Annotated in this window: 55 protein-coding genes and 1 tRNA gene (1 of these 56 cut by a window edge); 34 read left to right on the plus strand and 22 right to left on the minus strand. The window is 66.0% G+C overall.

Annotated elements, in window-relative coordinates; genetic code table 11:
• Positions 1-168: 168 nt before the first annotated feature.
• Both BMZ02_RS17710 and BMZ02_RS17715 read right to left on the minus strand, forming a co-directional pair.
• Positions 169-1,620 carry an NAD-dependent succinate-semialdehyde dehydrogenase gene (locus tag BMZ02_RS17710; RefSeq protein WP_091646296.1) on the minus strand — a complete coding sequence of 484 codons (1,452 nt, stop codon included), beginning with the start codon at positions 1,618-1,620 and terminating at the stop codon, positions 169-171.
• Positions 1,621-1,780: 160 nt separating this feature from the next.
• Positions 1,781-2,812: a D-2-hydroxyacid dehydrogenase gene (locus BMZ02_RS17715; protein ID WP_245754076.1), complete on the minus strand. Its 1,032-nt coding sequence runs from the start codon at positions 2,810-2,812 to the stop codon at positions 1,781-1,783.
• Between the two features lie 225 nt (positions 2,813-3,037).
• Between BMZ02_RS17715 and BMZ02_RS17720 the strand changes: the two genes are divergently transcribed.
• Complete coding sequence (locus BMZ02_RS17720) at positions 3,038-4,249, plus strand: pyridoxal phosphate-dependent aminotransferase (protein WP_216110932.1); 1,212 nt, start codon at positions 3,038-3,040, stop codon at positions 4,247-4,249.
• Between the two features lie 136 nt (positions 4,250-4,385).
• Positions 4,386-5,171, plus strand: a complete 786-nt coding sequence (locus BMZ02_RS17725; protein WP_171909981.1) for an enoyl-CoA hydratase-related protein — start codon at positions 4,386-4,388, stop codon at positions 5,169-5,171.
• 134 nt (positions 5,172-5,305) lie between these two features.
• Here the strand turns inward: BMZ02_RS17725 and BMZ02_RS17730 are convergent, their stop codons facing one another.
• Positions 5,306-6,094, minus strand: coding sequence for an enoyl-CoA hydratase (locus BMZ02_RS17730; RefSeq protein ID WP_091646408.1), 789 nt, complete (start codon positions 6,092-6,094; stop codon positions 5,306-5,308).
• A gap of 188 nt (positions 6,095-6,282) precedes the next feature.
• Here BMZ02_RS17730 and BMZ02_RS17735 point away from each other — a divergent pair, with 188 nt between their 5' ends.
• The 3 genes from BMZ02_RS17735 to BMZ02_RS17745 all read left to right on the plus strand — a co-directional run bounded on the left by BMZ02_RS17735 (position 6,283) and on the right by BMZ02_RS17745 (position 9,576).
• Positions 6,283-6,756, plus strand: coding sequence for a CoA-binding protein (locus tag BMZ02_RS17735; RefSeq protein WP_091646299.1), 474 nt, complete (start codon positions 6,283-6,285; stop codon positions 6,754-6,756).
• A gap of 12 nt (positions 6,757-6,768) precedes the next feature.
• Positions 6,769-8,046, plus strand: coding sequence for an O-acetylhomoserine aminocarboxypropyltransferase/cysteine synthase family protein (locus BMZ02_RS17740; protein WP_091646301.1), 1,278 nt, complete (start codon positions 6,769-6,771; stop codon positions 8,044-8,046).
• A gap of 123 nt (positions 8,047-8,169) precedes the next feature.
• Entirely contained in the window at positions 8,170-9,576 is a 1,407-nt protein-coding gene (locus BMZ02_RS17745) for a YdgA family protein (protein ID WP_091646303.1), read from the plus strand.
• Between the two features lie 133 nt (positions 9,577-9,709).
• Here BMZ02_RS17745 and BMZ02_RS17750 read toward each other — a convergent pair whose 3' ends face one another.
• Complete coding sequence (locus tag BMZ02_RS17750; RefSeq protein ID WP_171909982.1) at positions 9,710-10,153, minus strand: CBS domain-containing protein; 444 nt, start codon at positions 10,151-10,153, stop codon at positions 9,710-9,712.
• A gap of 135 nt (positions 10,154-10,288) precedes the next feature.
• Between BMZ02_RS17750 and BMZ02_RS17755 the strand changes: the two genes are divergently transcribed.
• Positions 10,289-10,942: an HAD-IA family hydrolase gene (locus BMZ02_RS17755; RefSeq protein WP_091646306.1), complete on the plus strand. Its 654-nt coding sequence runs from the start codon at positions 10,289-10,291 to the stop codon at positions 10,940-10,942.
• A 21-nt stretch (positions 10,943-10,963) separates the two neighbouring features.
• Here the strand turns inward: BMZ02_RS17755 and BMZ02_RS17760 are convergent, their stop codons facing one another.
• Genes BMZ02_RS17760 through nthA form a run of 4 tightly spaced genes read right to left on the minus strand, consistent with a single transcriptional unit; the run spans position 10,964 to position 13,164 of the window.
• Positions 10,964-11,518, minus strand: a complete 555-nt coding sequence (locus BMZ02_RS17760) for a PaaI family thioesterase (RefSeq protein WP_091646308.1) — start codon at positions 11,516-11,518, stop codon at positions 10,964-10,966.
• A complete protein-coding gene (locus BMZ02_RS17765; RefSeq protein WP_091646310.1) occupies positions 11,515-11,892 on the minus strand; it encodes a nitrile hydratase accessory protein in 378 nt (125 codons plus the stop codon). Before BMZ02_RS17765 ends, BMZ02_RS17760 begins: the two co-directional genes overlap by 4 nt.
• Positions 11,882-12,532 carry a nitrile hydratase subunit beta gene (nthB, locus tag BMZ02_RS17770; RefSeq protein WP_091646312.1) on the minus strand — a complete coding sequence of 217 codons (651 nt, stop codon included), beginning with the start codon at positions 12,530-12,532 and terminating at the stop codon, positions 11,882-11,884. The genes BMZ02_RS17765 and nthB overlap by 11 nt, the downstream gene beginning before the upstream one ends.
• Positions 12,529-13,164: a nitrile hydratase subunit alpha gene (nthA, locus tag BMZ02_RS17775; RefSeq protein WP_091646410.1), complete on the minus strand. Its 636-nt coding sequence runs from the start codon at positions 13,162-13,164 to the stop codon at positions 12,529-12,531. Before nthA ends, nthB begins: the two co-directional genes overlap by 4 nt.
• Before the next feature lie 96 nt (positions 13,165-13,260).
• Between nthA and BMZ02_RS17780 the strand changes: the two genes are divergently transcribed.
• The 5 genes from BMZ02_RS17780 (at position 13,261) to rplS (ending at position 16,376) form a co-directional block, all read left to right on the plus strand.
• Entirely contained in the window at positions 13,261-14,283 is a 1,023-nt protein-coding gene (locus BMZ02_RS17780; protein ID WP_171909983.1) for a M20/M25/M40 family metallo-hydrolase, read from the plus strand.
• Between the two features lie 124 nt (positions 14,284-14,407).
• Complete coding sequence (rpsP, locus tag BMZ02_RS17785) at positions 14,408-14,674, plus strand: 30S ribosomal protein S16 (RefSeq protein WP_091646316.1); 267 nt, start codon at positions 14,408-14,410, stop codon at positions 14,672-14,674.
• A 29-nt stretch (positions 14,675-14,703) separates the two neighbouring features.
• Positions 14,704-15,219: a ribosome maturation factor RimM gene (gene rimM / locus BMZ02_RS17790; protein ID WP_091646318.1), complete on the plus strand. Its 516-nt coding sequence runs from the start codon at positions 14,704-14,706 to the stop codon at positions 15,217-15,219.
• A gap of 21 nt (positions 15,220-15,240) precedes the next feature.
• Positions 15,241-16,002 carry a tRNA (guanosine(37)-N1)-methyltransferase TrmD gene (gene trmD, locus BMZ02_RS17795; RefSeq protein WP_091646319.1) on the plus strand — a complete coding sequence of 254 codons (762 nt, stop codon included), beginning with the start codon at positions 15,241-15,243 and terminating at the stop codon, positions 16,000-16,002.
• A 20-nt stretch (positions 16,003-16,022) separates the two neighbouring features.
• Positions 16,023-16,376 (plus strand): 50S ribosomal protein L19, encoded by a 354-nt coding sequence (gene rplS, locus BMZ02_RS17800; protein ID WP_091646321.1) that lies wholly within the window; start codon positions 16,023-16,025, stop codon positions 16,374-16,376.
• Between the two features lie 104 nt (positions 16,377-16,480).
• Here the strand turns inward: rplS and BMZ02_RS17805 are convergent, their stop codons facing one another.
• Complete coding sequence (locus BMZ02_RS17805) at positions 16,481-17,404, minus strand: DMT family transporter (protein ID WP_091646323.1); 924 nt, start codon at positions 17,402-17,404, stop codon at positions 16,481-16,483.
• A 150-nt stretch (positions 17,405-17,554) separates the two neighbouring features.
• On the opposite strand from BMZ02_RS17805, the gene BMZ02_RS17810 reads away from it, so the two are divergent.
• Entirely contained in the window at positions 17,555-18,058 is a 504-nt protein-coding gene (locus BMZ02_RS17810; protein WP_091646325.1) for a hypothetical protein, read from the plus strand.
• A 49-nt stretch (positions 18,059-18,107) separates the two neighbouring features.
• Here BMZ02_RS17810 and BMZ02_RS17815 read toward each other — a convergent pair whose 3' ends face one another.
• The 5 genes from BMZ02_RS17815 to BMZ02_RS17835 form a co-directional block, all read right to left on the minus strand.
• The gene (locus BMZ02_RS17815) at positions 18,108-20,471 is read right to left on the minus strand and encodes a spermidine synthase family protein (RefSeq protein ID WP_139209262.1); all 2,364 of its coding nucleotides are present in this window, start codon (positions 20,469-20,471) and stop codon (positions 18,108-18,110) included.
• 45 nt (positions 20,472-20,516) lie between these two features.
• Positions 20,517-21,845 (minus strand): TRAP transporter large permease, encoded by a 1,329-nt coding sequence (locus BMZ02_RS17820; protein WP_091646328.1) that lies wholly within the window; start codon positions 21,843-21,845, stop codon positions 20,517-20,519.
• Positions 21,845-22,372, minus strand: coding sequence for a TRAP transporter small permease subunit (locus BMZ02_RS17825; protein WP_091646330.1), 528 nt, complete (start codon positions 22,370-22,372; stop codon positions 21,845-21,847). Before BMZ02_RS17825 ends, BMZ02_RS17820 begins: the two co-directional genes overlap by 1 nt.
• 86 nt (positions 22,373-22,458) lie before the next feature.
• Positions 22,459-23,739 (minus strand): TRAP transporter substrate-binding protein DctP, encoded by a 1,281-nt coding sequence (gene dctP / locus BMZ02_RS17830; RefSeq protein WP_171909984.1) that lies wholly within the window; start codon positions 23,737-23,739, stop codon positions 22,459-22,461.
• Between the two features lie 252 nt (positions 23,740-23,991).
• Positions 23,992-25,518, minus strand: a complete 1,527-nt coding sequence (locus BMZ02_RS17835; protein ID WP_281244357.1) for a CoA-acylating methylmalonate-semialdehyde dehydrogenase — start codon at positions 25,516-25,518, stop codon at positions 23,992-23,994.
• A gap of 173 nt (positions 25,519-25,691) precedes the next feature.
• Here BMZ02_RS17835 and BMZ02_RS17840 point away from each other — a divergent pair, with 173 nt between their 5' ends.
• Positions 25,692-26,576, plus strand: coding sequence for an AraC family transcriptional regulator (locus BMZ02_RS17840; RefSeq protein ID WP_091646333.1), 885 nt, complete (start codon positions 25,692-25,694; stop codon positions 26,574-26,576).
• Between the two features lie 11 nt (positions 26,577-26,587).
• Here BMZ02_RS17840 and BMZ02_RS17845 read toward each other — a convergent pair whose 3' ends face one another.
• The 3 genes from BMZ02_RS17845 to BMZ02_RS17855 form a co-directional block, all read right to left on the minus strand.
• The gene (locus BMZ02_RS17845) at positions 26,588-27,757 is read right to left on the minus strand and encodes an iron-containing alcohol dehydrogenase (RefSeq protein WP_091646334.1); all 1,170 of its coding nucleotides are present in this window, start codon (positions 27,755-27,757) and stop codon (positions 26,588-26,590) included.
• Positions 27,758-27,915: 158 nt separating this feature from the next.
• Positions 27,916-29,163, minus strand: coding sequence for a phosphoserine phosphatase SerB (gene serB, locus BMZ02_RS17850; protein ID WP_091646336.1), 1,248 nt, complete (start codon positions 29,161-29,163; stop codon positions 27,916-27,918).
• 172 nt (positions 29,164-29,335) lie between these two features.
• Positions 29,336-30,994, minus strand: coding sequence for a FimL-related protein (locus BMZ02_RS17855; protein ID WP_139209263.1), 1,659 nt, complete (start codon positions 30,992-30,994; stop codon positions 29,336-29,338).
• 115 nt (positions 30,995-31,109) lie between these two features.
• Between BMZ02_RS17855 and msrB the strand changes: the two genes are divergently transcribed.
• The 5 genes from msrB (at position 31,110) to ilvB (ending at position 37,248) form a co-directional block, all read left to right on the plus strand.
• Positions 31,110-31,517, plus strand: a complete 408-nt coding sequence (gene msrB, locus BMZ02_RS17860) for a peptide-methionine (R)-S-oxide reductase MsrB (RefSeq protein ID WP_091646340.1) — start codon at positions 31,110-31,112, stop codon at positions 31,515-31,517.
• 201 nt (positions 31,518-31,718) lie between these two features.
• Positions 31,719-31,868: a hypothetical protein gene (locus BMZ02_RS19070; protein WP_171909985.1), complete on the plus strand. Its 150-nt coding sequence runs from the start codon at positions 31,719-31,721 to the stop codon at positions 31,866-31,868.
• Positions 31,865-34,033 (plus strand): hypothetical protein, encoded by a 2,169-nt coding sequence (locus BMZ02_RS17865; protein WP_091646342.1) that lies wholly within the window; start codon positions 31,865-31,867, stop codon positions 34,031-34,033. The genes BMZ02_RS19070 and BMZ02_RS17865 overlap by 4 nt, the downstream gene beginning before the upstream one ends.
• Before the next feature lie 104 nt (positions 34,034-34,137).
• Positions 34,138-35,157, plus strand: a complete 1,020-nt coding sequence (locus BMZ02_RS17870) for a hypothetical protein (RefSeq protein ID WP_091646344.1) — start codon at positions 34,138-34,140, stop codon at positions 35,155-35,157.
• Positions 35,158-35,391: 234 nt separating this feature from the next.
• Positions 35,392-37,248, plus strand: coding sequence for a biosynthetic-type acetolactate synthase large subunit (gene ilvB / locus BMZ02_RS17875; RefSeq protein ID WP_216110934.1), 1,857 nt, complete (start codon positions 35,392-35,394; stop codon positions 37,246-37,248).
• Here the strand turns inward: ilvB and BMZ02_RS17880 are convergent.
• Positions 37,245-37,700 carry a hypothetical protein gene (locus BMZ02_RS17880; protein WP_091646346.1) on the minus strand — a complete coding sequence of 152 codons (456 nt, stop codon included), beginning with the start codon at positions 37,698-37,700 and terminating at the stop codon, positions 37,245-37,247. The two genes, ilvB and BMZ02_RS17880, sit on opposite strands and share 4 nt — an antisense overlap.
• Before the next feature lie 204 nt (positions 37,701-37,904).
• On the opposite strand from BMZ02_RS17880, the gene htpG reads away from it, so the two are divergent.
• The 4 genes from htpG (at position 37,905) to minE (ending at position 41,767) form a co-directional block, all read left to right on the plus strand.
• A complete protein-coding gene (htpG, locus tag BMZ02_RS17885; RefSeq protein WP_091646347.1) occupies positions 37,905-39,794 on the plus strand; it encodes a molecular chaperone HtpG in 1,890 nt (629 codons plus the stop codon).
• Positions 39,795-39,901: 107 nt separating this feature from the next.
• Positions 39,902-40,639 carry a septum site-determining protein MinC gene (gene minC / locus BMZ02_RS17890; RefSeq protein WP_091646349.1) on the plus strand — a complete coding sequence of 246 codons (738 nt, stop codon included), beginning with the start codon at positions 39,902-39,904 and terminating at the stop codon, positions 40,637-40,639.
• A gap of 55 nt (positions 40,640-40,694) precedes the next feature.
• A complete protein-coding gene (minD, locus tag BMZ02_RS17895) occupies positions 40,695-41,504 on the plus strand; it encodes a septum site-determining protein MinD (protein WP_091646351.1) in 810 nt (269 codons plus the stop codon).
• Positions 41,505-41,506: 2 nt separating this feature from the next.
• A complete protein-coding gene (gene minE, locus BMZ02_RS17900) occupies positions 41,507-41,767 on the plus strand; it encodes a cell division topological specificity factor MinE (RefSeq protein ID WP_091646353.1) in 261 nt (86 codons plus the stop codon).
• 29 nt (positions 41,768-41,796) lie between these two features.
• Here minE and BMZ02_RS17905 read toward each other — a convergent pair whose 3' ends face one another.
• Together BMZ02_RS17905 and gloB are read right to left on the minus strand one after the other, a co-directional pair.
• Positions 41,797-43,467 carry a lytic transglycosylase gene (locus BMZ02_RS17905; RefSeq protein ID WP_216110936.1) on the minus strand — a complete coding sequence of 557 codons (1,671 nt, stop codon included), beginning with the start codon at positions 43,465-43,467 and terminating at the stop codon, positions 41,797-41,799.
• Between the two features lie 131 nt (positions 43,468-43,598).
• The gene (gene gloB / locus BMZ02_RS17910) at positions 43,599-44,366 is read right to left on the minus strand and encodes a hydroxyacylglutathione hydrolase (RefSeq protein WP_091646416.1); all 768 of its coding nucleotides are present in this window, start codon (positions 44,364-44,366) and stop codon (positions 43,599-43,601) included.
• Between the two features lie 139 nt (positions 44,367-44,505).
• On the opposite strand from gloB, the gene BMZ02_RS17915 reads away from it, so the two are divergent.
• The 6 genes from BMZ02_RS17915 (at position 44,506) to BMZ02_RS17940 (ending at position 48,157) form a co-directional block, all read left to right on the plus strand.
• Positions 44,506-45,300, plus strand: a complete 795-nt coding sequence (locus tag BMZ02_RS17915) for a methyltransferase domain-containing protein (RefSeq protein ID WP_171909987.1) — start codon at positions 44,506-44,508, stop codon at positions 45,298-45,300.
• Complete coding sequence (gene rnhA, locus BMZ02_RS17920) at positions 45,257-45,700, plus strand: ribonuclease HI (protein ID WP_091646358.1); 444 nt, start codon at positions 45,257-45,259, stop codon at positions 45,698-45,700. The genes BMZ02_RS17915 and rnhA overlap by 44 nt, the downstream gene beginning before the upstream one ends.
• Positions 45,701-45,719: 19 nt before the next feature.
• Positions 45,720-46,445 carry a DNA polymerase III subunit epsilon gene (gene dnaQ / locus BMZ02_RS17925; protein ID WP_091646359.1) on the plus strand — a complete coding sequence of 242 codons (726 nt, stop codon included), beginning with the start codon at positions 45,720-45,722 and terminating at the stop codon, positions 46,443-46,445.
• Complete coding sequence (locus tag BMZ02_RS17930) at positions 46,445-47,131, plus strand: HAD family hydrolase (protein WP_091646361.1); 687 nt, start codon at positions 46,445-46,447, stop codon at positions 47,129-47,131. The genes dnaQ and BMZ02_RS17930 overlap by 1 nt, the downstream gene beginning before the upstream one ends.
• Before the next feature lie 100 nt (positions 47,132-47,231).
• Positions 47,232-48,011, plus strand: a complete 780-nt coding sequence (locus BMZ02_RS17935; RefSeq protein WP_091646362.1) for a competence/damage-inducible protein A — start codon at positions 47,232-47,234, stop codon at positions 48,009-48,011.
• A 70-nt stretch (positions 48,012-48,081) separates the two neighbouring features.
• A tRNA-Thr gene (locus BMZ02_RS17940) sits at positions 48,082-48,157 on the plus strand.
• A 298-nt stretch (positions 48,158-48,455) separates the two neighbouring features.
• Here the strand turns inward: BMZ02_RS17940 and BMZ02_RS17945 are convergent.
• Both BMZ02_RS17945 and mobH read right to left on the minus strand, forming a co-directional pair.
• On the minus strand, positions 48,456-49,418 hold the full coding sequence (locus BMZ02_RS17945) for a tyrosine-type recombinase/integrase (protein WP_245754077.1): 963 nt from the start codon (positions 49,416-49,418) through the stop codon (positions 48,456-48,458).
• A gap of 88 nt (positions 49,419-49,506) precedes the next feature.
• Positions 49,507-51,336, minus strand: a complete 1,830-nt coding sequence (mobH, locus tag BMZ02_RS17950; RefSeq protein WP_139209264.1) for a MobH family relaxase — start codon at positions 51,334-51,336, stop codon at positions 49,507-49,509.
• Positions 51,337-51,806: 470 nt separating this feature from the next.
• Here mobH and BMZ02_RS17955 point away from each other — a divergent pair, with 470 nt between their 5' ends.
• The 6 genes from BMZ02_RS17955 to BMZ02_RS17980 form a co-directional block, all read left to right on the plus strand.
• Positions 51,807-52,241 carry a hypothetical protein gene (locus BMZ02_RS17955; protein ID WP_091646366.1) on the plus strand — a complete coding sequence of 145 codons (435 nt, stop codon included), beginning with the start codon at positions 51,807-51,809 and terminating at the stop codon, positions 52,239-52,241.
• Positions 52,242-52,310: 69 nt separating this feature from the next.
• A complete protein-coding gene (ssb, locus tag BMZ02_RS17960) occupies positions 52,311-52,736 on the plus strand; it encodes a single-stranded DNA-binding protein (protein ID WP_091646368.1) in 426 nt (141 codons plus the stop codon).
• A 204-nt stretch (positions 52,737-52,940) separates the two neighbouring features.
• Positions 52,941-53,516 carry a hypothetical protein gene (locus BMZ02_RS17965; protein ID WP_139209266.1) on the plus strand — a complete coding sequence of 192 codons (576 nt, stop codon included), beginning with the start codon at positions 52,941-52,943 and terminating at the stop codon, positions 53,514-53,516.
• 338 nt (positions 53,517-53,854) lie between these two features.
• The gene (locus tag BMZ02_RS17970; protein ID WP_091646371.1) at positions 53,855-54,262 is read left to right on the plus strand and encodes an STY4534 family ICE replication protein; all 408 of its coding nucleotides are present in this window, start codon (positions 53,855-53,857) and stop codon (positions 54,260-54,262) included.
• A 263-nt stretch (positions 54,263-54,525) separates the two neighbouring features.
• A complete protein-coding gene (locus BMZ02_RS17975) occupies positions 54,526-55,482 on the plus strand; it encodes an ArdC family protein (RefSeq protein WP_091646373.1) in 957 nt (318 codons plus the stop codon).
• Between the two features lie 31 nt (positions 55,483-55,513).
• Positions 55,514-55,687, plus strand: the 5' portion of a protein-coding gene (locus BMZ02_RS17980; RefSeq protein ID WP_091646374.1) for a hypothetical protein. Its footprint extends 291 nt past the window's final position; only the first 174 of its 465 coding nucleotides appear in the window; the start codon lies at positions 55,514-55,516; its stop codon lies off the right edge, out of view.

Genomic DNA, 55,687 nt, shown 5'->3' on the forward strand with positions numbered 1-55,687 from the left:
GGCGGCATCAACGTCTACCGGTTCGACCCGGAGACACAGGCGCTGGAGACGGTCTGGCGACCGCGCGGCTGGTTGCGTTGGCTGCAGTGGCTGGACAGGCTGTGAGAGCGCTGCGGCAGGGCCGTCAAGGCCCTGCCGCCGGCTTGCGGGGTTGGTCGGCGACGGCCGTTACGCGCCGCGTGGCACGGTCTGCGGCTCGATGAACTCGAACAGCCCTTCCAGGCCGCCCTCGCGGCCGTAGCCGGACTGCTTCATGCCGCCGAACGGCGCTTCCGGCGCCGGGCCGGTGCCGGTGTTGTGGCCCACGTGGGCGAATTCCAGGCCGGCGATGACGCGCTGGGCCCGATCATTGTCGGCGGTGAACAGGTAGGACGCCAGCCCGAACTCGGTCTGGTTGGCCATCTCGATGGCCTGGGCCTCATCACTGAACGTGGCCACCGGCACCAGCGGTCCGAAGGTCTCCTCCTTCCAGCACGCCATCTGCGCGGTCACGCCGAGCACGATGGCCGGCGGGAAGAAACCGGCCCAATCGTTCTCGAGCGAAGGGGGCACGTCGCCGAGAATGGATTTTGCGCCCTTGTCCAGTGCGTCGGTCAGGTGGCGGCGGACCTTTTCGTAGCCGTTGCGGTCGATCAGCGGGCCGATGTCGGTGTCCGGCTCCATGCCGTCGCCCACCTTCAGCTTCTCGGCGCGCTGCTTCACCCGCTCGGCGAAGTCCTCGGCCACGCTTTCCTGCACCATGACCCGGTTGGCGCACACGCACGTCTGGCCGCCGCCACGGAACTTGTTGCCGATCAGGTTATCGGCGGCGGCATCCAGGTCCGCGTCCTCGAACACGATGAACGGCGCATTGCCGCCCAGCTCCAGGGTGAGCTTCTTCACCTGCGGCGCACTGCGCCCGATCAGCTCGCGCCCGACCTCCGTGGAGCCGGTGAAGCTGAGCACACGCACGTCCGGGTGATCGCACAGGGTATCGCCGATCGGCCCGGCCGAGCCGGTAACCAGGTTCACCTTGCCGGGCGGCATGTCCAGCGCCTCGTCCAGCAGGGTGAACAACGCCACCATGGTCAGGGGCGTCTTCGACGACGGCTTGATGACGCTCGGGCAGTCCGCGGCGATGGCCGCCGATAGCTTCTTGGCGATCATGCCGATGGGGAAGTTCCAGGGTGTTACCAGCGCCACCACGCCGGCGGGGCGGTAGTGGACCGTCCAGCTGCAGTTGCGCGGCTTCTCGGCCAGTTCCCGCGGCGCCAGGGCGTCGAGGTTCTCCGCGCAGTAGCGGAAGAAGCCCGCCGCGTAGTCCACTTCGCCCTGGGCCTCTTTCCAGGGCTTGCCGTGTTCCATGCACAGGATGCGGCCCAGCTCCTCGCGGTTCGCTTCCAGTGCCTTGACGATGTTCTCGAGCCAGCGCCGGCGCTCGGCGATGCTGGCCGGGGTCTTGAGCGCCTCGCGTGCGGCCTCCACGGCGCGGGTGGTCTCTTCGGGGCCCATCCCCGGCACATGCCCCAGCGCCGCCCCGTCCACGGGGTTGTAAACGGTCAGGGTCTTACCGCTGTCGGCGTCCAGCCACTGGCCGTTGATGTAGCCCCGGCAGTTCTTGAGCAATGGCGATTCGAGCATGCTGTCCCCCTTGGTGTTCCGTGGATTCGGCGTCACGGGATGGCTGTCCGGCCGTGGCCGCGGAGCCGGGTGGGCAATCGCCACCGGGCCGCCCCGAGACGCGGGTATTCAGTCATGTTGAATGGATAATCGTGTTACGTCCAGCAACCCCCGTGATCGTTTACTGCACGGGCGGCACGTAACCGCGCTCCTTGTCGACCACATTGTGCAGTGCTTCGCCTGCCTGCCAGCGCCGGAAGTTCGCCAGGAACTGCTCGGTCAGCGCCTCGCGCCAGCCGACCACGTCCCCGGCCATGTGGGCGGAGAGAATCGCCTGCGGGAACGCCCACAGGGGGTGGTCCGCCGGCAGGGGCTCCTCCTCGAAGACGTCCAGTCCGGCGCCGGCAATGGCGCCGGTGCGCAGTGCCTCCACCAGCGCATCGGTGTCGACGATGGGGCCGCGGCCGATGTTGATGAAGCGGGCGCGGGGGTTCATGGCGGCGAACGCCTCGTTGCTGAACAGGCCGCGGGTGTCGTCCGTCAGCGGGGCCGCCACCACGACGAAATCGGCCCCGGGGAGTTCCTGGAGCAGGGTGTCATGGGCGTGGACACGACCGAAGTCGGGGTCGTCCTCCCGGGCCGAGCGGGCAACCGCGTCCACCTGCATGCCTACGCCGGCCAGGAGCCGGCCGATCTGGCGGCCGATGGAGCCGGCGCCGATGATCAGCGCGCGCTTGCCGTTGACCGTCTCGGTGTCGCGGTGCTGCCAGCGGTGCTGATCCTGGTAGCGCACGGAGGCCGGCAGGTCCTTGGCGAAGGCCAGCACCAGGCCGAGCACGAACTCGGCAATGGGCCGGTCGAAGATCCCCCGGGCGTTGGTGATGGGGATGCTGCTCGCCTGCAGTTCCGGAAACATCAGCGCATCCACCCCGGCACTGGTGGCGTGGATCCAGCGCAGTCGGGTTGCCAGGTGCCAGCACTCGGCCAGCATCTCGGTGCGGAAATCCGTGACCAGCAGAATGTCCGCCTGGGGCAGCGCATGCTCCAGGCTCTCACGGTTGTTGGCAAGCAGCAGCCGGGCCTGGTCCGCCATGCCATCCAGCCCGGGGGGGAGGGATTCGTCTTCCGCGGTGAGGACGGCGATGACCGGCTGATCCATGGTGAGCTCCGATTGAAACGCGGGTGTCCAGCGCATGCAGACGTCGTGGTCCATTGGCGCTGTTCTCCCGGCGACGTTATACAGGGGGTGGAGAAGCGTCAACCGAACGCTTTGCAGGCCCCGTCACACGCCTGTTTCAGGGTGCTTGACCCGCCAGCTTGCACAGGCATAGTCTCGCCGGATGGGGACCGGCCGTATCCGCCCGCAGCGCCCGTGCTGACCGGGGATTGTTCCCATCAAGGGCCCAGTGGTCATATCAGCTGTCAACGCGGAGGAACCATGGCAGTCAATCCGATCGATACCGAAGCACAGGACCTGGACGATGTTCGCGACGCCAGCTGGGCCCCGGCGCTGCGTGCGATTCCCGTCGCGGGCATACGCAAGATGGTCAACCTGGCCGCGAGCATGGAGGATGTCATCCATCTGTCCATCGGCCAGCCCAACTTCCCCACGCCGCGGCACATCGTCGACGCCTACATCGAGGCGCTGGAGGAGGGCTATACCGGCTACACCATGGATGCCGGCCTGCCCGAGCTGCTCACCGCCCTGGCGGAGTACTACAGCCAGCGCTACGGCCGCACCATTACCGAAGACAACATCCTGATTACCGCCGGTGCCACGGAGGCGATCTACCTCGCACTTACGGCGACGTCTGCGCCCGGGCGGCAGTTCCTGGTCACGGACCCCACGTTCCTGCTGTACGCGCCGCTGATCCGCATGAACGGCGGTGAAGTGAAGTACATCCCGACGCGGGCGGAGCACGGGCATCAGCTCGATCCCCAGGAGGTGATCGACAACATCGGCATGCGCACCTACGGCATCGTGCTCAATTCGCCGAGCAACCCCACCGGCACCGTCTACCCGGCGGAGACCATCGACGCCATCTGCCAGGAGGCGGCCTACCGCGGTGTCTACGTCTTCAGCGACGAGGTCTACGATCACCTCCTGCTGGACGACATGGAGTATCCCAGCGTGCTGCGCCACGCCGTGGACCTGGACAACGTCATGGTGGCGAGCAGCTTCTCCAAGACGTTCAGCATGGCCGGTCTGCGCATCGGCTGGATCATCTCCAGTCAGGGGGCGATCAAGAAGCTGCGCCGTTACCACATGTTCACCACGACTGTGGCGAACACACCGGCCCAGTGGGCCGGTATCGCCGCCCTCAAGGGAGACCGCTCCTGTATCGACGAGATGGTGCAGGAGTACGCGCAGCGGCGGGACCGTGTGGTGCAGCTGGTGAGCGAGACGCCGCATCTCACGGGCTACTGGCCCCAGGGGGCGTTCTATCTCTTCCCGTCGCTGCCCCACGGGGCCAACGCCGATCAGGTCTGTCTGCGGATGCTGCAGGAGACCGGCGTGTGCACCGTGCCGGGCGATGCCTTCGGCGAGCACTGCAGCAATTCGCTGCGGATCAGCTACTCCACCTCGCTGGACAAGATCGAGGAAGCCTTCGAGCGCATGGTGCCCTGGCTGGCCAAGCAGGACTTCTGACACACGCCCCGTTCGGGGCGTGATGTCGCCGGCGCCAACCTCCGCCCCGGCTACCGGGAGCGGAGGTTGTCTTTTGTGGCCGCTCCCATACGCTATAGTACGGACACCGTTTTTCAACACACTCCGGGGGAACCCAATGACCAGTGCCATCGTCACCGACCGCCAGGACGGCGTCCTGACCATCACCCTCAACCGCGCCGACAAGCGCAACGCGCTCACCGGCGAGATGTACGACGCCATCCGCGAGACCATGGCCGACGCGCGCCGCGACGGCGACGTGCGCGCCGTGCTGCTCAACGCCGAGGGTGAGCATTTCACGGCCGGCAATGACCTGCAGGACTTCGGCCCGAAGGCCGCCGAGCGGGTGGCCAGTGGCGAGAAGGCGCCGGCCATGAAGCTGATCGATGACATGGTCGACTTCGACAAGCCGGTGGTGGCCGCAGTGCGTGGTCATGCCGTCGGCATTGGCACCACGCTGCTGCTGCATTGCGACGTGGTTGCCGCCAGCGAGACGGCGTCGTTCGCGTTGCCGTTCACGCGGCTGGGACTGGTGCCGGAGTTTGCCTCCTCCTACGTACTGCCGCTCCTGGCGGGGCGGGTGCGCGCCAGCCACACCCTGTTGCTGGGCGAGCCTTTTGATCGGGAACGGGCCCGGGAGCTCGGCATTGTCTCCCTGAGCTGCGCCGATGCGGAGCTGGATGAGACGGCGCGTGCCAAGGCGCAGGCCCTGGCCGCACTGCCGCCGCAGGCGTTGCGCGCGACCAAGCGGCTGATCAACAGCGCGGCCTATACCGACCGGTTGCGGGAGGTGATTGCCGCAGAGGGCGAGGCGTTCGCCGCGGGTCTGGTCTCGGAGGAGCATCAGGAGGCCGTGGCGGCGTTTTTCGAGAAGCGGCAGCCGGATTTCAGCCGCTTCAGTTGACGGAGTCCGGGTGGCGCGGCGTTCGGGTTTGAGATGGTGGACCTGAAGGTCCACCCTACGCCGGATTCAAGCACCTATCGGCGTCAAGGCGTAGGGTGGACGTTCACGTCCACCATCTTGTGTGCTCGCTCCGCCTACCACCGCGGCTTGCGCTTCTCCAGGAACGCGTCCACGCCTTCCCGCGCGGCATCCGTATCCATGTTGCACGCCATGGTTCGGGAGGCGTCGGCGTACGCGTCCGCCAGGTCCGCGCTGGACTGACGGTAGAATAGCGCCTTGCCCGCCTGGATCGCTTCCGGCGGCTTCGCGGCGATCTTCGCGGCCAGTTCGTCCGTGGTGTCAGCCAGCGCGTCGTCGTCCACCACGTGGTTCACCAGCCCGATGCGCCGGGCTTCGTCGGCATCCACGAAATCGCCGGTGAACAGCATCTCCAGCGCCGCCTTGCGTGGCACGACGCGGCTGACCGCCACGGCGGGCGTGCTGCAGAACAGCCCCAGGTTGATGCCGGAGGTGGCAAAGCGCGCGGAGCGACCCGCCACCGCCAGGTCTGCGGTGGCCACCAGCTGACAGCCCGCGGCGGTGGCGATGCCCTGGACACGGGCAATCACCGGCTGGGGCAGGTTGACCACCCGCTGCATGAACGCGCTACAGCGGTCGAACAGCTCCCGGTGCGCCTCGCGGTCGTCCATGCCGCGCACTTCCCGGAGGTCGTGCCCGGCGCAGAATGCCTTGCCCTCGGCCTCCAGAATGACCACGCGCACGGTGTCATCCTCGGCGATCACGTCCAGCGCGCCATGCAGCGCATCAATGACGTCGCCGCGCAACGGGTTGTATCGCTCCGGTTCGTCGAAGGCGACCCGGGCCACAGCGCCATCGTGGGTGACGCGGATCGGGGAGGTCTTTTCAGGTGCGGGCTGGCTCATGACATCCTCCATGCCGCAACGTCCGGCGGCCGGCCGGAGTTGCATTGGTGTACCCAACTCACGTACACATGAGCGTAACACCGTGATCGACGCGGGTGGAGTCCATCGGGTCCGGTTCGGGAGATGACAGCGTTCCGGGACTGGGCCAGAATCCATCGCCACATCTTGCTACGTGATGAGGGTTTCCAATGGCGGACGAGATCAGCCGCTTGCGACGCATTCTCGCCGATTACCGCAATGTCGCGGTGGTCGGCCTGTCGGCGAACTGGTATCGCCCGAGCTATTTCGCGGCCAAGTACCTGCTGGACCATGGCTACAACGTGATCCCGGTGAACCCCGCGTACCCGGAGGTCCTGGGCTGCACCAGCTACCCGGACCTGCGCAGCATTCCCGGGCCGGTGGACGTGGTGGACATCTTCCGCCGCCCGGAGGAGGTGCCGGCCCTGGTGGATGACGCCATTGCCGTCGGCGCCAAGGTGATCTGGATGCAGATTGGCGTGGTGCACGAGGCCGCCGCGGCCAGGGCCCGGGAGGCGGGGCTCGAGGTGGTCATGGACCGCTGCATGAAGATCGAGTACGGCCGGCTGTTCGGCGGCCTGAACTGGATGGGTGTGAATACCGGAGTGATCTCCGCCAAGCGCCAGCTCAACGTCCCTTTCTAGAGTGTTCAAGCAATGAGTGATCGCGAGTTCGGTTTCGAGACCCTGTGCCTGCACGCCGGGCATATCCCCGATGCGGCCACCGGCGCCCGGGCCGTACCCATCTACCAGACCACATCCTACGTGTTCGACAGCACCGACCACGCCGCGAGCCTGTTCAACCTGCAGACGTTCGGCAATATCTACGGCCGCATGAACAACCCCACCACCGCGGTGCTGGAGGAGCGCATCGCGGCGCTGGAGGGTGGTCGCGCCTGTCTGGCGGTGGCCTCGGGCATGAGCGCGCAGATGACGGCCCTGCTGACTCTTTGCGAACAGGGTGACGAGATCGTCGCCGCGCGCACGCTCTACGGCGGCACGTTCAGCCAGTTCAATGTCACCTTCCGCAAGATGGGCATTACCGTCCACTTCGTCGACCCGGACGACCCGGAGAACTTCCGCCAGGCCATCACGCCGCGCACCAAATGCGTGTACGCCGAGACCATCGGCAATCCGCTGGGCAACGTACTGGACATCGAGGCGGTGGCGGCCATCGCCCACGACGCGGGCATCCCCCTGGTGGTGGACAACACCCTCGCCAGCCCGCACCTGTGCCGGCCCATCGAGCACGGCGCCGATATCGTGGTGCACTCCGCCACCAAGTTCATCGGCGGCCACGGCACCACGCTGGGCGGCGTGATCGTCGAGTCGGGCAAATTCCCCTGGGACAACGGCAACTTCCCGCAGATGGTCGAGCCCTCCGAGGGCTACCACGGCGTCCGGTTCTACGAGACGTTCGGCGATTTCGCCTTCATCACCAAGTGCCGCGTGGAGACCCTGCGCACGCTCGGGGCGACGCTCTCGCCCATGAACGCCTTCCTGCTGATCCAGGGTGTCGAGACGCTGGCGCTGCGCATGGAACGCCACTGCGAGAACGCCATGAAGGTCGCGCGCTTCCTGCAGGAGCACCCCCAGGTGAGCTGGGTGAAATTCGCGGGCCTGGCGGACAACCCCTACCACCACCTGGCGCAGAAGTATCTGCCGCGCGGGGCCGGCTCCATTCTCACTTTTGGCGTGAAGGGCGGACACGAGGCCGGGGTGCGGTTCATCGAGAGCTGCCAGTTCCTCAGCCATCTCGCCAACGTCGGCGACGCCAAGACTCTGGTAATCCACCCGGCGTCCACCACGCACCGGCAGATGGACGAGGAGCAGCAGCGCACGGCGGGTGTCAGCCCGGACATGATCCGCCTGTCCGTGGGCATCGAAACCGCTGACGACATCCTCTGGGACATCGACCAGGCGCTGCGCGCCTGACCGATCGGACTGGCGCTGGCCGGCGTTCTGCGGCACGATACGTCCCGTTCTTAACGGGAGCCCGACGCCTGGCGGCGGGCAGTGCCATCACGGACGTCACCGCAAAACAGGGAAGGTGTAGTCATGAAACGTTTACTGATCGGATGTGGGCTGGCGGCTGTCGTTGTCGCCGTGGGACTCGGCGCAGGGCCGGTGTGGACCGGCGCGGTAGCGGAGCGTCACCATGCGCGCGCGCTGGAGGCCCTCGAGGGCGAGGCGCAGGTGCGCGTGCGCAGCAGCGAGTACGACCGTGGCTTCTTCGGGGCCACCTCGCGGGTGGAGGTGGAGTTCATCGGGCCGGTGGCCGACGAGTTCGCGTCCTTCATGGAGTGGGAGTTCGGGGTGCGCCAGGCGCCGGTGCTGGTCTTCCATGATCGCATCAGCCACGGGCCGATCCCGTCCGGGAGTGGTGGGGTGCCCGGCGCCGCCTTTGTCGCGAGCCGCGTCGAGGTGGCGGAGCAGATCGGCGAATCCCTGCCCATGTTTGCGGATGATCCGACCGTCATGACGGCCGAGACGCGCGTCGGTTTCGATGGCGCCAGCCGTACGACGTTCGCGACCCCCGGGTGGGATGTGGAGGGTGACGACGCCGCGTTCAGCTTCTCGGGGCTCAATGGCACCTTCAGGATGGACGCGGACATGGTCGGTGGCGAGATCGACATGAACTTCGATCGCCTCGCCGTGACCGAGCTCGGCACCACCTGGTCGGCCCAGGGTGTGCGTTTTCATTCCGAACCGGAGGATCTGGGTGCGGTCGTCTGGACCGGCGACTCGGTTCTGGAGATCGACACGGTGGGCGTCGATGACGCGGAGATCGAGGGGGTGCGTGTCGCCTCCTGGGCCGGGATCGATGACGGCGCCTTCGATATCACCCTGGACGCGACCATGCACGCTATGGTCGCCGACGGCTACCGGATCGAGGAGTCCCGTCTCAAGGCCGCTCTGTACCGCATCGATCAGGAGGCCCTGGAACAAGTGGTCGAGCTGACCGATCAGCTGGAAATGGGACACATCGACGATTACACGATGGGCATGCGCTTGTTCGCCCTGCTTCCGCAGTTGCTGGAGCGCGAGCCGGAACTCGTGATCGAGGAGCTCTCCGTCGCCATGCCGGAAGGGCCGGTCCAGGCCAGCGCCCGAGTCACCTGGGATGGGCGGGCGCCCTCGCTGGAGAACCCCCTGGCCGCGGTTGATGGCCTGTTCGCGGAAGTGCAGGTGAACGCGTCCCGGGAAGCCGTCCACCGCAGCGTGCGTGCCTACGTGCGCCAGGATCTGGCATCCGACATGCTCATGCGCGGTCAGAGCCTCTCCGAAGAGGCCGTTGACGAGCGGGCAAACCAGCTCGCCAGTGAGCGGGTGAACGAGATGGTATCCGGCGGCCTGTTCCAGCTGGACGGCCAGGATCTGCAGGGGCATGTCCTGATCGAGGACGGGCTGGTCCTCGTCAACGGCAAGAACTATGGCCCGGTATGGGGGCTGCTGGCCCCGTAGTCACCGTGAAGCGACCGGTTCAAGGGTGAACCCCTCCCGGTCGCCGGTGATGTACCGCTCTTGGCGCCCGGGCCGTGGGTAAGCGCCTGCGCCCGGGGGGAAGCGCGTGTCGATGGCCGCCTCGCGGCCCCGATCAGGCCCGCTCGCCGTAGATGTAGCGGGTCAGGTCGTCGATCGTGTGCTCCTGATCCTGTATCGCCCACTTGGTGAGGTCACCGGCCGAGACGATGCCGAGCAGGGTGGTGTTGTCCTCGTAGACGGGCAGGTGGCGCAGGCGCTTGTGCGTACACAGTGCCATGGCTTCACCCACGGTCATCTTCGGCGTGGCAACGGCGATCTCGGTGGTCATGACGTCGCGCACGGGCGTGGTGGTGGGGTCGAGCCCCTGATGCACCACCCGTTTCATGAGATCACGTTCCGTGAACAGGCCCTCCAGGTGCCCCTGGTTCATCACCAGGATGCAGCCCACATTGGTTTCCGTCATGGCCTTGACGGCGTCCTTGACCGTGGCCTCGGGCGCGACGGTGTAGAGCGCGTCGTGCTTGTCCTTGATGATGGCGCCGAGCAACGTTTCCATGAATCTCTCCTTCTGGGCTGAAAGGCCGCTCACTGAAAGCATAGCGCAGAGCGGCCGGCGTGGTGACCTGTTGCAGCACGGCGGCACCACCCCAATAATGCCTCCTCTCTCCGCGACCACGATGAGAAGGCAGGCATGACCATCAAGGCCGTATTCTGGGATTTCGGCGGTGTCTTTACCACCAGCCCCTTCGAGAATTTCCGCCGGTATGAAGAGCGGCACGGGTTGCCCCGGGATTTTCTCCGCACGATCAACGCCACCAATCCGGATCACAACGCCTGGGCGCGGTTCGAGCGCAGCGAACTGAGTCTGGATGCGTTCGACGCGGCGTTTGCCGAGGAGTCCCGCGCCGCCGGGCACACGGTCCCGGGGCGGGACGTCATTGCACTGCTTGCCGGTGAGCTGCGCCCGGAGATGGTCGCGGCGCTGGCGCGGGTGCAGCAGAGCTACCGCGTTGCGTGCATCACCAACAACGTCAGCGCCGGCGAGGGGCGCGGCATGCAGACCACCGCCGAGCGGGCGGCGGAGATCGAGGCCGTCATGGACCGGTTTGAACACGTGGTGGAGTCATCGAAGCTCGGCCTGCGCAAACCGGACCCGCGCATCTACCAGCACACCTGTGACCTGGTTGGCGTGCGCCCGGAGGAGGTGGTCTACCTGGACGATCTGGGGGTAAACCTCAAGCCGGCCCGCCACCTCGGCATGACCACCATCAAGGTTGTGCGCCCGCACGACGCCCTGCGCGAGCTGGGCGAGGTGCTGGCGCTGGATCTGCTGCCGCAGCCCTGAGCGGGCACTGCCGCCACGGGGTCAGTCGCCCTGTGGCAGCTCCATGACCATGCAGGTGGTGGAGGCGTGGGCGTAGAGCTTCCCGGCCGGGTCCGTGAGACGCCCCTCCGCGGTCGCCACCCGGCCACCCACGTGAATGACCTTGCCTTCGGCGCGTACCGGGCCGGTGTCGGGGGTGAGGGCGCGGACGTAGTTCACCTTCAGCTCCAGCGTCGTATAGCCCCTGCCCCGGGGCAGGGTGGACTGAACGGCGCAGCCCACGCAGGAGTCCAGCAGCGTCGCCGCCCAACCGCCGTGAACGGAACTGATCGGGTTGTAGTGAGCTGCCTGCGGCGTGCCCTGGAAAACCACCCGGCCTTCCTCGGCCAGAATGGGGAGAAAGTTCAGCGTCTCACCGATGGGCGGGTGGGGGAGTTCGCCGTTGAACATGGCCTGCAGGAACTCCAGGCCGGAGTACTGGCCGATGGTGGCCAGGCTGTTGGTGCTCGCCTGGCGCAGGCGCCGGCGAACCGTTTCCGCTTCTTCTTCCCAGCGCGCGCGGATGGCGGCCGGATCGCTGTGATCGGTTGTCGTCATGGTGATGATCTGCCTCGGGTGGATGTCTCGGGCGCGGATTTCCCGAGCGCCTCGAACCCCTTCTCCAGGTGGACGGGATGGCCATGGGGCGTGGTTTCATAGGCGGCGACCCAGGCGTCGCGGAACGCCGCCAGGTCTTCGGCGGCAGCGGCGCCCTGGCGGCTGAGCAGGCCCTCCAGGGCCCGCAGCCAGTCCAGGTAGTACTGGTCCGGCGCGTCGGCGATGCCGGCGTCCGCGGAGCGTTTGCGTTCCGTGGCCAGGGCGTCCGCCCACTCGCTCCAGGTGAACAGGCCGCACTCGTTCAGGTGGACGGTCATGGCGAACGCCTGTGCCTGCCAGGGCGCTTCGAACGGAGGCTGATCGTCACTGTGCATGGAGGTAGGTCTCCCACAGGTCGAGCATCACGGTATCGCCGTCGGTTGCTTCGGAGCCCCACAGATCCCGCGCCCGGAACTGCACCGTGTAGAGGTGGTCGGGGTTCTCGCCCTGGAAGTGGGCGTTGGTGTCGGGCAGCACGTGGCCGCCGTGGTGGCGCAGGATGATGCCCTCACGGCCGCGGGCGTAGCGGGGCAGCCGGGTGTGCCCCCGCGGGTGTTCGTTGGTGGTGACCACCTGGTCGCCCACCCGGAACCGGGGCTGTGTGTCGATGTCCCGCTCCGTCGGGCCGCCGCGGCGCAGCATGGTGCGGGCGCCGGCAGCGTCCACCGGCGGCGTGAGCGGCTCTCCGGCGGGCTCCCCGGTGCGCAGCTCCGCCTCGGTGACCAGGCCGGCTTCCACCATGAGCCGCTCCAGGGCGTCGATCCAGCGCTCGTAGTAGCCGTAGCCCAGGTAACGCGCCGGGTGCATGTCTTCCCGGGCGCGGCGGCTGGCGTCGATGTTCCAGCGGCCCCAGGCAGCCATGACCACCGTCATCGCCATGGCGCGGTTGTACCAGTCCGGGTGAGCGTGGGTGTCGTGGACGTCCGGCACGGCGCCGAAGCCGTGCATGCCACCCAGGTCGTGTGCGCCGTTCATGCATCACCTCCTGCGGTGTCCGGCGTCAGCGCGCGGCCGGCGCCGACCATGGCGTCACGGGTGACCAGGTCCGCCAGCGCCTCTTCGCTCCAGTCGTCGGTCCCGGCGGGGCGCTGCGGGATGACCAGGTAACGGATCTCGGCGGTGCTGTCCCACAGGCGGATATCGACGCTGTCATCCAGGTCCAGGCCGAACTCCCGCAGCACGGCCCGGGGTTCACGGACCGCCCGCGCCCGGTAGGCCTCCGACTTGTACCAGGTGGGCGGGATGCCCAGCACCGTCCACGGGTAGCAGGAGCACAGCGTGCACACCACCAGGTTGTGAACGCGGTCGGTATTCTCCACCGCCACCATGTGTTCGCCCTGGCGCCCCTGGTAGCCCAGGTGAGCAATGGCGGCGGTGGCGTCGTCCAGCAGCCACTGCCGATACCCGGGGTCCACCCAGGAGCGGGCCACGACGCGTGCGCCGTTGCGCGGCCCCACATCGTTGGAATAGGTCTCGATGATGGCCTCGAGCGCGCCGGGATCCACCAGCCCCTTGCGCGTGAGCAGCGACTCCAGCGCCTGGACCCGCAGCGCCGGGTCCGGCGGGACGTGGCTGTGGTCATGGTCGTGATCGTGGTCGTGGCTCATGGGACGATCCCGGGTTACCGTCATTACCATGACAATAACGCGCCTGGCGCGGTTTCCATAACGCTGTTTCAGCGACGGCGGACAGGAGTGAGGCGGGTGACAGGCTGGTGGCGGGTAGTCCTGTTGGTTGTGCTGGTGGCAACGGTGTCCACCGGCGCCGTGCTGTGGAGCACCTGGATGCCCGGAGAGAGTGTCCGTGGCCCACTGGCGGCGCCCGATGGCGAGACGTCCGCCCTGGCGTCGGTGCTGGAGGCCGACGTGCGCGCGCTGGCCGAGGAGATCGGCGAGCGCAACATGCACACGGACGGTTCCATGGCGGCGACCGTGGACTGGCTGGAGCAGCGCCTCGGTGCAATGGGTGTGACGCCGGAGCGGCATGTCTACGTGTTGCAGGGGGGACGCTGGGCCGGGGAGCGCGCCGTCAATGTGGTCGCCGAGGTGCCGGGCACCCGCGCGGCAGACGAGGTGGTGATCGTTGGTGCCCACTACGACACGGTGCCGGGATCGCCCGGAGCCAACGATAATGCCTCCGGGGTTGCCGTGCTTCTGGCGCTGGCCGCGTGGACCCGGGAAAACCCGCAAGCGCGTACAGTGCGCTTCATCGCCTTCGCCAACGAGGAGCAGCCCTTCCACCAGACCCGTGACATGGGCAGCGAGGCCTACGTGCGCGATGCTGACGAAACCGGCGACGCCATTGCCGCCATGATGGCGCTCGACGGGCTGGGCTACTACAGCACCGAGCCCGGTAGCCAGCACTATCCCTACGACTGGATCCGGTGGTTCTACCCGGAGCGTGGCGACTTCATCGGCTTCGTCACCCGCACGCGCGATGCCAATCTCGTGCGCCAGGCCGTCGGCGCGTTCCGTCGTGATGCCACCATCCCTTCCGAGGGTGCGGCGCTGCCCGCCATTGTCCCCGGCATCGGCTGGTCGGATCACCGTCCGTTCTGGGATGCAGGCCATGCGGCCTTTCTGGTCACCGATACCCTGCCGTTCCGGGATCCACAGTACCATCGCCGGGGAGACACGCCGGAGCGCCTGGATTATGATCGCCTCGCCCGTGTTGCCATCGGCCTGCGTGGCGTTGTCGAGGCGCTGGGGACACCGGACGGGGAATAACGCCGGGAAAGCGCATGTTACCCAATGTCACCCCTTCACATGCGCATGAAATTCAGTACAATGCGCGATTCACCGAAGCAGCGGGTCTCCCGCATTCCGGACAGTTCTGAGGGATAGTCAATACATGGTTACCATTCGTCTGGCACGTGGCGGCGCCAAGAAGAGCCCCTTCTACTACGTGGTTGTCACCGACAGCCGTGAGGCGCGGGATGGCCGGTTCATCGAGCGTCTGGGCTTCTACAACCCCGTGGCCCGTGGTCAGGAAGCCGAGAATCCGCTGCGCCTGAACCTGGAGCGCGTGGACCACTGGATCGAGCAGGGTGCACGCCCGTCCGAGCGCGTGAACCAGCTGATCAAGAAGGCCCGCAAGGAGCAGCAGGTCAGCGCCTGAGCGGCTGCCTGGTCAAGGGGTGAGTCGCCGTGGCGGATGACGACGACACCCGGCTGATCGTCCTGGGGCGAGTCTCCGGGATTTTCGGCGTGAGCGGTTGGGTACGGATCTACTCCTACACTGATCCGCGCGAGAACATTTTGCAGTACAGCCACTGGCACCTTCCCGCCGAGGGAGGGTGGCGCCGCCTCAGGGTCGAGGAAGGCCGCCGCCAGGGCAAATCGGTGGTGGCACGCCTGGAAGGGTGTGACGACCGGGATCAGGCGCGTGCCCTGATGGGGTCCGACATTGCGCTGCCCCGTGCGGAGCTGCCGCCGCTGCAGGAAGGTGAGTATTACTGGTTCGACCTCCAGGGGCTGCGGGTCTACAACCGTGAGGGTGTCGATTTCGGTACCGTGTCGCACCTGATGGCGACCGGGGCCAACGATGTGCTCGTTGTCCGTGGAGAGCGTGAACGACTGATCCCCATGGTGCTGGATCAATTCGTTCACCGCGTCGATCTCGACGCTGGCGTGATCGAGGTCGACTGGGATTCCGACTTCTGAGCGCCGGTCGGCGGAGGGAGCATGCGCGTTGACGTCATCACGCTGTTCCCGCAACTGGTCGAGGCGGTTGCTCAGTATGGGGTCACGGGGCGCGCGGCCGATCGGGGCCTGCTGCAGCTGGTGACCTGGGATCCGCGGGCCGATGCCACGGATCGCCACCGCACCGTGGACGACCGATCCTACGGCGGCGGCCCGGGCATGGTCATGAAAATCGAGCCGCTGCGCACGACCATTCGCCGCGCGCGGCAGGACGGCGAAGCGCCGGCCGGCGTGATCCATCTCAGCCCCCAGGGGCGTCGGCTGGATCAGTCGAAGGTGGCGGAGCTGGCATCGCGGGAGCGGATGATTCTGCTCTGCAGCCGTTACGAGGGCGTCGACGAGCGGTTGCTGGACGCGGAGGTGGACGAAGAACTCTCCATCGGAGATTTCGTCCTCAGTGGCGGGGAGCTCCCCGCCATGACGGTTATCGACGCAGTGAGCCGGCTGTTGCCCGGCGCACTGGGCCACGAGGACTCCGCGGCGGAGGACTCGTTTGCAGCGGGGGTGCTGGATTATCCGCACTACACCCGCCCGGAGAACATGGATGGCCAGGCTGTGCCGCCGGTGCTACTCGGCGGAGATCATCAGGCCATCGCCCGCTGGCGGCGGAAGCAGGCGCTGGGCCGGACATGGCTGCGTCGGCCCGACCTGCTGGCGGGGCAGGAACTGGACGCAGACAGCCGCAGGCTGCTGCGGGAATTTATCGATGAATATCGAACCGACGACCGGGACAAGCCGGTCTGACACCGGCAGAGGATAACGGCATGACCAACATCATTGACGAGCTCAACAAGGAACAGATCGAGGCGCTGGGCCGCGATGTGCCTGAGTTTGCCCCGGGTGATACCGTGCTGGTGCAGGTGCGCGTCCGGGAAGGCAACCGCGAGCGGCTGCAGCCCTTCGAAGGCGTGGTCATTGCCAAGCGCAACCGCGGCCTGGATTCGGCGTTCACCGTGCGCAAGACCTCCCACGGCACGGGCGTGGAGCGTGTCTTCCAGACCTACAGCCCGCTGATCGAGAGCATCAAGGTCAAGCGTCGCGGTGATGTGCGCCGCGCCAAGCTGTACTATCTGCGCGAGCTCAGCGGCAAGGCCGCCCGTATCCGCGAAAAGGTCTGAGCGGCCCCCGACCCGCTGCTCAAGCAGGATCCTCGAAAACCCGCCGGCTGCACGCGCAGCGGCGGGTTTTCGTGTGTTCAGGGGTGTCGCCCGGGCGCGGGGTTTCAGGATCCGGTGCGCAGGCGCGCCGTGAGTGCACGCCGGGCCTGCTGGCCCGGCTCGCTGATGAGCGCCACCCCCACCGCCGCCAGCAGGATTCCGCCCCAGGCGGCAAGGGGCATGACCTCGCCCAGCACCAGCCAGGCAATGACGGCGGACACCGGCGGGACCAGGAAGAACAGCGCCGAGACCCGGGATGCCAGGCCCCGTCGCACCATTGCCAGCAGTAGTGTGACCGCGATCAGTGAGTTGCCCACGACCAGGTAGGTGATGGCAATGATGAATTCGCCGGTCCAGTCCACCCGCAGGGGCTCCAGCGCCCAGGCAATGGGCATCAGCACCAGAAAGCCGATCCCGCACTGAACGATATTGGCACTGACCGGATGCTGCGCCACGCCGAAGCGTTTCTCGTACAGGGTGGCGGAGGTCATGGCCAGCAGCGAGCACACCGCGAACGCGATGCTGATCAGCGAGGTCGCCTCCACGGCCATGCGGGAGGTGATCACGATCCCGGCGCCCAGAAGCCCCAGGATCAGTCCGATCCAGCCCTGCAGATTCACCCGCTCCCCAACCAGCGGTGCCGCCAGGAAGCCGACCACGATGGGGTGCAGGGAGGCGATCAGCGCCACGGCTCCTGCCGACAGGCCGTACTCCAACGCCATGTACACGCCACCGAAGAAGAACACCTGGATACACAGGCCGACCACCGCCACGTGCAGCCATTCCAGCGGGGTCTTCGGCAGCGCCGGTCGCAGCAGGAAATAGAGCGGCAGCAGCACCGCCACCACCAGCGCATAGCGCAGCGCCAGCAGTGTCATGGGGTCGGTATGCGGCAGCGCCATGGCAGCGAAGACGAAACCGCTGGCCCACATCAGCAGGAAGACCACCGGTGCGCCTTTCAGTGCCTGCTCAAGAAGTCCGCGGTTCATTGGCTGCCTGTGTTCATTTTCGGGGAAGCGATAGGTTCGATGGCGGGCCGTGCCGGCCGCGAATGGGTTATCATGCCTGCTCCGGAAACACTGTTATAACCCCTGGCCAAATGGATCGGCCCCATAACGACAAGCGAGGAGAGACCGCCCATGAGACGTACTCTCGGCCTGATACTGTTCACCCTGGCCTGCATGCCTCTGGCCGCCACGGCGGAGGATGGCGAGAAGCTCCGTGATTACCTGGAAGGCACCTGTGGGCTGGCTGGTGCCGGCAAGGGCGCCCCGGACCATGAAGACTGCATGGCCGAGGAGCGCGATTCCTTCGAAGACAACCTGGCGAGCATGCGCGCACGTTTCGAAGCGGCGTGTGAAGATGCGTCCGACGATGACCATGCGGCCTGTCTGCGCGAGCAGGGCGAGCGCCAGGCGGAGGAGTTCCGGGAGCACATTGCCGCGGTGGACGACGATACCCGCGCCCGCGGCGCCAAAGAGCTGCACGAGCGTCTGTCGCAGTTGTGTACGCAGGTGCTGCGTCAGTCCCCCGGTAGTGCCTCTCACGATTACTGTATTGCGCAGCATGCGCTTCAGTACTCCTATTTCGCCGAAGCCGCCGTGGAGGCGCTGGAGCAGGACCCGGACCTGAGCGGCTACTGAGGCGTGTGATGGTGGTGGCCGGGGTAGCGCCGACGGCGTGATCCCCGCGTCACCGCCGCATGCTGAATGCACGGGGCCGGCCATCGGGGTGCAGGGTCAGCACCAGCACGAGACCATAGCAGACCGCCCCGGCCAGCAGTACCTCGCTGAGGCCGACCGTCATCGCGATGACTACCGCGGTGACCGCGCCGAGGACGGAGAACACGCCGTTGATCGCCCACATCCAGGGCACCGCGCCGCCGTAGCGCTGGAGGTCCATGGAGCGCACCACCAGCGGAAACGGAAAGCCCAGGGCGAAGGAGAGCGGCGCGAGCAGCAGCGCGCTGGCGATGATCCGCCCGGCGAGCTCCAGGGGCATGAGCCAGTCCAGCAGCGCGGGCAGCCCCCAGGCGAACCCGACCGTCAGGGCCACCACCGCCAGCGCCGCCACCGCCAGCGCCGCGCCGAAACGGGTGGGTGGCACGCGGCTCGAGGCGAGACTCCCCAGCCCCATGAACACCAGCAGGGCGAACAGCAGCACTGCCAGTGACAGCACCGGATCGCCCAGGAACAGCGTCAGCCGCTGAACCAGGGACACCTCCACCAGCATGAAGCCCAGCCCGATGGCTGCAAACAGCAGCACCTGCCGAGGCAGGCGTCGCCGTTCCCCGGACGGGTGGCGGAAGCCACGGGCCAGCGGGTGGAGCAGGACCAGGGCGCTCGCCCCCAGTGCAGCCCAGAACAGCCACTGGATGGCCTGGGGCAGCGATGGCTCGAAGTGGTAGAAGAACGGTCGGTTGTCCGTGACCGCCGACAGGTTGTGCCCCTGCTCCTCGACCCGCGCCATGGCATCGTCCAGCGACATCTGCCCGTGGGCCATGCCCTGCAACAGCGGGTTCATGGCGCCCTGTTGGCGCACGTGTGGCGTATAGCTCGCATTGGTGGAGAAGCCCACGTTGGCCGCCTGCCGCAGGATGCGTCGGGCCGTGGACGGCGGGAACGGCTCGTCGGCCACCACGAACACGGGGTAGGGGAACGAGCCGAGAATGTAGATGTGCTCCATGGCCTCGGGCGTGTCCATGCCCCGGCCGGCCATGGCATCCAGCGTGATGCGCAGCAGCCGCAGAATGGCCAGCTCATCGTGGGTGACCACCACGAGCTGACCGCCCTCGTTGAGGTGATCCAGATACTCCCCCACGGCCTGCTCCGTGAGCAGGAAGTTCTCGGTCAGGGCGAAGCCCTCCCGGCTGCGGCTGGTGTTGGTGACCGGCAGACTCATGAAGATGAGGTCGTAGGCGTCATCGCTGCGCTTGATGAAATGCCGCCCCTCGCCGTGGCGGACGTCGATATGGTCGAAGTCGGTGTACAGCCCGCCGTTGTACGCCCCCTGATCGCGGACGATGTCCAGCAGCTCGCGATTGACCTCCACCGCAGTGATCGACTCGAAACCGGCACGGGCTGCGAGGAGTACGTCGCGGCCGCCACCGGGGCCGATGATCAGGGCGTTATCCCGCCGCTCCTCGTCCATGAACAGAAAGGGGAAGCGTCCCGGGAACTCGCGTTCCAGCGTCTCCACGGCATCACCGGGGTTGGCCAGATCCCCCGTGAACCGGTACATGGGCGTGCCCGCCGTGCCGTCGATGTAGAGGTCGCGATGGTCATCGGTGCGGGCGTAGGTGATAAGGTCCGTGCGGCCGAAGGCGCTCCAGCGGCTGTCGGTCACCGCCCCCTCGCGCGGCCCGTGAATGGCGTCGTGGATCTCCTTGTCCGGGTTGTTGCCCACCGGCAGCGTGGTGCCCATCACGCCGGTGGCCTGGACCAGGGTCAGCCCCAGAGTGGCGGCCAGGGCAACCCCGGAGGCGGTCAGTGCCAGCGCCCGGCCGGCCTCTGCCTGGCGCGCCAGCAGCAGGCTGCCTGCGGCGGCAATGACCGCCAGCGCGAAACTGCCACCAATCCCGCCCCAGACGTTCAGTGCAATCACCGCAACAACCGCGCCGGCGGCGGCACCGGCCAGATCGGCGCCGTACAGCGGGCCGCTCATGGCCGCGTGGCGACGATAGAGCTCGGCGAAGAACAGGCCCGCGGCCAGGAACGGCAGCAGGATCACGGCGAAGAACGCGAGGCCGTATTCATGCACACCGGTACGCTGCGCCAGGGCCAGTATCAGGCCGATGGCCATGGCGATGACCACGGCCGACGCGGCGCCGAACAGTGCCAGAACTGTGGGCTCCGCCCGCGTGCCGGCCCAGTACCGGTGCAGGAGATGGACCATGACCCCGCCCAGCCCCAGCCCCAGCAGTGCCAGCGAGACCACCACGAAGACGTAGTGGTGGGAGAGGGCAACGGAGAGTACCCGCGTGAGGGTGATCTGCAGGCCGAGAAAGGCCAGCGAGATCAGGAACACGCCCGCGAGCAGGGGCACTGCCCTGCTCACGGCGTGGTCCTGGTCAATGGCAGCCGCCCGTTCAGCCGTCATGGGCTAGCGGGCGACAAACTGCGGCAGCCAGGTGATGATCTCCGGATAGAACGCCATGATCACGATAGCCACCAGCTGCAGCAGCAGGAACGGGATCACGCCCTTGTAGATGTCGAACATGTGGACACCTTTGGGCACCGTCCCCTTCAGGTAGAACAGGGCGTAGCCCACCGGCGGCGTCAGGAACGACGCCTGCAGGTTCACCGCGATCATCATTACCAGCCAGAGCTCGTCGAACCCGAGCAGCACGCCCAGGGGCAGGAAGATCGGGAAGGTGATCAGAATGATGCCGATCCAGTCGATCAGGAAGCCGAGGAAGAACACCACCAGCATCATCATGGCGAACGTGCCCCAACGGCCGAACTGATCGTCGAGCACCAGCACCAGGTCGGTGACCACGTCGTTGCCACCCACGGCGAAGAATACCTGGGTGAACAGCGTGGCACCCACGATCACGGCCAGCACCATGCAGCTGGTGCGCGTGGTGGACCAGGTCGCCTCGCGGATCGCCGCCCAGTTGAAGCGCCCGTAGAGGGTCATCAGCACCAGCGACAGGAAGGCGCCGATGGCCGAGGCCTCGGTGGGGGTGGCAAAGCCGAACCAGATGGAGCCCAGCACGCCGAAGATCAGCAGGATCGGCGGCACCATGTTCAGCAGGATCATGCCGGTGATCTGCAGCCCCGAGTAGCGGTCCAGCTCCTCCCTGGGCAGCGCCGGCCCCATGGCGGGCTGGAACCAGCAACGGATCAGGATGTAGAGGAAGTACAGGCTGGCGAGCAGCAGGCCCGGCAGCAGCCCGGCGGCGAACAACCGGCCCACGGACTCCCCGGACTGGTCGGCCATGATCACCAGCATGATGCTCGGCGGTATGATGATGCCGATGGTCCCGCCGGCGGCCACCGTCCCGGTTGCGAGCCGCTTGTCGTAGCCGTACTTGAGCATGGCCGGGATGGCCATCAGTGACATGCTCACCACGGTGGCGCCCATGACGCCGGTCACCGCGGCAAACACCGTGGACAGTAGCACCACGGTCAGCGCGATGGCGCCGTTCAGGCGGCCGAAGGCGTAGAGCAGCGACTGGAACAGCTTGTCGGCGATTCCCGAGCGCTCCAGTATCGACGCCATGAATATGAACATGGGTATCGCCATCAACAGCGAGTTGGTGGCGGTGCTCCACATGCGGTTGGCGAACATGGGAAAGACGCGCTCGCCCAGTTCCCAGTAGCCGAAGATGATCGCCAGGCCGGCCAGGACGAAGGCGATGGGTCCCCCGAGCAGGATGCCGATCAGCACCCCGAGGAACATCAACAGGACGACGATTTCCGCTTCCATTAGTTCTTGTCCTCAAGCGTCTCGCCGCGGGTCAGGAACAGCACGTTCTTGCTGACCAGCCCGAGCAGCTGTATGCCCAGCAGAATGATGCCGATGGGAATGACGGTCTTCGCCGGGTAGACGGGTGAGTTGAATGACGTGGGCGCGCGTTCCCCCGACGCCCATGAGCGCGCCGCGAAATCGTAGGCCGTGGGGATCATCACGTAGACGAACGCACCGATGAACACGATGTAGATGATCGTCTCCAGCGCCACCTGGACACGTTCCGGAAGAAACGCGGTGAACGCGTCCACCACCACATGTTCGCGGTAGTAGAGGGTGTAGCCGAGGGCGAGAATGAAGTGGGCGCAGAACAGGTAGACCAGAATCTCCTGGGTCCACGCGTGGGGTGTCCCGATGATCCGTCGCGTGACCACCTCGAACAGGGCGATCCCCATCAGCAGGAACAGAATCCAGCTGACCAGGTATTTCCCCAGGTAGTAGTTGATCCGGTCAATGAACCTCAGAAAGGCGATCAGGGCGTTCACTGTTGCCTCCGGCTAAAGCAGCGTCCGTGCGCCGGCCTCGCGGCCGGCGCACGGACAGTTACGCTAGGAATTGCAGCGCGGCCCGGTCAGTCACGCACCGGGTGGTTCTCGTAGGTGTCGCCCGGCTGCCAGAACCCCTGGTCCTTGTTGCGTTCCTTGGCATCGTTGATGACGTCCATGGTCTCCTCGTAGACCCCGTGATCCTGGGCAATCTCGACCAGGCGATCATGGGTCTCTTCCATGGAGTCCCAGGAGAACCCGTGCATGAACGGCTGCTGGTACTCGCGCCAGTCCGCCATGGTCACCAGGTAGTTGTACATGGAGACCGCCAGTTTGGCGTGGTCCGGGTTGTCCTCGGCATCCTCGATCAGGCGCTCCTCGGTGAGCTCCAGAACCCGGTCCAGCACCTCGTCCTCCAGGCGCGTGATCTCCATGCCGGTCTCGACGAACCTCTCGGTGTACTCACCGGCCGTCTCCTCGAAGTAGGTGTACGACCACATCATGGTCGCCTTGGCCGCCTGCTTCATGACGAACTTGGTGTAGTCGTCCAGCTGCTCGTAGGCCTGTTCGTTCACCATGACGCCGGAGACGGGGCCCGGCTGGTGCCAGCCCGGTCCGACCACGTAGTCGGTGACTTCCTGCAGGCCCATGTTCCAGTCCACCTCGGGGACCGAGAACTCGGCGCCATCAAGCACGCCGCGGTCCAGGGCCGCGTACACCTCGCCACCCGGCGTGAACACCGCGGAAGCGCCCATGTCCTCGAGGATGCGGGACTGGTTGCGGCCGCACTGGCGCAGCCTCAGGCCCTCGTAATCCTCCGGGCTCTCGATGGGCACGTTGGTCCGCTGCCCGGCTTCCGGCGTGGCCACGTTGTGCGGGAACCACTTGATGCCGTACTGGCCGTAGATTTCGTTGGAGAGCTCGTAGCCGCCGTGCTGCCAGAACCAGGTCATGTAGTCGTTCGGCGTGAAGATCATGGGCACCGAGGTGACCAGTGAGAACGCCGTGTTGCGGCCTTCCCAGTAACTCGGCCAGTCAGAGCCCATGTCGATGGAGCCCGCCTGGACGTCGTCGAACATGTCCGTGGACGAGGAGAACGTGCCGCCGTCGTAGTAGGAGATGTCCACGTGATCGTAGGCGAGGGTGTTGACCAGGTTGACGTAGTACCTGTCCGGGCGCCAGAGCGTGATGGCACTGGGCCAGGCCGTCTCGAAGATCAGTTCCGTGGGGGAGTCCGGGCGCTCCAGATCCGCCTGGGCGGTGTTGATGGTCGAGGAACCGAAATAGGTGGCCGCGGCAAGCGTGCCGGCCGCCGCAACGGACAGAGCGGTTGCCCCGTGCTTCGACGAGAGATGACGAGTCATCATGATGTCTCCTCCGATTTCTTTTAGGTCGAGGCCGCATGTCAGTGCATGCATTTAATTGGTACGAATTGGTATTGCCTCAGAAACTGCAGGTTATCGCGTTATTTCCTCCCTTGGACTCTCTATGTAGTAACAGAGTTACCACCCGGGACCAACGATTGGGATTCACTATGTCGGTTCCGCATGGACTATTTTAACCCGGGAACGGCACCCGGACGGATCGGCGGGCGTCGGTGACGCCCGCCGGTACACGGTTCATTCCATGGTGGGCATGACGAAGGCCGAGTCCGCACGCACGCCCTTGGGCCAGCGCTGGGTGATCGTCTTCATCTTGGTGTAGAAGCGCACGCCGTCCGGGCCGTGCATGTGCAGCGGGCCGAACAGGGAGCGCTTCCAGCCGCCGAAGCTGTGGAAGGCCATGGGCACCGGGATCGGCACGTTGACGCCGACCATGCCCACCTGGATGTCGGTGCTGAACTGCCGCGCCGCATCGCCGTCACGGGTGAAGATGGCCGTGCCGTTGCCGAACTCGTGCTTGTTGATCAGGTCCACGGCGGTGTCGTAGTCCGGCACGCGCACCACGCACAGCACCGGGCCGAAGATCTCCTCCTTGTAGATGCGCATGTCCGGCTTCACGTGGTCGAACAGCGTGCCGCCCGTGAAGTAGCCGTTGTTGCCCGGGAACTCGCGCTTGCGGCCGTCGACGACCACCGTCGCGCCTTCCTTTTCACCCAGGTCGACGTAGCCGCTGACCTTCTCCAGGTGCTCCCTGGTGACCAGCGGGCCCATCTCCAGGCCGGTCTCCTCGAGGCCGTTGCCCACGCGCAGGTTCTCCACGCGCGGCTTCAGGCGCTCCACCAGCGTGTCGGCCACTTCGTCGCCCACCGCCACGGCCACGGAGATGGCCATGCACCGCTCTCCGGCGGAGCCGTAGGCCGCGCCCAGCAGGGCTTCCACGGCCTGATCCATGTCGGCATCGGGCATGATGGCCATGTGGTTCTTGGCGCCACCCAGCGCCTGCACGCGCTTGCCGTGGGCACAGCCGGTGGAGTAGATGTACTCGGCGATGGGCGTGGAGCCCACGAAGCTCACCGCGGACACGTCCGGGTCGGTGAGCAGCGTATCCACCGACTCCTTGTCGCCGTTGACCACGTTCAGTGCACCGTCGGGCAGCCCGGCCTCCTTGAGTAGCTGCGCCAGGTACATGGGCACCGACGGATCCTTCTCCGAGGGCTTGAGCACGAAGGTGTTGCCGCACACCAGTGCCACCGGGAACATCCACATGGGCACCATGGCCGGGAAGTTGAACGGCGTGATGCCGGCGCACACGCCCACCGGCTGCATCATGCTGTAGCTGTCGACGCTGCCGCCCACGTTCAGTGAGTGCTCGCCCTTGAGCAGGTGCGGGGCGCCACAGGCGAACTCCACGATCTCCAGACCGCGGGTCAGCTCGCCGCGGGCGTCCTCGATCACCTTGCCGTGTTCGGCGGTAATCATCTGCGCGATGGTCTCGAAGTGCTCTTCCACCAGCGCCTTGAAGCGGAACATGACCCGGGCGCGGTTGAGTGGTGTGACCGCCGACCATTTCGGCAGCGCGGCCTTGGCGGACTGAATGGCCTCGCGGGTGGTGGCCGCGTCGGCCAGGGCGACCTGGGCGGTGAGTTCGCCGGTCGCCGGGTTGGTGACATCAAGGGAGCGATCGGACGGCTTGTCGACGGGCTTGCCGTCGATGTAATGCCCGATCTGCTGCATGGATTCGGAAGTGCTTCTTACCTGGGACATGGTCTCTCCTCCTGGGGCGATGGAGCTTGTTAACGTGATACTGCGTTTTGCTCCAGGCCGTGTTCGGTCTATGGAACGTGTTTATGAATAACACGTTGCTGCTGCGAATAGGATTGACTAAATCGACGCCGTGCTGGACGATCTTGGCTAATGAGTGACGAGGTGAACACCGAATGACCGGTCCGTCTGACTGGCCGCTGCCGCCGCAAGGCGTGCGTTTTCTTGTGCCCCGGTTCCTGCTGCAGCGGCTGCAGCAGCATGCGTTGACGCAGGGGCTGTTTCCCCGTGCCATGGGGTACTACCCGGACGCGCTCGGGCACCGTGTGGAGCGGCAGAGCCACGCGGATCACCTGCTGCTCTATTGCGCCGGAGGCCGCGGCATGCTGCGAGTCAACCGGCGGCAGTACGCCGTGGCGCGGGGCGATCTGATGATGTTGCCCCGAAATCTGCTGCACGCCTACGCCTCGTCGAGCCGCGAACCGTGGACGTTGTACTGGGTGCATTTCGATGGTGCCGACGTGGACGGGTTCTGGGAGCACATGAACTTTCTCCCGGACCGGCCCGTGCGTCATGTCGGCGCGGCGCCCAAGGTGATCGAGGATTTCGAGACCCTGCTGGAAGTGCGTAACACCGGCTTCCGGGAGGGCTTTTTCATCCATGCGTCCAATCACCTGCGGCAGATGCTCGGCATGTTCGGCCTGATGATCTCCACCCACCTGCGGCGCAGTTCGGGTGACGGTTTCGACCTGGAGAGTATCCATGCCGTCATGCACGAGAAGCTCCATGGTCACCTTGATCTGGCGACACTCGCCGAGGTGGCGGGCATGTCCCGCCACGGGTTCTGCCGGCGCTACAAGGCGCAGACGGGGAATTCTCCGTACCAGCATTTTCTCCACCTCAAGATGGAGCGGGCCTGCTACCTGCTCGACATCACCGACCAGACCGTCGGTGACATCGCCGAAAGTCTCGGGTACGACGACGCCTACTACTTCTCGCGGTTGTTCCGCAAAGTCATGGGGCTGTCGCCGTCCCGCTACCGTGAGTCCCGACACGGGTAGGGCGCGGTGCCTCACCCGCGCCCGTCCCACGCCTGTTTATAGACCTCAACGATCTCGTCTGCCGTGGGCACCCGGGGGTTGTTGCCCGGCGAGCCCGATGCCAGCGCCTGTTCCGCCATGGTGGGCAGCACCTCGAAGTAGCGCGCCTCGTCGATGCCGTAGTCCCTGGGCGAGGGCACATCCAGATCGGTATTGAGCTGGCGCAGCTCCTGCAGCAGTTTCTGGCAGGCGGCCTCGTTACTGTCATCCGCCGTGGCGACACCCATGAACCGGGCTGCGTCGGCATAGCGATCCGGTGCGGCTTCGATGGAGAATGCCGTGACCGCGGGCAGCAGCATGGCGTTGGAGAGCCCGTGGGGGACGTGGAAGAACGCGCCGATGGGTCGGCTCATGCCGTGCACCATGCACACGGAGGCGTTGGAGAAGGCCATGCCGCCGTGCAGTGCGGCCAGCATCATGGCTTCCCGCGCCTCGCGGTTGTCCGGCTCGTTGCAGGCCGTGCGCAGGTGCTTCGCCACCGCCGTCATGGTCATCTGCGCCATGCCGTCAGCGAACGGATTGCGCTTGGCGCTGACGTAGGCTTCCAGGGCGTGGGTCAGCGTATCCACGCCGGTGTCGGCGGTCAGCCGCCGCGGCATGGTGAGCGTGAGCTCGTAGTCCACCAGCGCGGCGATGGGGCAGAACGACGCCCCGGGGCAGAGCATCTTCTCGTCGGTCTCCTCGTCGGTGATCACGGTGAACCGCGTCGCCTCGGAGCCGGTGCCGGCGGTGGTGGGGATGGCCACCAGCGGCAGCCCCTGGGTGTCGCTCATCACCGGCGCCTTGTAGTCGCGCATGCGCCCCCCGTGCAACGCCAGGTGAGCGATCGCCTTGGCGCTGTCCATGGGGCTGCCGCCGCCCAGGGCCACCACGCCGTCGTGATCCCGCTGTTTCAGCGCTTCAACGCCTTTGTCCACCGAGGCCACCGTCGGGTCCGGGACAGTATCGGCGAACACGGCGTACGGAATGCCCGCCTCGTCCAGCACCCGGGTCACTTTCTCCAGGTAACCGAACTTCACCATGTCCTGGTCGGTTACGATGAACGGGTGGTTGACGCCGAGCTGCTGCAGCACCGCCGCCAGCTCCTGGCTGGCTCCGGCACCCACGCGCATGTGGCGCGGCAGGACGATGTTTGCGGCCATGGGGTTCTCCTCCCGTATTCGTATGTTGTACCGGGAAGGTTTAGCACGCAGTCAGCGCCCCGAACAGTCAGGAAATTGCCTGTCGGCTAGACAAAGTTGGCAGGTTTGTTGCGGGACGGGCAACGTGGCCGCCCGCGCGGGGCGGCCACGGGGCGGGGTCAGGCGTTGCCGGCGTGCTCCAGCACGGCCTCGCTCTGCTCCGTGTCGGTGTCCTTGATGCCGATCAGGTAGAGGATACCGTCCAGCCCGAGGGTCGAGAGCGACTGCCGGGCGCTGCGCTTGACCAGCGGCTTGGCGCGGAAGGCGACACCGAGGCCGGCAAGGCGCAGCATGGGCAGGTCGTTGGCGCCATCACCCACGGCGATGACCTGATCCAGCGTGAGCCCCTCGCGGTCGGCGATGTCCTGCAGCAGCTCGGCCTTGCGTTCGCCATCGACGATCGGCCCTTCCACTTCACCCGTGGCCTTGCCGTTGCGGATGCCCAGCTCGTTGGCGTAGACGTAGTCCACGCCCAGCCTCTCCTGCAGGTGGCGGCCGAAGTAGCTGAACCCGCCGGAGACGATGGCGGTGGTGTAGCCGAACGCCTTCAGCGTGCGGATCAGCCGCTCGGCGCCTTCGGTCAGGGTGAGCTCCCGCGCGACCTCCTCAAGCACCGATTCGTCCAGCCCCTCGAGCAGAGCGACCCGCTGGCGCAGGCTCTCGCGGAAGTCGATCTCCCCCTGCATGGCCGCTTCGGTCACCTTGCTGACCTCGTCACCCACGCCGGCCTTCTTCGCCAGCTCGTCGATGACCTCCTGCTGGATCAGGGTGGAGTCCATGTCGAACACCACCAGGCGGCGGTTGCGGCGGTAGACCGTGTCGGCCTGGAAGCTGATGTCCACGTCCATGTCCTGGGAGATGGAGAGAAAATGCTGCTTCATGATGTCCAGGTTCAGCGGCTTGCCGCGCACGGTCAGCTCGATGCAGGCGCGGCCGAGCCCGTCGGCCTTGTACAGCGGTTCCCGGCGGGACAGGCGGACGATGTCCTCGATGTTGAGCCCGTTGTCACTGATGACCTTGCTCACCTGCGCGATCTGCCCGGCGGTGATGCGGCGCCCGAGCAGGGTGAAGACATAACGCGGCTCGTTCTCGCCCTGGACCCACTCCTCGTAGGCCTCCCGGGTGATGGGCGTGAAGCGCACATGCATGCTCTGGCGATGGATATGGAACAGCACGTCCTTGAGCACCGGCGACAGGGCGTCCTGATCCGGCACCTCCACCAGGATCCCCAGCGACAGCGTGTCGTGGATCATGGCCTGGCCGATGTCGAGAATGCCGACGTTGTACTCGGCCAGGATCTCCATCAGCGAGTGGGTGAGCCCGGGCTTGTCCTGGCCCGAGACGTTGATCAGCATGATTTCACTCATTCGCGTCCCCTGTGGTTCATGCAGGTAGCTCGAGTGTCGTGATGGCCGCGCACGGCGGCGCGACCCGGGCATGGGAATGGCCCAGCGCGGCACACCGGACAGCTCGGGAATGGACCGCATTGTAGGCGAAAAGGGCGCCGTTGAATAATCAGCGCCCGGATGGTGCGGCGGGTCAGGCCACGCTGGCGTCGGCGATATCCAGCATGTCGTCGGCGGCGCCGAGCCCCTCCAGCATGGTTTCCAGGTACCACTCCAGGGCGGCCAGGGCGTCGGCGACGGCGTTCAGGCGCTCGCTGTTGCCCACGTCGGATTCATCCAGGGCAGCGATGGCGGTATTGCACCGCCCGACCAGTGCCGCGGCGCGGCTGAGCCCGAGGATGGTCAGGCCGCCGCGCACCTCGTCCAGGGGCTGGCGGGCACTGGCGAGCTCGTCGCCTTCCTCCACGTCACCGTTGAAGAACTCCAGGCTCGCCCGGACCCGTGCAAGGTTGTTGAGGGCTTCCGCGAGGGCCTGGTGGCTGGCGTCTGCCAGGCGGTCGTTGCGCTCGTCGTCCACCGGCTCACCGGGCGTGGCGAGCCGTGCCGCGGCGGACTCGCTGGCGCTCAGGGTCTCGGCGCAGTGGCTCAGGGTATCGCGCAGACGCCCGGCGTCCACGTCGTCGCCCAGGGACTGCAGGCGGGTATGCTCGCGCTTGACTGCCGCTGCCGCTTCGGAGAGGCCCAGCAGGGTCAGCGTGTGACCGAGCCGGTGCAGGTGCGCTGCCAGCTCCTCGCGCTCCGTGTGGGTTACGCTGCTGAGGCGGCTCAGCGTCTCGATGAACGCCTGGATCTGGTCCATCTCCTCGCCCAGAGCGCGGGTTACTGCCTGCATGACATCCACATCCGGCGCCGCGATGGCATCCCCTTCGCGCTGGATCTCGGTGCGCGGCGTGATGGCGCTGTCCAGGTTGAGGTCCTCGGCGATGGCGCGCAGCAGGGCGTGGTTCGAGCGGTCGCTGTCGAAGCTGTTCTGGGCCGTGTAGTAGAGGAGCGCCTGGCGCACCATGGGCGGCGGCGCCTGGCCGGTCTGCGGCGGCGTCGCCAGCAGTGTCTCGCGGATGTAGAGATCCAGCCGCGAGATCATCAGCCGCACGGAGCCGTTGGCACGCACGCCATTGCGCTCCGCATTCTCGGCCAGCAGGGCGGCCAGCGTGAGCCAGCGGCCGGCCGGCGTGTCGCCGCAGGCCGTTGCAAGGCGCGACAGTGCCCGGTGCACCTGCTTGTAGTGAACGCTTGCCTCGGGCGACTGGAACAGCCCCAGCAGGCCCGCCTGCAGCATGTGTCGCAGCCGGCGGGTGGTGTCCGGGTCCGGTGTGCCGGCTTCGCCCAGGGACTCCGCCAGCGGCGCCAGTTGCAGCGACGTGCGCCCGAGGTCGGTGAAGTCATACTCGGGGATCAGCACCGCGCGCCGCAGCCCGCGCAACCCGTTGATGGTGGGCAGCAGGGTGTCGGGTACCTCGCGCCCGGTGGTCCGTGCGCGGCTGATGTGGCGGGGCAGCAGGAGCAGCGCGTACAGCAGTGCGTCAATGGCGTGCTGGCTGGCGATGGTGGTGTCCGTCTCCAGCGCCTCCATGAGCGCGATGCACTCGTCCACCAGCAGGCGGGCGCCATCGAGCTGCACCATGATGAGCGCCCCGCGCACTTCCTCCAGCGGCGGCTGGCAGCGCCCCCAGGGCGGTGTCTGCTCGTGGCCCCGCTCATAGGCGTCGACCAGCGTGATAACCGAGTCGATTGTCTCCAGGGTGGCATCCAGGGCGGAATGCATGGGTCTGGCGAAGGATGCTGCTGCCATAATGATCGTCCGGTTCTTGATTTTCTGGGCTGTCGCCACATGGCGCCACTGCCCGCGCAGTGGCAGTATAACCGGGCCTGGCATTTCGCCGCGAGCATCGGGAAAGGAGGAATGTATGGACAAGGTCAACAAGCCGGATTCCGAGTGGCGCGCGCAGCTGACGGCGGAGCAGTACCGGGTGACCCGGGAGAAGGGGACCGAGCCGCCGTTCTCGGGTGCCTATAACAAGGTCAGCGGTACCGGGGTGTTCAAGTGCGTGTGCTGCGGGCAGCCGCTGTTCGACAGCCGCACCAAGTACGATTCCGGCTCCGGCTGGCCCAGTTTCTGGGCGCCGGTGGACGGCGACAACCTCGAGATCGAGGCGGACCACAGCCTGGGCATGCGGCGCGACGAGGTGCTGTGCAGCCGGTGCGGCGCGCACATGGGGCATGTGTTCCCGGACGGGCCGGAGCCCACCGGGTTGCGGTACTGCATCAACTCGGTGGCGCTGGATTTCGAGCCGGAGAACGAGGCCGGGGGGTGACAGGCTGGATTGGCAGCCATGGTGGACCTGAACGTCCACCATGAGCACATGACCTCTTCGGCTGCGGGAAAGAGGCTCGGTCTTGCCCTTGCGCTCCTGGCGCGGCATGCTTACGGCCCGTATCGACCGTCGTATCGATGACACACCAATTTGGATCAACCGACAGGGACTTGTCCGGTTCGCGACCAGGGAGGGGTTGCCATGCCCGCTTTTGCGCACGTACGTGCCCGCCAGACCGCTGATCATGCTGACATCGCGTTCATTGCCCGTGTCCACGCTGTAGACGATACGAACAGCGCCTTTCACTGGAGCGCCCGCGAGGTCGCAACCGTCGAGGAGGACGCGGAATGAGCGCCCCGTTCTCCCAGCAACCACTGAACGCCGCGCAGCTTTTGGATATCCCGGGCGCAGTGCCCCGGAGCAGGCTGAGCTTCCGCTCGCACGAGGCAGGCACCCGCCGCATGGCGCTGAACCTGCGCGACAGCGCCGGTGACTACCCCCAGGCCATCAAGGACTACGCGGCGCTTCCGCCGCAGGAATACTGGCGGCTCTGGGCCACGGTCAACGGGCTGATCGCAGGCGCCGGACCGGATCCAGCGCAGATTGATAGCGGCTACGATGCCGATCCCGACGACCCGGAAGACGATCAACTGGCAGCCTGGCAGGCGCGCCTGACCGATCCGGAGCACCCGCTGTACCCGATGCTGTTCCCAGGCGAGGATCAGGTCTCGGTCGATGACGACACACCCCCCGCAACCGATGACCTGAACGAAATCACCGGGGCGACCGGCTTCCGGCCGGGTGCGTTCGCCCTGATGCTGAACGGCGCCGGGTCTGGCGGCGTGTTCGGTTCCGTGGGCCGTGATGTGGCCTGGCTTGGTCGGGAAGTGGTCATGGACTTCATGTATGTCGTCCAGCGGCAGTGGCAGGCCGCGCTCGATCAGCAGCAGAACGTATCCGTTGAGCTGTTCACGCGTATCGGTAAGGCCGGACAGTTCCCCGAGCTCGAGGGCGCCCATCTGGTGCGTGAAGGTGACGTGATCCCCGAGGGCTACACGGTTATCGGCTCCCAGGTGGAACGTCTTCACCGCATGCAGCGCGGCGCCCGCCGGCAGGCCGCCCGCGACGCTGTGCGCAACCCCGGCGCCGACACGGTCGTTATACTGGACGGGAGCACCAACAACCCCATTGCCAGCTCCGGTCTTCAGGGTCTCGCTCCTGCCACGACCTCCGTTGCCGCCGCCACCGATTCAGACTGGCGGGCCCTGTTCAGCGCCGAGGGTGCGGATGGCCTCTACCGCACACGGGCCGACCTGGTCGTGGTGCCCGCCGTGTCCGAGACCGTCCGCGAGCTGAACCAGCCGGATGCAGAGCCGTCTCTTACCTCATCCCGAGCCGTGCGCGCCGCGCAGGCGGGGCTGCCACCGATTATCGCGGTGTTTGAGGTGGTGAATATTGCTTCGGCTGTCCAACGCCAAAGAGAAGGTTCAGAGCGTGTCTTTCGCAAGGACGCAGAGATTATCCATAGCGCTGCGGGACTGGCCTATGCGCTCACAGAGGCCAGCTTGAATTTGAGTGGGCCGGACCGCACCGCGGCGAGGCTGTCACGCGTGACCGGACCACGGGTCGCGAACTGGGTGGCCGACGGCGAGCTGCGCGTTCGAGGACGGACGTCCGTTCCATCCATGGCAGTCCTTGGTGCCGGCCTGGCAGGGATTGGTGCTGGCCTTGCTGCGTGGGACATGATGCATCGTTTGAACCGCGGTGACACCGCCGTTGCGGCCGCGCATGGCGTCGAGGCCGCGGCCATGACGGGGTTGGCTGTCAGTACCCTGGTTTCCGGAGCGCGGCAGGCCGGAGCGACGGTGATACTCGGGCTTGGTCCATGGGGCTGGGCGTTTCTCGCCACCAGCATCATCGCTGGTGCCATTGCCAGGCACCTGACTCGGGGGCCGCTGGAACGCTGGGCCTATTACGGGCCCTTCAGTGCCGATCACGAGCGGCGCTTCACCGAGGAATATGCCGGTCTTGAACCACGGCAGATACGACTGGCCCTGGAGTCGTTGCTGTTCGCACCACAGGTCACGATCAAGGAAGATGAACGCTTCAGTCCGCCGCGTGTGCGCGTGGAAGTGCGGGCGCCTGCGGCGACTCGGGCCACCGACAGTGTCGAACTCTACGCCACCTCGGAGGCTGGAGGTGGGCAACAGCCCTTGGAGGTCGTCGCCACCGGCGAATTGCTTGATGGGCCCGGCCCACTCTGCCAGGCATGGTGGTTCCGGCTACCGGATCCCAATGGCTGGCGTGTAACGCGGGACGGTGGACGCCATTGCATCCTGCGGGCGCGAGCGCGGTTACGTCGTGAAGACGACGGCAGCCTTCCGTTCAACCCGAACTACGCAGGCACGCAGGCGAGCGGCACCACGATCGATCCCGACGGTGAGACCGAGGATTGGGCCTATGCCGACGCGCTGACGATCCGCAAGACGCAGCACCAGATCAACCAAGGGCTCTAGCCCCAACCCCCGATCTTCGCCCACGGGCCATACCGGCCGCCGTAAGAGTCGTAGGGTGGACCTTCAGGTCCACCAAACAACACAAAAACGGAGCACCACAACCAATGACCACGGACGGCACCCCCGAGGCCCGGATGACGACCTACGCCGACACGGCATTCGCCGGCAGCCGCCCGGACGACCTGCCACCGGGGCAGGATCTGGAGTCCATGGGGTACTTCGGTCGCAAGGCGCTGGGTGTGCGGCTGCCGTTGCTGGGGCCACAGTGCTGGGAGCCCATGGCGGCCGCCACCAACGTCTTCGAACTGGACCGGCTGCGGGAGGGGTCTGGAGGGCAGTTGGAGAAAGATCTGGCGGAGCGCGAGCCCCACCGTTGTCGCATGTGGGCCTCGCGAGCGGATCCGCTGGTTCTAATTGCTCAGTTTGGTGCTTTCGCGGGATTTATCGCAGTCGTTTCACTAGCGGTTGTTATGTTATTTCTCATTACTGATGGGCTTTCTGAATTCGCGCGTGAAAGGATTAGTGCGCAATTTACCTACTTCTTTCTGCCTTCTTTCATCCTCTGGCTCCTCTGCCGCCTCCTCGTCCGCAGCGGCTGGTTCACCCTCAAGCGCGACACCCGCTTCTACCGTGACACCGGCATGGTGAGTCTGTGGGCGGGGCGCAAGGTGGGGCGAGTGGAGCTGCCGTTCGCCGAGTTCGAGGCATTCGCCTCACCGGTCTCCACGGCTGTGGGCACCATCCGTCATCGGCTGGGACTCATTCACCGTGGCACGGGCTACAGCGTGGGTTATCCGGGCGCGCAGGTGGATCTGTGGGAGACGCAGGTGATCTGGGAGGCGATGCAGCAATTCATGGACGTGAGCCGCCCGCTGCCGGACATCCCGGAGTTCGACGGCACGCGCCACCTGGACCCGGTAACGGCAGAGTACGACCGCAAGTCGGGGCGCCCGCAGCGCTACTGGCTGGACATGGAGCGCTCCCACGCAAGCGCCCTGCACGAGCGCGCCCGCAAGGCGGCACGCGCCTACCCGTGGGGCCGCACCCGGGAGCAGGCCCTGGCGTCGGGCTGGCGCCCGTCGGGTGTTGGCGAGGGGGATTGGCGCACGGCCAAGTCGGCGTAGCTGGTGGCATTAGCGGTGTTCATGGATGGTGGATCTGAAGATCCACCCTACGCCCGAGCCGCCCGCAACACTGTGGCAACCGGGGTGGCCGTAGGGTGGACCTTCAGGTCCACCATCGCGACTGTGGGATAACAAGAAGAGGCCGGGGGCTTTGCCAGTTAACCGCGCTGGCTATATAGTGAACGGTTCCCGATCATTTCTGGTGCCGAGCACGTCGCGACGGAATATAGAGCCATGATGAGTAGACAGAAAGGCAAGCATCACCCCCTGGCCGGAACCACCATGAGCGGGGCCGAAATGATCGTACAGGTCCTTGCCGACGAGGGTGTGGACACGATCTTCGGCTACAGCGGTGGCGCCATTCTGCCCACCTACGATGCGGTCTTTCGCTACAACGAGAACCACCGTCGCGACGCGTCCGACGACCCCATGAAACTGGTCGTGCCCGCCAACGAGCAGGGCGCCGGATTCATGGCCGCGGGCTATGCCCGCGCCAGCGGCAAGGTGGGCTGTTTCCTGGTCACCTCCGGCCCGGGCGCCACCAACACCGTCACGCCCATCCGCGACTGCATGGCCGACTCCACCCCGGTGGTGTGCATCACCGGCCAGGTGCCCACCGGCGCCATGGGCACGGACGCCTTCCAGGAGGCGCCCATCGTCAACATCATGGGCAACTGCGCCAAGCACGTGTTCCTGGTGACGCGCCCGGAAGAGCTGGAAGCGACCATCCGCACCGCCTTCGAGATCGCCCGTTCCGGCCGGCCCGGCCCGGTGGTGGTGGATGTGCCCAAGAATATGCAGAACTGGGTCGGCGAGTACGTGGGCTCCGGCCTGCTGGAGATGCGCGGTTACCGCCAGCGCATGGACTCCCTGCGTTCCGCCAAGCTCTCCGAGCGCAAGTGCCGCCAGTTCTTCGACATGCTGGAGAAATCCAGCCGGCCGCTGCTGTACGTGGGCGGCGGCGTGATCAACGGCAATGCCGCGGAAGAGCTGCGCGAGTTCGCGCGCACGTTCAACATTCCGGTGGTGACCACGCTCATGGGCCTGGGCGCCATGGATACCACCGACGATCTCTCCCTGCACATGCTCGGCATGCACGGCACGGCCTACGCCAACTACGCCGTGGAAGACTGCGATTTCCTCATCGCCGTGGGCGCCCGTTTCGACGACCGGGTGGCCGGCAAGGTGGACGAGTTCGCGCCCATGGCCGAGCACATCGCCCACATCGACATCGATGCCGCCGAGATCGGCAAGGTGAAAGTGGTGGACTGGGCTCACGTGGGCGAGGCCGGCCGCAGCCTCAAGCAGCTTCTGACCCATGGTCGCGAGTCCGGCTTCGAGCGGGACTTCGGGCCGTGGTTCAAGCATGTGCAGAAGCTCAAGCGCAACCACCCCATGAACTACGATCGCGACAGCGATCTCATCCAGCCGCACTACGTGGTGGAGCTGCTCAACAAGGCCACCGGCGGCAACGCCATCATCGCCACCGGGGTCGGGCAGCACCAGATGTGGGCGGCCCAGTACTGCGATTTCCGGGAGCCCCGGCTGTGGCTCACCTCCGGCAGCATGGGCACCATGGGTTATGGTCTGCCGGCCGCCATCGGCGCCCAGTTTGCCTGCCCGGACAAGATCGTGGTGGATATCGACGGTGATGGCAGCATCCGCATGAACCTCGGCGAGATGGAGACCGTCACCAACTACGATCTGCCCGTGAAGGTGCTGCTGCTGAACAACCTCGGCGACGGCATGGTGCGGCAGTGGCAGCGGCTGTACTTCAACGAGAACTTCTCCGGCAGCGACAAGACCCTGCATCGCAAGGACTTCATCAAGGCCGCCGAGTCGGACGGCTACGAGTTTGCCCGCCGGGTCATGAACAAGGGCGACCTGGAAGAGGCGCTGAAGGCGTTCGTCGAGTATGACGGCCCGGCCTTCCTGGAAGTGATGATCGACAACAACGCCAGCGTCTACCCGATGGTCGGCCCCGGCATGGGCTACAGCCAGATGGTCACCGGCGAGTGGATCGCCAGCCGGGAGCTGAGCGGTCCGGAGCGCGAGCCCATCGATCCGGAGACGTCGCCGGAGCTCTTCTAGCGCACGTATTCGTCATCGGCGATGATGTCTTCACTCCCGCGGGCGCCCCTGGCGGCGTCCGCGCCGGAGTCCCGCTCCGCGTCGGTGCGCTCCTGCTGCCGCGCGATCCAGTGATCGATACGGTCGCAGATGTGTGACCAGAACCGGTCCGGCTGCCCTTCGTGATCCAGCCCCTCCAGCTCGGCCTGCAGGTAGTTCACCCGTAGTTGCAGCACGTGCTCCGGCAGGCCCCGGTCATTCTCTTCCAGTTGGGCCCGAGTGCGGGTCAGCTCGTTTTCGAAGAAGCGGCGAATCGCCTCGTCGGCACGTTCCGACGGGCCGGGCGGCGCGACCTCCACCGGCGGCGTCCCGCTGCGGCGCCAGAGCACCCACGTGAGCGCGGCGATGCCGGCCACAAGAAAAATGATCAGCTGGACGATCAGCAGAATCCACCAGGTGGAGGCTGTCAGCATGGTCGCTCCTCTCGGCCTATTGCTCCGGCACTCTCGTTGCGATGTCCGGGCGTTCCTGAACAAGTAGTCAGCCTATCGCAGATTGACCGTGGTGGGTTGAATTCCCGTGCCGGAATTCCCAATTCAGGGGTGTTCACAGACAACGAGCGCGGCTGCGGGCTGTCGCCGCGGCCGGAACCATCATGATTCGGGAGCCGTAAAACCATGAGTGTTGCTGCGCAGAAGGAAACGCTTGAGTTCCAGACGGAGGTTCGGCAACTGCTGCACCTGATGGTGCATTCCCTCTACAGCAGTCGCGAGATTTTCCTGCGGGAGCTGATCTCCAACGCCTCGGATGCCTGCGACCGCCTTCGCTTCGACGCCCTCAAGGACGAATCCCTGTACGAAGGCGACGGCGAACTCGGCATCCGGGTGGAGTACGACAAGGAGGCCCGCACGGTCACCATCTCGGACAACGGCATCGGCATGAACCGCGATGACGTGATCGAGAACCTCGGCACCATTGCCCGCTCCGGGACCCAGCATTTCATCAACCAGCTCACCGGCGACCAGGCGAAGGATGCCAAGCTGATCGGCCAGTTCGGTGTCGGCTTCTATTCGTCGTTCATCGTCGCCCAGCGGGTGGAAGTGCTCTCCCGCCGCGCCGGTGTGCCGGCCAGCGAGGGTGTGCGCTGGGAGTCGGACGGCGAGGGTGCCTACACCCTGGAGACCGTCGAGTTGCCGCGGCGCGGGACCCAGGTGATTCTGCACCTGCGCGATGACATGGACGAGTTCCTGGACGGCTACCGCCTGCGCCAGGTGATCCGCACCTATTCCGATCACATCTCGCTGCCCATCGTCATGCCGAAGGAGGCCACCGGCGAGGAGGACGAGGCACCGGGCGACGAGACCGTGAACAAGGCCTCCGCCCTGTGGATGCGCTCCAAGACCGAAATCAGCGATGACGAGTACGAGGCGTTCTACAAGCAGGTGGCCCACGACTTCGAGGGCCCGCTCACCTGGATGCACAACAAGGTCGAGGGCAACCTCAGTTATGTGTCGCTGCTGTTCATTCCGAAGCGCGCACCGTTCGACCTGTTCAACCGCGAGCAGCCCAACGGCGTCCACCTGTACGTGCGCCGGGTGTTCATCATGGATGATGCCGAGCACCTGATGCCGCGCTACCTGCGGTTCGTGCGCGGCATCATCGACTCCGACGACCTGCCGCTGAACGTCTCCCGGGAGCTGTTGCAGCACAACCGGCAGATCGAGAAGATCAAGTCCGCCTCGGTGAAGCGGGTGCTGGACCGGCTGGAGTCCATGGCCGAGAAAGAACCGGAGAATTACGCGTCCTTCTGGAGCACCTTCGGCCGCGTGCTCAAGGAAGGGCCGGCGGAAGACTTCGGCAACCGCGAGCGTATCGCCAAGCTGCTGCGCTTCTCCTCCACGCACACCGACAGCGAGACGGAAAACGTCTCCCTGGACGACTACATCGCGCGGATGAAGGAGAACCAGACGTCCATCTACTACGTCACCGCCGACAGCTTCAGCGCGGCGAAGAACAGCCCGCATCTGGAGATCTTCCGCAAGAAGGGCATCGAGGTGCTGCTGCTGGGCGACCCGGTGGACGAGTGGTGCGTTACCCACCTGGGTGAGTACAACGGCAAGCAGCTCGTGCACGTGGCCAAGGGCGACCTGGATCTGGGTGATCTGGACGACGCCGAGGACAAGGAAGAGCGCGAGAAGACCGAAACCGAGTACAAGCCCCTGGTGGAGCGTCTCGAGGGTGTGCTTGGCGACCGGGTGAAGAACGTCCGGGTCAGTCACCGCCTGACCGATTCCCCCAGCTGTCTGGTGGTGGAAGAGCATGAGTTCGCCGTCAGCATGCAGCGCATGCTCAAGGCTGCCGGGCATACCGTGCCCGCCGGCAAGCCGGTGATGGAGATCAACCCCGAGCATGCGCTGATCCAGCGGCTGCAGGGGGTGAGTGACGACGGGACATTCGATGAATGGGCGCACGTCCTGTTCGATCAGGCTATGCTCACTGAAGGCGGACAGCTCGACGACCCGGCTGCCTTCGTACGGCGGATGAACCGGCTGCTCGCCGAGTCGTGATTCAGCGACGCTTGATGCTGCGCCTGCAGCACGCTATAAAAGGCCCGCGCAGCCCCCTCCAGCGTTGAGGGGGCTGTGTATTGTCGGCGTGATCAAAGCGAGCCCGGATGACGGAACAGACCGAAACCACCGTACAGGCCCTGGAACTCAAAGGGCGCATGATGACCCTGACCGTCCTGCGGCTGCTGACGCCGGACGTCAAACATCTCGGGCGGGAACTCGAACAGCGCATGCAGCAGGCGCCGGATTTCTTCCGGCAGCTGCCACTGATCCTCGATGTGGAGGCGGTGGCGGATACCGATCTCCATCTTGATCTGCCCGGTTTTGTCGGGCTGCTGCGTGCCCGGGAGTTCCTGCCCGTGGGCATCCGTGGTGGCGACGACCGCTGGCGGTCGGCTGCCGAGCAGGCCGGGATCGGTGTCTTCACCGGCGGCAGCGAGGCACCCGCGGCGCGTCGTGCCGAGCCGGAGCCCGCCGCCACCCCCGAGCCGGAGACCTCTCCCAGCACCACGGTGCTCCAGCAGGTGCGCTCGGGGCAGCAGGTCTATGCACGCGGGGGGGATCTCATCATACTGTCGTCCGTCAGCCCGGGCGCAGAAGTCCTGGCGGACGGCAACATCCACATCTATGGCGGGCTCTACGGGCGTGCGCTGGCCGGCGTGCGCGGCGATACCGGGGCCCGGATTTTCTGCATGGGATTCAACGCCGAACTGGTAACCGTGGCCGGGACGTACCTGGTCAATGAGCAGTTCGACAAGGCGTATCTGGGGCAGGCGGTGCAGGTGCTGCGCGACGGTGAAGAGCTGCGCATCCGGCCGCTGCCCGGAGTCAATGGCGGCCGCTAGCGCGGCCCGTAACCGGCGTGTCGTGCGCCGGACGACGCAGTCGAGGAGGTGAAGAGTGGCAAAGATCGTCGTGGTGACCTCCGGGAAGGGGGGCGTCGGCAAGACAACGACCAGCGCCGCGCTGGCGACGGGGCTGGCACGTGCCGGGCACCGCACGGCAGTGGTGGATTTCGACGTGGGGCTGCGCAACCTGGATCTGATCATGGGTTGCGAGCGCCGCGTGGTGTATGACTTCGTCAACGTGATCAACGGTGACGCCAACCTCAACCAGGCCCTGATCCGGGACAAGCGCGTGGAGGGGCTCTACGTGCTGGCCGCGTCGCAGACCCGGGACAAGGATGCGCTCACCCAGGAGGGTGTCGAGCGGGTACTGGATGAACTCAGCAACGATTTCGACTACGTGGTCTGCGACTCGCCCGCCGGTATCGAGCGGGGCGCGCTGATGGCCATGTATTTCGCCGACGACGCCATCGTGGTGACCAACCCGGAGGTTTCGTCGGTGCGGGACTCGGACCGGGTGCTGGGCATTCTTGCCAGCAAGACCCGCCGCGCGGAGCAGGGCAAGGATCCGGTGCGCGAGCACCTGCTGCTCAGCCGCTACGCGCCGGATCGTGTCAGCAAGGGGGAGATGCTGAGCCTGGAAGATGTGGGCGAGATCCTCTCCATCGATCTGCTCGGCGTGATCCCGGAGTCCCAGGCGGTGCTCAACGCCTCCAACGCCGGCGTGCCCGTGATCCTCGAGGATGACTCCGACGCGGGACAGGCCTATGCCGACGCCGTCGACCGCTTCCTCGGTCAGGAGCGGCCACTGCGCTTCGTCGACATGCCCAAAAAGGGCTTCTTCGGGCGACTGTTCGGGAGCTGATCATGAATCTGTTGGGATACTTCCGTTCGCAGCGGAAGAAAAGTGCCAGCGTTGCCAAAGAGCGGCTGCAGATTCTGGTCGCGCGGGAACGCGCCCAGCGCGGCGGCCCCGACTACCTGCCGGCCCTCCAGGACGAACTGCTGGAGGTGATCCGCAAGTATGTCGCCGTGGACCAGGACGCCGTGCACATGCAGGTGGATCGGGAAGGTGACTGCGAAATTCTGGAGCTGAACATCACGCTGCCGGAAGACGACGGGCGCTGACAGCCCCCTGAGGAGCTGCCAGCCCGCGGTCAGATGCTGTCCTGGTTGCGCACGTCCACCTGTAGTGACAGGCGGTCGCCGGGCTGCAGGTACGTGCCTGCTTCCAGGTTGTTCCAGCGGCGCAGGTCCTGCACCGACACGCTGAACTCCCGTGCAATGGTGTAAAGGCTGTCGCCACTGCGTACGCGGTAGGTCAGCGAGCGCATGACCGGTTCGTTGGACGGCGGGCCACCGGCTTGCCGCACGTTGCTGGCGTCGTTTACCCAGAGCACCAGTTCCTGTCCCGGGTGCAGCGGGTCGCCCGGGGCCATGCTGTTCCAGCTGGCCACCTTGTCGACCTGCACGCCGTACTTGCGCGAGATGTCCCAGAACGTGTCGCCGGAGCGCACCGTGTGTGTCACACGCTCGCCCTGGCGGTTGCGGTTCTGATGCCGTGCCAGGCGGTTGGCGGCGCTGTGGGAGTACTCGTCGGCGCTGGCGCTGGCGGTGGGAATCATCAGGTGGCGCCCGGCCCGGATCACGTGTCCGTTCAGGTTGTTCGCCTCCTGGATGACGCTCACCGTGGTGTCGTAGCGCCGGGCGATGGCCTCCAGGCTCTCGCCGGACTGGATCTCGTGCCGGTGCCAGCGCATGCGCTCTTCCGGGGCGAGGTCGGCCAGCTTGGCTTCCAGCGGCTCGGCCTTGTTCACCGGCACGGCAAGCCGGTGCGGGCCGTCCGGATCGGTGGCCCAGCGGTCGAACCCGGGGTTCAACCGGTAGACGTCCTCGACGGTCATGTCCGCCAGGTCGGCCACCAGCGCGAGGTCGATCTGGCCATCCAGCTCCACGATGTCCAGGTAAGGCTCGTCAGGGATGCTGGCGAGTTCCAGGTCGTAGGCGTTGGGGTCCTTGATCAGTGCGCTGATCGCCAGCAGCCGCGGCACGTAGTTGCGCGTCTCCTGGGGCAGGGCGAGATCCCAGTAGTCGGTGGACTGGCCGTTGGCCCGGGCCTGGCGGACGGCGGCGCGGACGCGGCCCTCACCGGCGTTGTAGGCAGCCAGTGCCAGCTCCCAGTCGCCGTCGAACATGTCGCCCAGGCGCTCCAGGTAGTCCAGCGCGGCCTCTGTGGAGGCGATCACGTCGCGACGCCCGTCATACCACCAGGAGCGCCGCAGGCCGAAATGCTGTGCCGTGCCCGGGATGAACTGCCAGATGCCGGCCGCACGCCCGTGGGAGTAGGCAAACGGCTGGTAGGCGCTTTCCACCACCGGCAGCAGGGCCAGCTCGGCGGGCAGGTCCCGCTCCTCGATGGCGCTGACGATGTAGTGGAGGTAGGGCTCGGCGCGCTCGATCACGCGGTCGATGTAGGTCTCGTTGCGGCTGAAGCGGTCGATCTTGGCCACGACCCGCGGGTTGTCCATGTCGGAGTCGATGGCGTAGCCCTCGCGCATCCGCGCCCAGAGGTCGTCGGGGTAGATCGTCCCGGACTCCGCCAGCTCGGTGACTGCCGGTTTCTCCGCAAAGACGAACTCCGGCGAAAGCACCTCACCGGGCTGCCACATGGTCTGCGGTAGTGGCTGACCGGCGGGCACTGTCAGTGCGCTGAGATAGGCGCGATCGTCCGACTGATCCTGTTTCTCCTGCTCGGACGATGACATGTGTGCACAGGCCGACAGGGCCAGGCTCGTCACGACCAGCAATGGTGTTCTGATGGAGATCACCCGTCCATCTCCCGATTGTTCGTGTTCTAAAATCGAAAATGCAGGCAGGAACCGCCTGCGCCCCCCTTCTGCGATCAGTCCGGGAGCCGCGCCGGCCGGTGTGCCACCGGCCGGGTCGCATGCCGCCACGCTCAGCTTGCGTCTTTCCAGGCGCGGACTGTCGCGAATACCTCTGCTGGCGAGGTTAACGGCTTGCCCGCCCGCTGTTCTGCGCTCTGTTTCACGTCTTGGACGCCTGAACGCATGAACGGATTCGACCGCAGCTCTTCCTCGATGGTGGTCGGCAGCGTGTACTCACCCCTGGCGCGCAGGGCCTTCACCGCTTCCAGGCGCTCGGTCACGGCCGGGTTGTCCGGCTCCACCTGTTGCGCGAAGCGCAGATTGGCTTCCGTGTACTCGTGGCCTGCGTACACGGCGGTCTCCGGCGGCAGCGAGCCGAGCTTCATCAGGGACTTGAGCATCTGCTCCGGGGTGCCTTCGAACAGACGCCCGCAGCCACCGGCAAACAGCGTGTCGCCGGCAAACAGCAGTCCGTCGCCGTGGTAACTGATGTGTCCCGCGGTGTGGCCCGGTGTCTCCAGCACGGACAGCTCCAGGCCGAGGTTGTCCAGCGTGACCGCGTCACCCTCGCGCAGCGCGTGGGTGCAGTGCGGGATGGTTTCACTGGCCGGCCCGTAGACGGGCACCCGGGCAGTCTGGAGGATCGCGTCCACGCCGCCCTGGTGATCCGGATGGTGGTGCGTGATGAGGATCGCGTCCAGCGTGAGGCCGCGCTCGCTGATGGCGGCAAGGACCGGCGCGGCCTCGCCCGGGTCCACCACGGCGCAGTGACCGTTGTCGGCGGTGATCAGCCAGATGTAGTTGTCGCTCAGCGCGGGAATGGGGTCTACCGAGATCATGGGCATCATGCTAACCACTCAGTTGTCTGGTTCAACAGGGAAAACCGTGTCAGGTTCGTCACCGTGAAGCGGCATCCTGATAGAATCAAGCATGGATCGCATGGTGTTGCCAGATCCGGCACACCCACAGGGCATCACGATGAACGGCGAGACGCTGCAGGCCTGGTATCAGTCGCCACTGGGGAAGCTGGTGGCAGACGCGGAGCGCGAGGCGGCCGGCCGGCTGCTGAACGGCTGCTGCCCCGGGTTCCTGGTGCAGGTGGGCGCCATGGGCGACGGTGAACCGCTGCCGGTGGCCAACGCCGTGCGCCAGTGGGTGGTGGATCACGACGACCTCGTGCGGCCGGGGGTGGTCGCCTGGCATGACGACCTGCCGTTTCGCACCGGCAGCGTCGATACCGTGGTGGTGGTGCACCAGCTCGAGTTCGAGCACGACCCCCATCGGCTGTTGCGTGAAGTGGAGCGGATCCTGTCGCCGGAGGGGCACGTGTTGATCCTGGCGTTCAATCCGCTCAGTCTCTGGGGGCTCGGCCGGGTCGCCGGTCCTCTGCGAGGCGGGCAGCCGCCCTGGTGCGGCCACTATTATACCGGCAAGCGGCTGCGGGACTGGTGTCGCGTGCTGGGGCTGGAGCACCGGCAGCACGAGCGGCTGTTCTTCCGGCCGCCGCTGCAGTGCGTCGGCATTCAGCGGCGTCTGCAGCGTCTGGAGCGGCTCGGGCGGCGATTCTGGCCCATCTTCGGCGGCGTGCACGCCGAGCTCAGTCGCAAGCGTGTCGCCCGGCCCGTCAACATGGGGGCGGCCGTGCGTCGTCAATCCGCTCCGGTGATGGGCTCGCCCGCGGCAGCCCAGGCGCGCCGGGGCCACGTTCAGGCAAAAGTGATCAGAGTTGATGAAAAAAGTCGAAATCTACAGCGACGGCGCGTGTCGCGGTAATCCCGGCCCGGGGGGCTGGGGCGCGTTGATGCGCTGGAATGGCAGCGAAAAGAAACTGTGCGGCGGCGAGCCGGAGACCACCAACAACCGCATGGAGCTCATGGCCGCCATCAACGCGCTGAAGGCCCTGAAACGCCCCTGCCACGTGGTCATCACCACCGATTCCCAGTATGTGCGCAATGGCATCACCCAGTGGCTGCCCAACTGGAAGAAGCGGGGCTGGAAGACGGCCGACCGCAAGCCGGTGAAAAACGCCGACCTGTGGCAGGCCCTGGATGCCGAGACGCAGCGTCACACCGTGGAGTGGGCCTGGGTGCGCGGACACAGCGGCCACACCGAGAACGAGATCGCAGACCAGCTCGCCAACAAGGGGCTGGACGACATGCTGGCGAAGAGCTGACACCACCGAGGAGCGCACCGTGCGACAGATCGTGCTGGACACCGAAACCACGGGCCTGGAGACCGCCCAGGGTCACCGCATCATCGAGATCGGCGCCGTGGAGATGGACGGCCGCCGCAAGACCGGACGCACGTATCACGTCTACCTCAACCCCGACCGCGAAGTGGACCAGGGGGCCGTCGAGATCCACGGCATCACCAACGAGTTTCTCGAGGACAAACCCCGCTTCGCCGACGTGGCAGACGAGTTTCTGGCCTTTATCAAGGGCGCCGACCTGGTCATCCACAACGCGCCCTTCGACGTGGGCTTCATCGACCACGAGTTCCGGCTGCTGGAGCGCGACATCCCGGCGGTGGCCGAGGTGTGCACCGTGACCGATACCCTGGTCATGGCGCGCTCCATGCACCCGGGGCAGCGCAACACCCTGGACGCCCTGTGCAAGCGCTACGAGGTGGACAACTCCCAGCGCGACCTCCACGGCGCGCTGCTGGACGCCGAGATCCTCAGCGACCTCTACCTCGCCATGACCGGCGGCCAGGTCACCCTGTCCCTGGACGCGGACGAAGCGGGCGAGGGCGGTGTCGGCGGGCGTCATGCGCCGCGCCCGGTGAGCGCCGATCGCCCGGCGCTGCGCGTGGTCCGCGCCAGCGACGACGAGCTCGCCGCCCACGAAGCGTGGCTGGAGAAGCTGGACGATGCCTCGGGCGGGCAGAGCGTGTGGCGCCAGCTGGAGGGGCAGCACTGATGCAGCAGGCCATCAGCCTCGACCTGGACGAGACCCTCTGGCGCATCGACGGCGTGCTGGAGCACGCCGAAGCGCAGACCGTCGCCTTTCTGAAGGCCCATTACCCGGCCATCGCCGAGCACTACCCGCCCGAGCGCATGCGTGTCCTGCGGGATCAGGTGGTGGCCGAGCAGCCTGAACTGGTGCACAACGTCACCGCCATGCGCATCCGCACCTTCGAGCGCGCGGCGGAGCTGGTGGGCGCGCCCCGGCGCGCGGCTGAAGAGGCGTTCGAGGTGTTCATCGACGCCCGCCACAAGGTCGAGCTCTACCCCGATGCGTTGCCGCTGCTGGAGCAGCTCCACCAGCGCCACCCGCTGGTGGCTCTCACCAACGGCAACGCCGACGTCCACCGCCTGGCCATGGGGCACTACTTCGTGGCCGCGTTCTCTGCCGTGCAGGTGGGGGCGGCCAAGCCCAGCCGGCCCATGTTCGAGGCCGCTGCCCGCGGCGCCGGCGTGCCCATGGAGCGCATCATCCACGTGGGCGACGACCCGGTCACCGACGTCACCGGCGCCGCCCGCCACGGCCTGCGCGCCGTCTGGCTCAACCGCTCCGGCGCCCCCTGGCCCGAAGACGTGCCCCGGGTCGACTTCGAGGAGATCCGCACCCTCGACCAACTCCCCGACCTCATCGACAAAACGTAGGGTGGACCTTCACGTCCACCATCCAGACAACGCAGCACAACCGTAGGGTGGACGTTTACGTCCACCATCCAACCCCCACCCCACACCCCCGGAGACCAACATGCCAACACCACCACCCGGTTTCGGCATCATCGTCATCGGCGACGAAATCCTCTCCGGCAAACGCACCGACGGCCACATGCCCAAGGTCATCGAACTGCTCGCCGCGCGCGGCCTCGATCTCGCCTGGGCCCGCTTCCTTGGCGACGACCCCGAGCGCCTCACCAACACCCTGCGCCTGTCCATGGCCAGCGACGACATCGTGTTCAGCTTCGGCGGCATCGGCGGCACACCGGACGACCGCACCCGCCAGTGCGCCGGCGCCGCCGCGGGCCTGGAGCTGGAGCCACATCCCGAAGGCGTGCGCCTGCTGCACGAACAGTTCGGCGACGACATCAAACCCGGCCGCCAGCGCATGATCGAATTCCCCAGGGGCGCGGGTATCATCCCCAACCCGGTGAACCGCGTGCCCGGCTTCAGCCTGGGCCACCACTACTTCGTGCCCGGCTTCCCCAACATGGCCTGGCCCATGATCGAATGGGTGCTGGACACCCACTACGCGCATCTCCACGCCGGCGGCAGCCGCAAGGAACGCGCCCTGACCGTGCGCGGCATGCGCGAAAGCCACGCCATCCCGCTACTGGACGAACTCACCGACAAACACCCGGACGTGCGCATCTCCTGCCTGCCCCACTGGATCCCACCGCAGCACGAACTGGAGCTGGGCGCCCGCGGCCCCAACGCCGCCGTGGACGCCGTCATCCAGGCCATGCAGGCCCACCTCACCGCCATGGGCGCGGACTGGGAAGAGGCCGACCTGGACCGCAGACGCGAAGACTGAGCAGCGCACCAACAACCGCCGTTGTGACCAGCCACCCACATCGGCTATACTCCCGCGCTCCAACCAGATAGCCGGTGTAGCTCAGTCGGTAGAGCAACTGATTCGTAATCAGTAGGTCGGCGGTTCGATTCCGTCCACCGGCACCAAACAGCAGCGCGGGAACTTGTTGATCCGCGCGCTACCGTGCCAGGGGCGAGCCCGTTTGCCCTTCCGCGGGCTCAGAGGGGTCGATGTTGCAGCATCGGCCCCTCTTCCTTTCCTTGGATCCCCTGACTTTCGTAATCACGACAGTTCTGGAATCGTGCTCCCAGAGCCCTTCCGCACCACCACCTCGCCCGAGGACAGTGGCCGGATTCCAATAGCGTAGATGAGAGGTTGGATTTCGCCAACACCCGGAGTAGCGGGAAGGGCCTGCAGCCGCCTCCCGCCAGGTCGCTCTCATCCCTACTCGGGACGCGGGAGTCGCGCGACCATGTCGGACATCTGGTCCAGGTCGGGCTGGACGTACTCCATGGTCATCGAAAGCGACGTGTGGCCCAGCAGTTGCTGTAGTGCACGCACGTTCGGGTGGGGCCGCCGCGCAATCTCCGTTGCGCAAGTATGCCGAAGCCGGTGCGGCGAGATCGGTTCATCCATGTAGTCCGACAGCCGTCGGAAGAAGCCGTTGACCTGCTCCTTGGTCAACTCGCCCGGCTTGTAGTGCGTGTTACCGCGGTGGAGGCCCAGGTCGAAGACCTGCCGGCGCCCGAAGCGTCGGTGCCCGACGCGTTCAGCCGTCTTCTGCCACAACACACGGAGTTCGGAAGCCAGCTCAGGCGATAGGGGAACCTCCCATTCCCGCCGGGTCTTGCTCCCCTCGATGGTGAGCAGGATCGCTCCACGCTGCCAGTCGATATCCTGCCAGCGCAGACTGACCAGCTGGCGCCGCCGCATGCCCGTGTAGTACAGCGTCAGGACCACCAGGCGCCAGAACCACCGAGGTTGTAGCCGTGGCTGCTCGTCATCGCCGAGCACGGCGAGAACGCGCTTCAGGAGGTCCTGATTCACGGTCTTCTTCCGGCGATCTCCGGGGGGCGCCGGTCCGACCCGATCCAACGGATCGTGGGTGACCCAGCCAAGTTTCAGAGCATAGCGCCACAGCGCCCGGAACGTGCGCCGGTAGGTGTTCCACGTGGTCGGCGAGGCGCGGTCCAGCACCTCAGAGCGCCAATGGAACAGATGCTTGCGTTCGATGGCATGCAACGGCAGGTCTCCGAATTCCTTCTGGAAACGGCGGATGACCTGCTCGTAGCTCTGAACGGTGGACGGATTCAGGAGGCGCTCGAGGCGATACACCTCCCAGATGTCCCACAAGGTATGCCTGGTTCTCGGCGTGAGGCGAGAACCATTCATTCCGTCGACAGGCATGATTCCCTCCTTGTTCTAAACTGGAGAATGAACCATGCCCCTGGCGGCTCAAGGATAGATCGAGACGGATTAGGAGGTCCAGTCGCCGCTACTTCAGGGAGGGACGCAGGTATCGGTTCGGCTCGGGCCGCCAGGCGCCCAGGATGGGCTCCGGGTCGGGTACCAGGATCCCCTTCAGGTAACCGGTGTGCCGGTCCCGCTCAGCGATGTAGTGGTGGATGTTGGTGTCGTTGCGCGGATTTTTCTGGTGAAGACGCATCTTCAGGAATCGCTTCTGGGCGTTGTTCCAGTCCCTGCCCGTGGCTTGGTAGAAGTCCCGGAATATTCCTGGGGACAGTAGGAGCAGGCCAGCGTCGACGACGTGAACGCGAGCATACGGTTCGTTGATGGCCAGGTGACCTTCCGCCAGTTCGCTGCGGAGCCAGGCCAGGAACGCTTCGCCGTTGTCGTCCGGAAGTGAGTGTCCAGAGTCTGAATCGGCCGTGGGGGCCGAGGTCGTTTGTTCGTCTTTCGCAGTAGCAGCGTTATCGGAATGTGACGGGCAAGCGGGTTCGCGGTCGTTCTGGGGCGTATGCGATGCATAGCTGATGCTCTGCGTTTTGTGTTCGGTTCCTGACCGAGGTGTGACCCCCTCACACCCTCCGATATCGTTCACGACCTGTGACCCCGTCACACCTTCAGCCGCAGCGCTGGTTTCCATGGCATGGCTCGTTGCCTCGGTCTTCGCGTCATCTGCCGTCGATCCAGTGTGCGAATGCACGCTGACGGTGCCCCCGAACTCATCAGGACGACATACCGGGTCCGCCCAGACTCGTGATACTGGAAAGCGAATCAGGGTTAGGTCATGGCTCCAGTCATCGCTGGCCACGGTCGCCTTCCAGATGGCGCGCTCGCCATTCGGCACCAGGATCCCGTGCTCCTGCAGGACATCGAAGATGCGATCATTCGAGGAGGGCACGCCGGTGTGGCCCTCCTGCCGCAGCTGCTCGCGCAATGCGTCAGCCGTGCGCTTGGAGACCAGCCAGAGGTCATCGCCGGTCAGCCAACCGGCAGCCCCGTTGCGATTCAGCGGGAGGTGCTCCTGGTCCAGAAGATGACGAAGCGCGGTGGCCAGCTTTTCGTGTAAGCCTTTCGCCGCCGTCGGCAGGCGGTCGGGGGACCCGCCCCCGAGATTTCGCGCGACCGATTCCCGGTCGGCCTGCAGAAGAATCTGGCCCAGGGGGCCGGCTTGTTCCATGTCACCGTGGATCGCGGCCGTCCACATCGCGAACAGGTCACCGTGTCGCGCGATCCACGTCAGGCTGCATGCCGGAAGCACCCAGTGTGCGACCAGTGGAGCGACGGGCTCGTGGAGCTTATGCCTGCGGTCACGACGGTATCGCACGGCGTACCAGGCCGCGCCCGGGCGATCCGGGATGGGCCCGTGCCACGGCTCCCAGGGTCCCAGTTGTCGGCCGTCCTCTGCGTACAGGGTGATCACCTGATCGACCACCGGTTTGGCCATGTCATGGACGAGTGCCGCAGTGAGTACGGCGTAGGTCCACACATCCGCCTCGTGAACGATGCGCTCCGGCGCTGCCCCGGGCGGCAGGACATGTCCGCGGCGGATCTGTAGCGCCTTCGCTGCCACTTCCAGACCATGGTCGAGCATGCCTCCCAGTCCCGCGTGATGATGGGCTTCCGAGGCCGGCATGAGCTGAACCCAGTCCGCATAGCGGGCGATCATTGCGTCCACGTAGCGCTTCTGGTGCTGGGCGGGCAACGCGAGAAGGTGGGTGATCTGCCGCAGCAGTGTGCGGCGATGCTCGGCGGCAAGCAGTGTGTCCGGGGACATGACGCGCACAAGGCCGGGCCTCGGCGGCCCGTGGTCCTGGTGGCCTTGAGTCTCGTCGGAACGCTGTCGCAGCCAGTTCAGCATTGGGGAAGCGTGCCGGGCGGGAATGCCCGTGACGCCGTGAAATTCTGTCCTGACGTGGAGAGTTTTCTCCTTGAGAGGCTGCGTTCGCTTTGATGATGGGAGGCCGAGGTCGGAAGTGCGGCAGCGGGTGTGACGGGGTCACAAGTCGCGGAGGCCTGCAAGGGTGTGACGGGGTCACACCCAGGTCGGTGCCGCAGCAAGGTGTGAGGGGGCACACCTCCTCGGAGGCCGAGGCCGGAAGTGCGGCAGCGGGTGTGACGGGGTCACAGGTCGCGGAGGCCTGCAAGGGTGTGACGGGGTCACACCCAGGTCGGTGCCGCAGCAAGGTGTGAGGGGGTCACACCCCCTCGGAGGCCGAGGCCGGAAGTGCGGCAGCGGGTGAACGTAGATGAGACTTGGCTCCGCTCCGGTCCCGATTTCCGGCTACGTAGATGAGCGGGAAAGGGCCCTTTAAGGGTAAGGGGGGATCCATGGCGCAGAGGTGGTCCTTGAAGGCCGTTAAACAACGGATCCGGGCTCTGGATTGGGAGATGCAGGAGTTGCACGAGCGGATGGAAGCACTGGTGCAAGAGTTCAAGGGCACCTGGACTCCACCCTGGCCGGCACATCCCGCATTGTGCCCGGGGCGCTCGGAGGCGCCGACACTGATCAAGTGGCGGCCGAAGGGCTCCATGGGCCAAGGGCAGAGCACGGTTCATTTCACTAACGAAGGGCTACAGGAGAAACTCGACGTAGCCGAAATTCCGATATCCACGCGTCTTGCCTGGATCGAGTTCGACAGGCGTATCCAGGTCGTCAATACGGAAGCGAGACTCGCCCATTACGAACGCAGACGGCTGCGCGATTACGTGTCGCAGCTGCAGCGCCTCAATGCCCTTGAAAAATGGGTAAAATCCGCGCAATAGTTTCATGACCTGCCTTTGAACGTGGCATCCAGCATGGAGGCTGGGAACGTGCAACAGGAGTGCATTGCCATGGCGAACGATTTCCGTGGGCGCGGGAACCTGGGTGCCGCGCCGATTCTGCGTCATACCGAAAACGGGGCCGGTGAGGCTGTTCCCGTTGCCAACCTCCGTGTGTATTTCGATCGCCGCAAACCCGTGGGTGACGATTTCGAGGACAGGGGTGGCTTCTGGGCGAACGTGAGCCTGTGGGGGTACCGCGCCGAGGTGGTCGCCAGGCTGTTGCCCAAGGGAGCACGCGTGGCGGTGGAAGGTGAGCTGTACCAGTCCTCCTGGGAAGACCGGGACACCGGTGAGCCGCGCAGCCAGCTGGAGGTGCGCGCGATTCACGTGGACCTGGATCTCGGCCGTGTCGCCTCGGTGCAGCTACAGCCGCCGGCCGGGCGGGAGGACGCCACGGCTGCGGAGGACGAAGCGGAACAGGAGCCGGAGCCATGATCCCTGTCGAGATCGTGGGTCCTCGGTTCCGGAGGGTTCACCACGTACCCTCGCCGCGTGACGCATTTCGCTTCGCTCGGCGTGAGCTCCGGCTGGCGGCTGCAATCGAATGCCGATTCCGCAACGGCGGCTTCGTTACCCGCGTCACGTCTGATGATTACCGGACGTGGCGCGATCCTGCGATGGGTATCGGAAACTCACTGCATGAGCAAGGAAGCACACATGGGACGCCGTAACGTTCTCGTTGTATCCATACTGGTTGGCGTGGTGGGTGGGGCAGGCTGCACCGTGACGGACGACAACGGCCTCGTAGTCGGCATTGATGACGAGCTTCTGGGTGTCGACAACGACGATGCGGAGGCCGAGGCCGAGGCGACCGGTTCTGGTGATCGCCGCCTTCAGGCGGCATCGGGCGATGTCGCCAAGGAGGATGTCACCTTCGTCCTGGAGACCGACCACGATGTGGATACCGTGTATGCCCGGATTCGCCGGGTGTTCGACTTCCAGACCCTGGACGAACGGGAATCCTCGGACGAGCTGCGCCGCGAACTCATCAAGATGGACGTTGGCCATCACCACCGGAAGACGCCTGGCGTCCAGTACAGCCTGCGCGAGATGCAGGAGATCCATGGCCATCGCGCCGTCATGCAGATCGATATTGATCGCGAAGGGGACGGCAGCCGGGTTCACGTCGGGTACTACACCGGCAACGATGCATTTCCCGAGGGGGAGGCGTTCCAGGAGCGTGTGAAGGACAAGCTCCGGCGAGCCCTGGAGTAAAGCGCTTGGACGAAGGACGAGTGAGCCGGTTGCGGGGAGACTAGGGTGTGACGGGGTCACACCCTGGCGCTGGCACTATGACCTGTGACCCCGTCACACCCCTATGACATCGCCTGCTCTTGACAGCTCCGGGACCGTGCCGCTACTGGTATAGGGTATTGGTTTTACCGCCTGCCTGTGAGCGCATCACAGGTCCTTTGAAAGCCCCTTCGGATCGGGAGGAGGGGCGTCGCCTTCGGGCGGTCGATCCATCGATCCAACCTCTACACCCTGCCGGGGAAAGCATTCCCTGGCAGGGAGAGCGCTTTCTCCGGCTTTTTCGTGAAGGAGAAAGCGCCATGTCCGAGAAGTCCTACTTCGATCTCCACATCACCGGCCTCGGTTACGTGAACCGGGTTCGGGAAGTTCGGCCCAAGCGCGGTGAGCCTTTCCTCGCGTGCGACGTCGTGGCCATCCACGGCGATGCCGAGCAGCCCGAACGGACCCGTTTCGATTGCCGCGTTGCCGGCCAGGAAGCCCAGCGCCTCGTTGAGGCAATGCCCACGCACCTTGAGCAAAACCGCAAGGTGCTCATCGGCTTCAAGCTCGGTGATCTCTACGCGGAGAGTTTCACCTATGCCGACGGCGAGAAGGCCGGTGAGACCGGGATATCGCTGAAGGCGAGGCTCCTGAAAATCAGCTGGGTTCGCATCGACGGGGAGAAGGTCTACCCGCCGGTGGAAGCCCGCAACCAGGAGACAGCCTGAGCGTTCTTTAACAAGACGGTTTACCAACACGGGAGATTCCGGGGCCTCGCGCCCCGGCGTCTTCCACGAGTCCGTGCGTGCGCGGGTTGGAGGAAGACGCCTCCATCGCGTGCCTGGAGCGTATCCAGGCCCCGGAGAAGCCCCTTCGGATCGGGTAGAGGGGCGCCGCCTGCGGGCGGTCGATCCACACGTTCTACTTCATCCCACCGGGGACGGCTTCCCCGGTGGGGAGGCCTGTCCCCGCCGTTCAGAGGAGACAGGCCATGACCAAGGACATGGACAAGCGCGATCTCTACCAGGAGGTCACCGACAAGATCGTCGCCGCCCTCGAAGAGGGCACCGTGCCCTGGGTGAAGCCCTGGGACAGTCGTCACGCCTCGGTGACGGCAGGGTATCCGTGCAACGCCCTCACAGGCCGTCCCTACCACGGCGTCAACGTGCCGCTGCTGTGGTTGGAGCAGACGTTGCGGGGGTTCACCAACAATCGTTGGATCACCTTCCGGCAAGCCAAGGAGGTCGGTGGGCACGTTAAGCGGGGTGAGAAGGGCACGTTGGTGACCTTCTTCAAGCCGATCCGAAAGCAGCTTACGGACGAGTCCGGCAATCCTCGGTTCGACGATAACGGCAATCCCCTGGAGCGGACGATTCCCCTGCTCAAGGGGTTCACCGTGTTCAACGTCGATCAGATCCAGGACCTTCCGGAGGAATACCTGGAACCAGAGGTCAAAGCGAAAGACTTGCCGGAGCCGCTGGAGGCAGCCGAGACGGTGATCGCGGCGACTGGAGCCGACATTCGGCACGGTGGGCCAGAGGCGTACTACGCACCACTGTCCGACCATGTGCAGATGCCGCCCGGAGCGGCGTTCCTCTCCCAGGAAGGGTACTACGGCACGTTGCTGCACGAGCTCACACACTGGACTGGGCATGGCTCTCGGCTCGCCCGGGACGGGATCGTCCACTTCCAGGGATTCGGGAGTTCGTCGTACGCCTTCGAGGAGCTGGTCGCGGAACTTGGTGGGGCATTCCTGTGCGCCGAGACCGGGATCCAGGGTGACCTTCGTCATGAAGGCTACATCGCTTCCTGGTTGGAGGTTCTCAGAGGCGATAAGCGGGCCATCTTCCGTGCATCCACGCAGGCGCGGCGGAGCACGGAGTATCTGATGGCGCAGACGCGTGAGGGACATGCGGCAGCCGAGGGTCGACAGGTTGCCCTGGCCTGAACCGACGCCCAAGCCGGTAGGAGATCAACACATGGACGAGACCCTTCGACAACGCAGTGACGGGGACTGGGAGGTGACCCTTCCCAGTGGACAGGTATGGAGCTCCCCGAGCAAGGAGGCGCTGGAGACGTTGTTCCAGTCGCAGCGGCGAAGCGAGGCGGCGAAGCAGCGGTTCCTGGAAGCCTGGAAGCGGGCCGTCAAGCTG

The sequence above is a fragment of the Aquisalimonas asiatica genome, from assembly GCF_900110585.1.
Taxonomy (GTDB): domain Bacteria; phylum Pseudomonadota; class Gammaproteobacteria; order Nitrococcales; family Aquisalimonadaceae; genus Aquisalimonas; species Aquisalimonas asiatica.

Excerpts from the sequence above, each read along its gene's own strand:
- BMZ02_RS17710 (WP_091646296.1), bottom strand. The coding sequence starts at position 1,620 with ATGCTCGAATCGCCATTGCTCAAGAACTGCCGGGGCTACATCAACGGC.
- BMZ02_RS17715 (WP_245754076.1), bottom strand. The coding sequence starts at position 2,812 with ATGGACCACGACGTCTGCATGCGCTGGACACCCGCGTTTCAATCGGAG.
- BMZ02_RS17720 (WP_216110932.1), top strand. The coding sequence starts at position 3,038 with ATGGCAGTCAATCCGATCGATACCGAAGCACAGGACCTGGACGATGTT.
- BMZ02_RS17725 (WP_171909981.1), top strand. The coding sequence starts at position 4,386 with ATGACCAGTGCCATCGTCACCGACCGCCAGGACGGCGTCCTGACCATC.
- BMZ02_RS17730 (WP_091646408.1), bottom strand. The coding sequence starts at position 6,094 with ATGAGCCAGCCCGCACCTGAAAAGACCTCCCCGATCCGCGTCACCCAC.
- BMZ02_RS17735 (WP_091646299.1), top strand. The coding sequence starts at position 6,283 with ATGGCGGACGAGATCAGCCGCTTGCGACGCATTCTCGCCGATTACCGC.
- BMZ02_RS17740 (WP_091646301.1), top strand. The coding sequence starts at position 6,769 with ATGAGTGATCGCGAGTTCGGTTTCGAGACCCTGTGCCTGCACGCCGGG.
- BMZ02_RS17745 (WP_091646303.1), top strand. The coding sequence starts at position 8,170 with ATGAAACGTTTACTGATCGGATGTGGGCTGGCGGCTGTCGTTGTCGCC.
- BMZ02_RS17750 (WP_171909982.1), bottom strand. The coding sequence starts at position 10,153 with ATGGAAACGTTGCTCGGCGCCATCATCAAGGACAAGCACGACGCGCTC.
- BMZ02_RS17755 (WP_091646306.1), top strand. The coding sequence starts at position 10,289 with ATGACCATCAAGGCCGTATTCTGGGATTTCGGCGGTGTCTTTACCACC.
- BMZ02_RS17760 (WP_091646308.1), bottom strand. The coding sequence starts at position 11,518 with ATGACGACAACCGATCACAGCGATCCGGCCGCCATCCGCGCGCGCTGG.
- BMZ02_RS17765 (WP_091646310.1), bottom strand. The coding sequence starts at position 11,892 with ATGCACAGTGACGATCAGCCTCCGTTCGAAGCGCCCTGGCAGGCACAG.
- nthB (WP_091646312.1), bottom strand. The coding sequence starts at position 12,532 with ATGAACGGCGCACACGACCTGGGTGGCATGCACGGCTTCGGCGCCGTG.
- nthA (WP_091646410.1), bottom strand. The coding sequence starts at position 13,164 with ATGAGCCACGACCACGATCACGACCATGACCACAGCCACGTCCCGCCG.
- rpsP (WP_091646316.1), top strand. The coding sequence starts at position 14,408 with ATGGTTACCATTCGTCTGGCACGTGGCGGCGCCAAGAAGAGCCCCTTC.
- trmD (WP_091646319.1), top strand. The coding sequence starts at position 15,241 with ATGCGCGTTGACGTCATCACGCTGTTCCCGCAACTGGTCGAGGCGGTT.
- rplS (WP_091646321.1), top strand. The coding sequence starts at position 16,023 with ATGACCAACATCATTGACGAGCTCAACAAGGAACAGATCGAGGCGCTG.
- BMZ02_RS17805 (WP_091646323.1), bottom strand. The coding sequence starts at position 17,404 with ATGAACCGCGGACTTCTTGAGCAGGCACTGAAAGGCGCACCGGTGGTC.
- BMZ02_RS17810 (WP_091646325.1), top strand. The coding sequence starts at position 17,555 with ATGAGACGTACTCTCGGCCTGATACTGTTCACCCTGGCCTGCATGCCT.
- BMZ02_RS17820 (WP_091646328.1), bottom strand. The coding sequence starts at position 21,845 with ATGGAAGCGGAAATCGTCGTCCTGTTGATGTTCCTCGGGGTGCTGATC.
- dctP (WP_171909984.1), bottom strand. The coding sequence starts at position 23,739 with ATGATGACTCGTCATCTCTCGTCGAAGCACGGGGCAACCGCTCTGTCC.
- BMZ02_RS17835 (WP_281244357.1), bottom strand. The coding sequence starts at position 25,518 with ATGTCCCAGGTAAGAAGCACTTCCGAATCCATGCAGCAGATCGGGCAT.
- BMZ02_RS17840 (WP_091646333.1), top strand. The coding sequence starts at position 25,692 with ATGACCGGTCCGTCTGACTGGCCGCTGCCGCCGCAAGGCGTGCGTTTT.
- BMZ02_RS17845 (WP_091646334.1), bottom strand. The coding sequence starts at position 27,757 with ATGGCCGCAAACATCGTCCTGCCGCGCCACATGCGCGTGGGTGCCGGA.
- serB (WP_091646336.1), bottom strand. The coding sequence starts at position 29,163 with ATGAGTGAAATCATGCTGATCAACGTCTCGGGCCAGGACAAGCCCGGG.
- BMZ02_RS17855 (WP_139209263.1), bottom strand. The coding sequence starts at position 30,994 with ATGGCAGCAGCATCCTTCGCCAGACCCATGCATTCCGCCCTGGATGCC.
- msrB (WP_091646340.1), top strand. The coding sequence starts at position 31,110 with ATGGACAAGGTCAACAAGCCGGATTCCGAGTGGCGCGCGCAGCTGACG.
- BMZ02_RS19070 (WP_171909985.1), top strand. The coding sequence starts at position 31,719 with ATGCCCGCTTTTGCGCACGTACGTGCCCGCCAGACCGCTGATCATGCT.
- BMZ02_RS17865 (WP_091646342.1), top strand. The coding sequence starts at position 31,865 with ATGAGCGCCCCGTTCTCCCAGCAACCACTGAACGCCGCGCAGCTTTTG.
- BMZ02_RS17870 (WP_091646344.1), top strand. The coding sequence starts at position 34,138 with ATGACCACGGACGGCACCCCCGAGGCCCGGATGACGACCTACGCCGAC.
- ilvB (WP_216110934.1), top strand. The coding sequence starts at position 35,392 with ATGATGAGTAGACAGAAAGGCAAGCATCACCCCCTGGCCGGAACCACC.
- BMZ02_RS17880 (WP_091646346.1), bottom strand. The coding sequence starts at position 37,700 with ATGCTGACAGCCTCCACCTGGTGGATTCTGCTGATCGTCCAGCTGATC.
- htpG (WP_091646347.1), top strand. The coding sequence starts at position 37,905 with ATGAGTGTTGCTGCGCAGAAGGAAACGCTTGAGTTCCAGACGGAGGTT.
- minC (WP_091646349.1), top strand. The coding sequence starts at position 39,902 with ATGACGGAACAGACCGAAACCACCGTACAGGCCCTGGAACTCAAAGGG.
- minE (WP_091646353.1), top strand. The coding sequence starts at position 41,507 with ATGAATCTGTTGGGATACTTCCGTTCGCAGCGGAAGAAAAGTGCCAGC.
- gloB (WP_091646416.1), bottom strand. The coding sequence starts at position 44,366 with ATGATCTCGGTAGACCCCATTCCCGCGCTGAGCGACAACTACATCTGG.
- BMZ02_RS17915 (WP_171909987.1), top strand. The coding sequence starts at position 44,506 with ATGAACGGCGAGACGCTGCAGGCCTGGTATCAGTCGCCACTGGGGAAG.
- rnhA (WP_091646358.1), top strand. The coding sequence starts at position 45,257 with ATGAAAAAAGTCGAAATCTACAGCGACGGCGCGTGTCGCGGTAATCCC.
- BMZ02_RS17930 (WP_091646361.1), top strand. The coding sequence starts at position 46,445 with ATGCAGCAGGCCATCAGCCTCGACCTGGACGAGACCCTCTGGCGCATC.
- BMZ02_RS17935 (WP_091646362.1), top strand. The coding sequence starts at position 47,232 with ATGCCAACACCACCACCCGGTTTCGGCATCATCGTCATCGGCGACGAA.
- BMZ02_RS17945 (WP_245754077.1), bottom strand. The coding sequence starts at position 49,418 with ATGCCTGTCGACGGAATGAATGGTTCTCGCCTCACGCCGAGAACCAGG.
- mobH (WP_139209264.1), bottom strand. The coding sequence starts at position 51,336 with ATGCTGAACTGGCTGCGACAGCGTTCCGACGAGACTCAAGGCCACCAG.
- BMZ02_RS17955 (WP_091646366.1), top strand. The coding sequence starts at position 51,807 with ATGGCGCAGAGGTGGTCCTTGAAGGCCGTTAAACAACGGATCCGGGCT.
- ssb (WP_091646368.1), top strand. The coding sequence starts at position 52,311 with ATGGCGAACGATTTCCGTGGGCGCGGGAACCTGGGTGCCGCGCCGATT.
- BMZ02_RS17965 (WP_139209266.1), top strand. The coding sequence starts at position 52,941 with ATGAGCAAGGAAGCACACATGGGACGCCGTAACGTTCTCGTTGTATCC.
- BMZ02_RS17970 (WP_091646371.1), top strand. The coding sequence starts at position 53,855 with ATGTCCGAGAAGTCCTACTTCGATCTCCACATCACCGGCCTCGGTTAC.
- BMZ02_RS17975 (WP_091646373.1), top strand. The coding sequence starts at position 54,526 with ATGACCAAGGACATGGACAAGCGCGATCTCTACCAGGAGGTCACCGAC.